The 57,671-nt window shown below is 44.6% G+C and carries 45 protein-coding genes and 1 pseudogene (1 of these 46 running past the window's edge); 26 read left to right on the top strand and 20 right to left on the bottom strand.

The features are described from left to right. From CXF58_RS08065 to CXF58_RS08040, 6 genes are all read right to left on the bottom strand, one after another. On the bottom strand, positions 1–757 hold the 5' portion of the coding sequence (locus CXF58_RS08065; RefSeq protein WP_102077154.1) for a putative DNA modification/repair radical SAM protein. The gene continues 512 nt to the left of window position 1, outside the view; 757 of the gene's 1,269 nt are visible here — the first part of the coding sequence; its start codon is at positions 755–757; its stop codon lies beyond the left edge, outside the window. Between the two features lie 231 nt (positions 758–988). Further along, positions 989–1,939, bottom strand: coding sequence for a hypothetical protein (locus CXF58_RS08060; protein WP_227514916.1), 951 nt, complete (start codon positions 1,937–1,939; stop codon positions 989–991). A gap of 555 nt (positions 1,940–2,494) precedes the next feature. Next, entirely contained in the window at positions 2,495–2,971 is a 477-nt protein-coding gene (gene greA, locus CXF58_RS08055; RefSeq protein WP_068408815.1) for a transcription elongation factor GreA, read from the bottom strand. 369 nt (positions 2,972–3,340) lie between these two features. Continuing rightward, complete coding sequence (gene carB, locus CXF58_RS08050; protein WP_102077153.1) at positions 3,341–6,595, bottom strand: carbamoyl-phosphate synthase large subunit; 3,255 nt, start codon at positions 6,593–6,595, stop codon at positions 3,341–3,343. Between the two features lie 137 nt (positions 6,596–6,732). Next, on the bottom strand, positions 6,733–7,965 hold the full coding sequence (gene carA / locus CXF58_RS08045) for a glutamine-hydrolyzing carbamoyl-phosphate synthase small subunit (RefSeq protein ID WP_102077152.1): 1,233 nt from the start codon (positions 7,963–7,965) through the stop codon (positions 6,733–6,735). A gap of 329 nt (positions 7,966–8,294) precedes the next feature. Next, positions 8,295–8,870, bottom strand: coding sequence for a phosphatase PAP2 family protein (locus tag CXF58_RS08040; RefSeq protein ID WP_102077151.1), 576 nt, complete (start codon positions 8,868–8,870; stop codon positions 8,295–8,297). 199 nt (positions 8,871–9,069) lie between these two features. On the opposite strand from CXF58_RS08040, the gene CXF58_RS08035 reads away from it, so the two are divergent. Continuing rightward, positions 9,070–9,606, top strand: coding sequence for a gamma carbonic anhydrase family protein (locus tag CXF58_RS08035; RefSeq protein ID WP_102077150.1), 537 nt, complete (start codon positions 9,070–9,072; stop codon positions 9,604–9,606). 19 nt (positions 9,607–9,625) lie between these two features. On the opposite strand, the gene CXF58_RS08030 is transcribed toward CXF58_RS08035, so the two are convergent. Next, the gene (locus tag CXF58_RS08030) at positions 9,626–10,072 is read right to left on the bottom strand and encodes a hypothetical protein (RefSeq protein WP_102077149.1); all 447 of its coding nucleotides are present in this window, start codon (positions 10,070–10,072) and stop codon (positions 9,626–9,628) included. Positions 10,073–10,286: 214 nt separating this feature from the next. Here CXF58_RS08030 and CXF58_RS08025 point away from each other — a divergent pair, with 214 nt between their 5' ends. From CXF58_RS08025 to CXF58_RS08015, 3 genes are all read left to right on the top strand, one after another. Next, positions 10,287–10,988: an HAD family hydrolase gene (locus tag CXF58_RS08025; protein WP_102077148.1), complete on the top strand. Its 702-nt coding sequence runs from the start codon at positions 10,287–10,289 to the stop codon at positions 10,986–10,988. Positions 10,989–11,104: 116 nt separating this feature from the next. After that, positions 11,105–12,200 (top strand): peptide chain release factor 2 gene (gene prfB, locus CXF58_RS08020; protein ID WP_102077147.1). Its coding sequence is split into 2 segments (ribosomal slippage): positions 11,105–11,176 and positions 11,178–12,200, totalling 1,095 coding nucleotides; the frame shifts between segments, so codons are not numbered across the junction. A gap of 83 nt (positions 12,201–12,283) precedes the next feature. After that, positions 12,284–12,568, top strand: a complete 285-nt coding sequence (locus CXF58_RS08015; protein ID WP_102077146.1) for a pyrimidine/purine nucleoside phosphorylase — start codon at positions 12,284–12,286, stop codon at positions 12,566–12,568. A 90-nt stretch (positions 12,569–12,658) separates the two neighbouring features. Here the strand turns inward: CXF58_RS08015 and CXF58_RS08010 are convergent, their stop codons facing one another. Then, positions 12,659–13,114, bottom strand: coding sequence for a GNAT family N-acetyltransferase (locus tag CXF58_RS08010; protein ID WP_228706574.1), 456 nt, complete (start codon positions 13,112–13,114; stop codon positions 12,659–12,661). A 190-nt stretch (positions 13,115–13,304) separates the two neighbouring features. On the opposite strand from CXF58_RS08010, the gene CXF58_RS14045 reads away from it, so the two are divergent. The 9 genes and pseudogenes from CXF58_RS14045 to CXF58_RS07970 all read left to right on the top strand — a co-directional run bounded on the left by CXF58_RS14045 (position 13,305) and on the right by CXF58_RS07970 (position 26,429). After that, positions 13,305–13,631, top strand: a complete 327-nt coding sequence (locus tag CXF58_RS14045) for a hypothetical protein (RefSeq protein ID WP_228706573.1) — start codon at positions 13,305–13,307, stop codon at positions 13,629–13,631. A 12-nt stretch (positions 13,632–13,643) separates the two neighbouring features. Next, positions 13,644–14,438: pseudogene (locus tag CXF58_RS08005) on the top strand (DNA topoisomerase IB); the annotation flags it as partial. Positions 14,439–14,647: 209 nt separating this feature from the next. Then, the gene (locus tag CXF58_RS08000) at positions 14,648–16,372 is read left to right on the top strand and encodes an AMP-binding protein (RefSeq protein WP_068408833.1); all 1,725 of its coding nucleotides are present in this window, start codon (positions 14,648–14,650) and stop codon (positions 16,370–16,372) included. Between the two features lie 86 nt (positions 16,373–16,458). Further along, positions 16,459–17,250 carry an SDR family NAD(P)-dependent oxidoreductase gene (locus CXF58_RS07995; protein WP_068408835.1) on the top strand — a complete coding sequence of 264 codons (792 nt, stop codon included), beginning with the start codon at positions 16,459–16,461 and terminating at the stop codon, positions 17,248–17,250. A gap of 315 nt (positions 17,251–17,565) precedes the next feature. After that, positions 17,566–18,156, top strand: coding sequence for a L,D-transpeptidase family protein (locus tag CXF58_RS07990; protein ID WP_068408836.1), 591 nt, complete (start codon positions 17,566–17,568; stop codon positions 18,154–18,156). Positions 18,157–18,591: 435 nt separating this feature from the next. Continuing rightward, on the top strand, positions 18,592–21,189 hold the full coding sequence (gene clpB / locus CXF58_RS07985) for an ATP-dependent chaperone ClpB (protein ID WP_068408838.1): 2,598 nt from the start codon (positions 18,592–18,594) through the stop codon (positions 21,187–21,189). 178 nt (positions 21,190–21,367) lie between these two features. Beyond that, positions 21,368–22,618, top strand: coding sequence for a PQQ-dependent sugar dehydrogenase (locus CXF58_RS07980; RefSeq protein WP_102077145.1), 1,251 nt, complete (start codon positions 21,368–21,370; stop codon positions 22,616–22,618). Between the two features lie 132 nt (positions 22,619–22,750). Next, the gene (locus CXF58_RS07975; RefSeq protein ID WP_102077144.1) at positions 22,751–24,400 is read left to right on the top strand and encodes a BCCT family transporter; all 1,650 of its coding nucleotides are present in this window, start codon (positions 22,751–22,753) and stop codon (positions 24,398–24,400) included. Positions 24,401–24,773: 373 nt separating this feature from the next. Further along, complete coding sequence (locus tag CXF58_RS07970) at positions 24,774–26,429, top strand: BCCT family transporter (protein ID WP_102077143.1); 1,656 nt, start codon at positions 24,774–24,776, stop codon at positions 26,427–26,429. Positions 26,430–26,615: 186 nt separating this feature from the next. Here CXF58_RS07970 and CXF58_RS07965 read toward each other — a convergent pair whose 3' ends face one another. The 8 genes from CXF58_RS07965 to dnaQ all read right to left on the bottom strand — a co-directional run bounded on the left by CXF58_RS07965 (position 26,616) and on the right by dnaQ (position 35,711). Then, positions 26,616–26,945 (bottom strand): hypothetical protein, encoded by a 330-nt coding sequence (locus tag CXF58_RS07965; RefSeq protein ID WP_102077142.1) that lies wholly within the window; start codon positions 26,943–26,945, stop codon positions 26,616–26,618. A 218-nt stretch (positions 26,946–27,163) separates the two neighbouring features. After that, complete coding sequence (locus CXF58_RS07960; protein WP_102077162.1) at positions 27,164–27,460, bottom strand: DUF3144 domain-containing protein; 297 nt, start codon at positions 27,458–27,460, stop codon at positions 27,164–27,166. A gap of 216 nt (positions 27,461–27,676) precedes the next feature. After that, positions 27,677–28,843, bottom strand: a complete 1,167-nt coding sequence (metK, locus tag CXF58_RS07955) for a methionine adenosyltransferase (RefSeq protein ID WP_102077141.1) — start codon at positions 28,841–28,843, stop codon at positions 27,677–27,679. Between the two features lie 509 nt (positions 28,844–29,352). Further along, complete coding sequence (gene nth / locus CXF58_RS07950; RefSeq protein ID WP_102077140.1) at positions 29,353–30,048, bottom strand: endonuclease III; 696 nt, start codon at positions 30,046–30,048, stop codon at positions 29,353–29,355. 65 nt (positions 30,049–30,113) lie between these two features. After that, positions 30,114–30,965, bottom strand: a complete 852-nt coding sequence (locus CXF58_RS07945; RefSeq protein WP_102077139.1) for an RnfABCDGE type electron transport complex subunit B — start codon at positions 30,963–30,965, stop codon at positions 30,114–30,116. Between the two features lie 121 nt (positions 30,966–31,086). Further along, complete coding sequence (gene nudC / locus CXF58_RS07940) at positions 31,087–32,127, bottom strand: NAD(+) diphosphatase (protein ID WP_102077138.1); 1,041 nt, start codon at positions 32,125–32,127, stop codon at positions 31,087–31,089. A gap of 116 nt (positions 32,128–32,243) precedes the next feature. Beyond that, positions 32,244–33,926, bottom strand: coding sequence for a hypothetical protein (locus CXF58_RS07935; protein WP_102077137.1), 1,683 nt, complete (start codon positions 33,924–33,926; stop codon positions 32,244–32,246). Positions 33,927–34,106: 180 nt separating this feature from the next. Continuing rightward, positions 34,107–35,711 (bottom strand): DNA polymerase III subunit epsilon, encoded by a 1,605-nt coding sequence (gene dnaQ, locus CXF58_RS07930; protein WP_102077136.1) that lies wholly within the window; start codon positions 35,709–35,711, stop codon positions 34,107–34,109. 286 nt (positions 35,712–35,997) lie between these two features. Here dnaQ and CXF58_RS07925 point away from each other — a divergent pair, with 286 nt between their 5' ends. Next, on the top strand, positions 35,998–36,555 hold the full coding sequence (locus tag CXF58_RS07925) for a hypothetical protein (protein ID WP_102077161.1): 558 nt from the start codon (positions 35,998–36,000) through the stop codon (positions 36,553–36,555). Between the two features lie 102 nt (positions 36,556–36,657). Continuing rightward, on the top strand, positions 36,658–36,963 hold the full coding sequence (locus CXF58_RS07920) for a hypothetical protein (RefSeq protein WP_102077135.1): 306 nt from the start codon (positions 36,658–36,660) through the stop codon (positions 36,961–36,963). A gap of 118 nt (positions 36,964–37,081) precedes the next feature. Here the strand turns inward: CXF58_RS07920 and CXF58_RS07915 are convergent, their stop codons facing one another. After that, the gene (locus tag CXF58_RS07915; protein WP_102077134.1) at positions 37,082–37,534 is read right to left on the bottom strand and encodes a YkvA family protein; all 453 of its coding nucleotides are present in this window, start codon (positions 37,532–37,534) and stop codon (positions 37,082–37,084) included. A gap of 268 nt (positions 37,535–37,802) precedes the next feature. On the opposite strand from CXF58_RS07915, the gene CXF58_RS07910 reads away from it, so the two are divergent. Beyond that, on the top strand, positions 37,803–39,026 hold the full coding sequence (locus CXF58_RS07910; protein WP_102077133.1) for an LD-carboxypeptidase: 1,224 nt from the start codon (positions 37,803–37,805) through the stop codon (positions 39,024–39,026). Positions 39,027–39,245: 219 nt separating this feature from the next. Here CXF58_RS07910 and CXF58_RS07905 read toward each other — a convergent pair whose 3' ends face one another. Beyond that, positions 39,246–40,268, bottom strand: a complete 1,023-nt coding sequence (locus CXF58_RS07905; protein ID WP_102077132.1) for a GlxA family transcriptional regulator — start codon at positions 40,266–40,268, stop codon at positions 39,246–39,248. A 201-nt stretch (positions 40,269–40,469) separates the two neighbouring features. Between CXF58_RS07905 and CXF58_RS07900 the strand changes: the two genes are divergently transcribed. From CXF58_RS07900 to CXF58_RS07885, 4 genes are read left to right on the top strand one after another with little or no spacing between them, the layout of a single operon-like run. Next, positions 40,470–42,275 (top strand): acyl-CoA dehydrogenase family protein, encoded by a 1,806-nt coding sequence (locus CXF58_RS07900; protein WP_102077131.1) that lies wholly within the window; start codon positions 40,470–40,472, stop codon positions 42,273–42,275. A gap of 56 nt (positions 42,276–42,331) precedes the next feature. Continuing rightward, entirely contained in the window at positions 42,332–43,351 is a 1,020-nt protein-coding gene (locus CXF58_RS07895; protein WP_102077130.1) for an NADP-dependent oxidoreductase, read from the top strand. Between the two features lie 3 nt (positions 43,352–43,354). Further along, complete coding sequence (locus CXF58_RS07890) at positions 43,355–44,137, top strand: SDR family NAD(P)-dependent oxidoreductase (RefSeq protein ID WP_102077129.1); 783 nt, start codon at positions 43,355–43,357, stop codon at positions 44,135–44,137. Positions 44,138–44,179: 42 nt separating this feature from the next. Beyond that, the gene (locus tag CXF58_RS07885; protein WP_223808527.1) at positions 44,180–44,944 is read left to right on the top strand and encodes an SDR family oxidoreductase; all 765 of its coding nucleotides are present in this window, start codon (positions 44,180–44,182) and stop codon (positions 44,942–44,944) included. 129 nt (positions 44,945–45,073) lie between these two features. Here CXF58_RS07885 and uvrA read toward each other — a convergent pair whose 3' ends face one another. Further along, on the bottom strand, positions 45,074–47,641 hold the full coding sequence (gene uvrA / locus CXF58_RS07880; RefSeq protein WP_102077128.1) for an excinuclease ABC subunit UvrA: 2,568 nt from the start codon (positions 47,639–47,641) through the stop codon (positions 45,074–45,076). Between the two features lie 329 nt (positions 47,642–47,970). Here uvrA and arfB point away from each other — a divergent pair, with 329 nt between their 5' ends. Then, entirely contained in the window at positions 47,971–48,384 is a 414-nt protein-coding gene (gene arfB, locus CXF58_RS07875) for an alternative ribosome rescue aminoacyl-tRNA hydrolase ArfB (RefSeq protein WP_102077127.1), read from the top strand. Between the two features lie 112 nt (positions 48,385–48,496). On the opposite strand, the gene CXF58_RS07870 is transcribed toward arfB, so the two are convergent. Next, positions 48,497–49,696 carry a sugar transporter gene (locus CXF58_RS07870; RefSeq protein ID WP_102077160.1) on the bottom strand — a complete coding sequence of 400 codons (1,200 nt, stop codon included), beginning with the start codon at positions 49,694–49,696 and terminating at the stop codon, positions 48,497–48,499. Positions 49,697–50,019: 323 nt separating this feature from the next. Here CXF58_RS07870 and CXF58_RS07865 point away from each other — a divergent pair, with 323 nt between their 5' ends. From CXF58_RS07865 to betT, 5 genes are all read left to right on the top strand, one after another. After that, positions 50,020–50,748, top strand: coding sequence for a cupin domain-containing protein (locus CXF58_RS07865; RefSeq protein WP_102077126.1), 729 nt, complete (start codon positions 50,020–50,022; stop codon positions 50,746–50,748). Between the two features lie 332 nt (positions 50,749–51,080). Then, positions 51,081–51,656 carry a TetR/AcrR family transcriptional regulator gene (locus CXF58_RS07860; protein ID WP_102077125.1) on the top strand — a complete coding sequence of 192 codons (576 nt, stop codon included), beginning with the start codon at positions 51,081–51,083 and terminating at the stop codon, positions 51,654–51,656. Positions 51,657–51,757: 101 nt separating this feature from the next. After that, positions 51,758–53,272 carry a betaine-aldehyde dehydrogenase gene (gene betB / locus CXF58_RS07855; RefSeq protein WP_102077124.1) on the top strand — a complete coding sequence of 505 codons (1,515 nt, stop codon included), beginning with the start codon at positions 51,758–51,760 and terminating at the stop codon, positions 53,270–53,272. Between the two features lie 118 nt (positions 53,273–53,390). After that, on the top strand, positions 53,391–55,091 hold the full coding sequence (gene betA, locus CXF58_RS07850; protein WP_102077159.1) for a choline dehydrogenase: 1,701 nt from the start codon (positions 53,391–53,393) through the stop codon (positions 55,089–55,091). Positions 55,092–55,421: 330 nt separating this feature from the next. Continuing rightward, positions 55,422–57,467: a choline BCCT transporter BetT gene (gene betT / locus CXF58_RS07845; RefSeq protein ID WP_102077123.1), complete on the top strand. Its 2,046-nt coding sequence runs from the start codon at positions 55,422–55,424 to the stop codon at positions 57,465–57,467. Positions 57,468–57,671: the final 204 nt, after the last annotated feature.

Below are 57,671 nucleotides of genomic sequence, written 5' to 3'. Positions count from 1 at the left end.
AATCATATTGCTGATAAAAATGGCTCGATAGCTGTATGACTTGCAAATCGGTCTCATTACTGGCGCCAACAATCATCTGACTGGTTTGACCCGCTGGCACAAATTTAGGTGTTTTTTTATGGGTTTTACGGCTCTCTTTGATAGTGATAATTTCAGTTTTAACGGTTTCCATTGGTGCTTTTAATTCATCATGTGACTTCTCTGGAGCGAGCAATGCCAGACCTGATTTGGTCGGAATTTCAATATTGACACTAAGGCGATCGGCATAAAGCCCCGCTTCTAATAACAATTCTTTTGACGCGCCGGGGATAGTTTTTAGATGGATATAGCCGTTAAAGCGCTCGCGGGTACGCAGTATCTTGGCGACCTCGACCAAGCACTCCATCGTATAATCGCCACTTTTAAAAATCCCTGAGCTTAAAAATAATCCTTCGATATAGTTACGACGATAAAACTGCATGGTTAAATCAACCACTTCCTCGACGCTAAAAGCAGCGCGCAGGGTGTCATTGCTTTTACGTGAGGTACAATATGCGCAATCGTAGATGCAGTGATTGGTCAAAAGGATTTTAAGAAGACTGACACAGCGACCATCTTCGGTATAGCTGTGGCAAATACCGGTTGCTGAAGCATCACCAAGACCACCGCCTTGGTTTTTGCGAGTGCCTGCGGAGGATGAGCAAGAGACATCATACTTAGCAGCGTCCGCTAAGATATTGAGCTTACCTTGTAGTCGTTCATAATTGATGGTTGCCATAAGCGCGATTTACCAAATCATTTATAGGTATGTATTTTAGCAAAATCAGGCTTAAGTCATTATAAAGGTAGGATAATTAGATAAACAAGACGACAGATAGTGTCGCTTGAAAATAAAAAATATTAACAAGTATAGTTGGAGCTTTATTCTTCTTTAAAATGACAAAAGCCTCGCGTTTGCAAGGCTTTAGAGTAATTCTTTAGTAAAATATGATATTTTATAAGGTCGTCATTACTGAACTTTAGCTCGTATAACGACGGTCTGAGCAGCATTTGGACTTAGATCAACCAAGTTCCATTTAAGACCAGAATAGTTTTCTTTTACAACCACGGTATTGCCCACTTTTTGGATAGTTTGATAGCTATCGCCACCAGTAGTCGCAAGCGTTGGTAATGGACTGTTTAGTGACACTAATTGGACACCATTTGGCAATGACACCATCGCATTGATATCAGTAACAGGCTGCGCGGTGGTATTGGTATAAGTGGTGTGATATTCGATGACGTCACCAGGCGCGATATGATTGGCGGGTACGGCCACTTCACGACCATCTTTATTTTTTAATATTTTCATGACTTTGGTTTGGGCATTAACCACACCAGGCGTGCTAAAAGTTGGGGTCAATTGCAGAGTATCTAAAGAGGTAGAAACGATTTGCGTCGTTGCCGGTTGATTAGTGACGACGGTGGTCGTTGGTGTATGGATGACGGGCAACTGGGTCACCGGCGTCACAGGCAAGACTTCGGTCACGCTGGTCGTTGGAACCGCTATGACGTCAACTCTGCTGGTTTGATTAGTGACTTGGTTGGTCACAGGTACGCTCGTGACCGTGGCATTGCCTTGAGTAACGACAGTATTAGCGCCTGAGCGAACCACATAACGGGGCGCAGTACTCACTTGTGTGCGGTAAAACGGCATACCATCTTGCATGGTGATGCCATTCGGCGTCGCAGTGATAACCGCTGTTTTGCCGTCTGAGTAACTTTCGACCACTGTGGTGCTGTTGCTCACAGATGGTACGACCGTGACTTCAGGTGCAGCTTGGGCAGCAGTTAGCGTCAGAAAACTACCCGCTAAGACCATTGATATGGCTGTAGGAATAGTGTTTTTTTTAATGAAGGCGTGTTTAAGCGCTTTTTTATTCGTAGCCTGAAATGCTGGCGTATTGATAGGCGTGGTCATAATAGATTCCTTTAAAATAGCAGTAAATAAAGCCGCTAATGAAGTAGCAAAAAAACAAAATTTAAAAAATAAGGTCGAGAAAAACAACGCTTATATAAGAAAAAACCCCCGTTAAATGAGCATGTAAACCATGTCAAATAACGAGGGCAAAGGTACTTAAGATAGCCAACACTTGCTATCATTCCATCATTATTTTAGTCAAATACTTAGCACTTAATGTGTGAACAATTATGCGCTAAAACGAATTGAGTAAAAAAGCTGTATTGTGTAACTAATACTCTACTAATAATGACGTTGTGTACTATTTTTTGCATCTATCAGCTGCACTAAAAATATATAGTTGAATACAAATAAATCAGATACGTCGCTATCAAATCGTTCAATGAAAAGTTGTTTTTCTTGCGTGCTGTGCCTACGCCGACAGATGCTGCGAAAAACAACTTTTCATCTCGCTGTATCGTTTTTATATCTAATTAACTATACCTATCTACAAAAAAAGCTTTTGTTATCAAAAGCTTTTTTAAGGTGATCTATTTATCTACAAAATAACCAATATTAATCGTAAATCACTTTCATGATTTCATATTCGACTATGCCTTTTGGCGTTTCGATACGGGCTTCGTCGCCTTCAGATTTGCCAATCAAACCACGCGCAATTGGGGAGTTGACTGAGATTTTGCCAGCTTTAAAGTCAGCTTCGTCATCACCGACGATTTTGTATTGTTTTTCTTCTTCGGTATCCATATTTTCGATGACCACACTCACGCCAAATACCACTCGGCCATCATTTGGTAGCGTAGTAGGGTCGATGACCTGTGCAGCGCCAAGCTTGGCTTCGATATCACGGATACGCGCTTCGCAAAAACCTTGTTGTTCGCGAGCGGCATGATATTCAGCGTTTTCTTTTAAGTCGCCATGTTCGCGCGCCTCAGCGATAGCCGCTGTAATACGTGGACGGTCGACACTTTTTAACTGTTTTAGTTCGGCTTCTAGCGCCGCATGTCCTTGTGGAGTCATGGGATAACGTTGCATGTTTTTTCCTTAAACCAATAACACGGGCACCATTTCATGATGAGATGGTGTCAGTGTTGTTGCAATGAGTATGTAATATAAAAAGAATGAGGTTGAGGCTGCGTCCTAAGTAACTGCACACTTAGCGATTAACTATCAGCACGGATACACTTACCGAAAAGACGCCTTAACCTTACGTAATAAAAAGCATAGTCGCAGTTCAGCCACTATGCTTTTTAGGTTTATCTTTTAAAAAATTTATTTTTCTAAAGTACAATTTTTTTAAGTACTATAGTCGTATAAAAACCAGACATAATTTTTGCCAACGCTTTTAAATAAGCGTCGCTATGATGCTTAATCTACTGAAATTATACCATCAAGTCAATAGTGCTAAGCGATAGTCTTTGCTTGTTCATGCAAATCTTGTAGCTTATACACATCAAACGGTAGGTCAATCGCATAAGATTTACAAACTGCATCTGCCGCGCCTAATGTCGTGACGTAGAATACTTTACCTTGTAGGGCACTGCGGCGGATAGAGAATGAATCCTCTTGCGCTTGTTTGCCTTCAGTAGTATTGATAATAAGGTCAATTTTGCCATTTTTCAAGGCATCGACGATATGTGGGCGACCTTCGGTGACTTTGTTAATTTGCTTACATTCAATACCGTTTTCCGCCAGTACTTTTTGCGTACCAGTGGTGGCAACAATGTTAAAGCCAAAATCTAGAAGCTGGCGAGCGATAGGAGTAACTTGTTCTTTATCGCTATCACGCACCGAGATAAAGACAGTTTTGGTTTCGCCCTCAGTTGGTAGACCTGGCAGGCGCTCATTACTACCGATAACCGCTTTGTAGAATGCTTCGCCAAAGGTTTTACCCACACCCATCACTTCACCAGTTGATTTCATCTCGGGGCTCAAGATTGGGTCAACACCCGGAAATTTAGCAAATGGGAATACCGCTTCTTTGACCGCATAAAATGCTGGGACGATTTCAGTGGTAAAACCTTGATCTTTCAATGACGTACCAGCCATACAGCGCGCCGCGACCTGTGCTAATGACGTACCGATACATTTAGATACGAAAGGTACGGTACGAGCTGCACGTGGGTTCACCTCTAGAATGTAAACCGTTTCGCCTTTTACCGCGAACTGAACGTTCATCAAACCGACGACGCCAAGCTCTTTTGCCATCGCAACGGTTTGCGCGCGCATTTTATCGCAAAGCTCATCTGATAATGAGTAAGGCGGCAGTGAGCAGGCCGAGTCGCCAGAGTGCACGCCAGCTTGTTCGATATGCTGCATGATACCGCCAATCACCACATCAGTACCGTCGCAAACACAATCAACATCGACTTCAATGGCATCATCTAAGAAGCGGTCAAGGAGTACAGGCGCTTCGTTTGATGCTTGTACCGCCGTGCGCAAGTAATGTCTTAACTCGTCTTCGTTATAGACGATTTCCATCGCGCGACCACCGAGTACATAAGACGGGCGGACTACTAGCGGATAGCCAACGTCTTTGGCTTTGACCAAACCATCTTCTAAGCTTGTCGCTAACGCATTGGTTGGTTGCACAAGGTTCAATTGCTGAATCATATGCTGAAAGCGTTCGCGGTCTTCAGCGCGGTCGATCGCATCAGGGCTGGTACCGATGATTTTGACGCCAGCAGCTTCAAGCGCACGCGCCAGTTTTAATGGGGTTTGACCGCCAAATTGCACAATCACGCCGTCTGGATTTTCGATACGCACAATCTCTAACACATCTTCAAGCGTGATTGGCTCAAAATACAGACGGTCAGAGGTGTCATAATCGGTTGAAACCGTTTCAGGGTTACAGTTAACCATGATGGTCTCGTAGCCGTCTTCGCGCATGGCAAGGGCAGCGTGAACACAGCAATAGTCAAACTCGATACCTTGACCGATACGGTTAGGACCACCACCGATAACCATGATTTTCTTGTTATCCGTTGGATTGGCTTCACATTCGCTATCGTACGTTGAGTACATATAAGCGGTGCTGGTGGCAAACTCTGCCGCACAGGTATCGACGCGTTTATATACTGGATAAACGTTCAAATCCCAACGCTTTTTACGTAGCTGTTTTTGTGAGACGCCAAGCAGTTTTGCCAAACGTAAATCCGATAAGCCTTTACGCTTAAAGCTACGCAGGTTTTGCTCAGTTAAACCGCCAAAGCCTAGGGCTTTAACTTGTGCTTCGGTTTTGACAATGTCTTCAATTTGTACCAAAAACCATGGATCGATTTTGGTTAAATTAAACACTTCATCGACACTCATGCCGATACGGAAAGCATCGGCAAGATAATAAATGCGTTCAGGCGTTGGAATGGTTAAGCGATTGTTAATCTCGCTACGGGCTTTCTCAATACTAACTTTTGCTAAGTCGATTTGCTCATCAAAACCATCATTGCCGGTTTCCATGCCGCGCAGCGCTTTTTGCATCGATTCTTGGAAGTTACGACCGATTGCCATCACTTCACCAACCGATTTCATCTGGGTTGATAACACACTGTCGGCTTGTGGGAATTTCTCAAAGTTAAAGCGAGGTATTTTGGTCACAACATAATCGAGCGCCGGCTCAAAGCTCGCTGGCGTTTTGCCGCCTGTGATGTCATTTTGCAATTCATCTAGGGTATAACCAATCGCCAATTTGGCAGCGATTTTAGCAATCGGGAAGCCGGTTGCTTTTGATGCCAATGCCGATGAGCGTGAGACACGCGGGTTCATCTCGATGACGACCATACGACCCGTGTCAGGGTTGATACCGAACTGGACGTTTGAGCCGCCTGTTTCCACACCGATTTCACGCAGTACGGCTAATGAAGCATTACGCATGATTTGGTATTCTTTGTCGGTCAAAGTTTGTGCTGGGGCGACTGTGATTGAGTCGCCGGTATGCACGCCCATTGGGTCAAAGTTCTCAATCGCACAAATGATGATGCAGTTGTCGTTTTTATCACGAACCACTTCCATCTCATATTCTTTCCAACCGATTAGTGACTCATCAATAAGCAATTGATGGTTCGGTGATAAGTCAAAACCGCGCTCACAAATCTCGATAAATTCGTCGCGATTGTACGCAATACCACCGCCTGAACCGCCCATGGTGAATGACGGACGAATGATGCACGGATAGCCCATTTTTTCTTGGGTTGCAAAGGCTTCTTCCATGGTTTCAGCGGTTTCAGCACGCGGGCACTCAAGGCCGATACGCTTCATGGCTTTATCAAATAAGTTGCGGTCTTCTGCCATCTCGATTGAGTCTTTGGTCGCGCCAATCAATTCACAGTTGTATTTGGTCAAGACGCCATGTTTGTCTAGGTCTAAAGCACAGTTTAGCGCTGTCTGTCCGCCCATCGTTGGCAGGATAGCATCCGGACGCTCTTTAGCAATGATTTGCTCAACCGTCTGCCAGGTAATCGGCTCGATATAAGTCGCATCAGCCATGACAGGGTCGGTCATGATGGTTGCAGGGTTTGAGTTGACCAAGATGACGCGGTAGCCTTCTTCTTTTAGCGCTTTACACGCCTGCGCGCCTGAGTAGTCAAACTCACATGCTTGGCCGATGACGATAGGGCCTGCGCCAATGATAAGAATGCTTTTTATGTCGGTACGTTTTGGCATAGTTAGGGCTACCTTCGTTATATGATGTTTTAATTGGTTTATATTTGGATAAAACAGTATTTAAAAAATACTATTGTGTTTTGTGTGGGTCAGCTTAAATCATCGAGCATGATCTAAGCTGTAAAAGAATATCTATTTTATGCTTTAGCCTTTTCCATCATATCCGCAAACCTATCAAACAGTGGCGCAGCATCATGTGGGCCAGGGCTGGCTTCTGGGTGACCTTGGAAACTAAAGACTGGCTTATTGGTCAGCTCAATCCCTTGGTTAGTACCATCAAATAATGAGCGATGGGTAGATTTAACGTTATCAGGCAAGGTGTCTTCATCAACGGCAAAACCATGGTTTTGACTGGTAATCATCACCGTACCAGTGGCCAAGTCTTGTACTGGATGGTTGGCACCGTGATGACCGGTTTTCATTTTAATGGTGTTGGCACCGCTGGCAAGACCGATTAGCTGATGACCTAAGCAGATACCAAAGGTTGGAATGTCGGTTTCTTCAATGATATGACGGACCGCATCGATAGCATAGTCACAAGCAGCTGGGTCGCCAGGGCCATTTGATAAGAAGATACCGTCTGGATTCATTGCAAGTACGTCTGCGATAGGGGTTTGTGCGGGTACGACAGTTACATGACAACCACGGTCTACGAGCATACGTAGAATATTGGTTTTGCTACCGAAGTCGTAGGCGACGACGTTGTATTTTGAGTCGACATGGGTGCCAAGCTGTTTAAAGAAACCGCCTGTACCGCTATCATGGCTACCCGGTACATCACGGTTAAGCAGAGTATCTGATAAATCCCAGCTGCCCGCTGTCCACTCAAACGTCGTTGGCGTACAGCATTCTTTTGCCAAGTCCATGCCTTCGATGCCAGCGAATTCTTGCGCCAATTTAATCGCTTGAGCTTCGTCGTCGCTGCTAATCGTTGCGCCGTTAGAAGCGGTCATGATACAACTGTTTTGTGCACCTTTATCACGTAATAAGCGCGTCAACTGTCGGGTATCGATATCAGCAATGGCAACCGTATCATGGTTCTGTAAATAATCCGTCAATGACTCAGAGTTGCGGAAGTTTGAAGTGACCATCGTCGCGTCACGAATAATAAGCCCTTCAGCCCATACTTGATGGCCATTACCAGACTCGACATCTTCAGCGTTGGTGCCGGTATTGCCGATGTGCGGATAGGTGAGGGTGACTAGCTGGCGCGCGTAACTTGGGTCGGTTAGGATTTCTTGGTACCCTGTCATGGCTGTATTAAATACCACCTCACCGACACGATGACCAAGACTACCGATACTCAAACCGCGAAAAATAGTACCGTCTGCTAGTGCCAAAATTGCTTGTATTTCTGCCGATGAATTCAAGGGTTGCCTCCGCTGTTATGGGTGAGTGCCGTGATGTTTTATGGTAAAAATGTTGCGCTAAAATGGCTTTTTAGAGGTATTTAAATACTGCTAAATACACAAAAAAAAGGGCTGAAGCCAAATTTTTTCCACAAAAAAGCGAGAAGACATCATAGATGAAAAGGTACAGGATTCACTAAGGGTGAATGAGTAACTTGCATCATGTCCGCTCGCTTTGGCACAGATTTTGCGCATTATACTAGAGTTTTGCGTTAAGGGCTAGCATCTTATCTCTTCTGTTATTTCTAATGTCTGTATTTAGTGCTTTCAAATGGGATAAATAAGTGCTATTAAAAATTATAATGCACCGACACCCCATAATAGTCGGGTGCTAAATTGGTAGCGATGTGCAATTGGTCGTCATAATAGCTTTTGGTCAAATACATACTACTGGCAACCCCTAATGCTGCCCCTGCGACCACGTCGGCCACATCATGCTCATCGGCTTCAACACGACTATAAGCTACGAAACCTGCGCCAATATACGCAGGAATACTGTATTCTAAGCCATAGCGTTTATGGATAAAGCTGGCACCCTGAAACGCCATCGAGGTATGACCAGAAGGAAAGGAATCCTCATCACGGCCATTGGGTCGCTCTTTATCTATCACCGATTTTAGGACTTGCGTCGTAGCAACGTTAGTGGCAAATGAATAGTAAAATTGCTGACGACCCTCTTTATCATCCATATAATAAGTGCTACCGTAAGCAGCAGCTGGAATGGCAAAGGCCAGCACATCGCCTACCTTACTAGTAGTGCTACTGTCTGCGTGAGCAGGAAGAGTGACGATAACGCCACTGGTTAATAGGACGCTAGATAATAAGATGGTCGTTGGATGCTTTTTACTGCTTTTATAGATAAACATGGCGGCGAGCCTAAAGAGGATTTATTGGCGGCATTATACTATAAAGTTTTTATAAAATAGTTTTTATAAACTTTTAAAACTATTTATGACTTACAAGCTTTACACCATGTTTATTTAAGACAAGACTACAACGCCATCATTTTTTACCACACTTTTACTATTTATAAACGTTTATGAAAATAATGACTAAGGATGGATGATGATTTATCAATATTTAGACAAAACGCCAGAGTTTGCAGTCCCATTTGATGGTTGGGTTGCTGATACTGCACGGGTGATAGGCGATGTGTATTTGGGTCATAAGGCCAACGTCTGGTTTGGGGCGGTGATTCGCGGTGATAACGAGCGCATTCATATCGGTGATTATAGTAACGTGCAAGAAAACAGCGTCATTCATACCGATGCAGGGATTGAGGTTAAAATCGGCGATTACGTCACCATTGGCCATTTAGCGATGTTGCATGGTTGCGAAGTTGGTGATAATAGCCTGATTGGTATCGGTGCGGTGGTGTTAAATAATGCCAAGATCGGCAAAAACTGTATCATTGGTGCCAAAGCCTTGGTCACCGAAGGTAAAGAGATACCGGATAATTCACTGGTGATGGGCGCTCCTGCAAAAGTGGTCAAAACCTTAAGCGATGAGCAAGCGGCAATGTTAAAGCTATCAGCTATGCATTATGCGGAGCGCTGTCAGAAATTTAAAACTGGCTTAACAGAAATAGCGATGCCTGATTGAGGTATCAGAAAGCGGAATTTTATGCCATTAGCATCATGATAAGCCAAATAACGGCAAAAATGATAATGCCGATAATCAGGCCGCGAAAGATATCATGGCGAATAGAATGGTCACTAAGATAATGATTATTACCGGTATCGTCGATATTTAAGGCATTAACGCTTTCAGCACCGGCGCTTTTACCGACGATAAAACCTGTTAACGCCCCCAAAATTAGCATAAACGGCGTAAATAGCCAGAATATCTCGCCATTGCCCATACCGGCTATTGAGCGAATAACAACGATGGCAAGGTCGATAAGTAAGCCGCCAAAACCATATAACAGAGCGTTTAACAGCGCATAAAGTAGACGCTCTAAAGGCGATTGATAGCTTTTGCCTAACTGCCGTCGCCTGATTTCTCTGATTGAGCGGGCAGGAGGTCGCGGTCGGTTAGACAAAGCAGTTTTATCATCAGTCGCTTTCATAAATTTCTCTATTTTTATTATTCAGCAGGCTAAAGATAAGCTAATGGGATATTAAAGTAAACAAGTTAGCATAATTTTGTTTGGCAAACAGTGGGCTTCTAAAAGTTTATTCAGCAAATTTTATATTCATTACTCTTTATTTTAAGCTCTTTATTTCAAAAATCATTTATATCTAAAAAATCATTCCTTTAATAAACAAGAATAAGGTTCCATTATGCAGGCAACACAAGCAGGACAGGCTCCAAAAGAGTTGGCACTTTTTGATTTAGACCATACTTTACTCGATGTCGATAGCGATTACCTATGGGGTGAGTATATCGTTAAGCATAATCTGGTTGACGAAGCTGAATATCGCACCGCCAACCAAAAGTTTTATCAAGATTATATCGAAGGTACGCTTGATGCGACCGAATATAATGAATTTGTCGCACAATTCTTAAGTAGCTTACCGATGGACAGGCTGCATGAGCTGCGCGAAGACTATATTAAGACGGAAATCGAGCCGCATATTCGCCCAAAAGCCATGGAGGCGCTCTGTCATCACGTCGAGCAGGGTCACGACGTGGTGATTATTTCTGCCACCAATGATTTTGTAGTGTCGGCGATTGCTAAGCGTTTTGGTATTGAAGAGAGTAATGTACTATCAACGCCACTTGAGATACAAAACGAGCGTTATACCGGTAAATTAATCGATAAGCCCAATTTTAAAGAAGGTAAAATCTACCATCTAGACAAGTGGCTTAATAAAAAGCAATTAGCGGGTATCACTTTTGATAAAACTTATGCCTATTCAGATTCCAAAAATGACATTCCATTACTCGAATGGGCGGATGTGGCTATCTGCGTGTCACCCGATGATGCCCTGCATGCGCACGCGCTGGCCCATCGCTGGGCAGTAGAAGATTGGTCGATTTAGCTGGTCTATAACTATTTAATATACAGGTAGTACTAATTAGCCAACTATTTAGCGTCAATCTCATTTAAAATAGCGCCATATCAGTAAGATATTTATTTAAAAAGACAGGAAACTTTATGGAAATCAATCCGTATCAAGAACGTATCAAAGATTTATCTGAGCGTGGGCAGGATTTGCGGAGGTATCTTTGACTTCGACGGTAAGCAAGAACGCTTAGAAGAAGTCAATTTAGAACTGGAAAACCCCGAGCTATGGAATGATCCAGAGCGCGCGACCAAGATTAATAAAGAAAAAAGCCAGCTTGATGGCGTCATCGACGTGGTGGTTTCGCTTGAAACGACTTTAGCAGATGCCGCTGCCATTCTTGATTTAGCAGTAGAAGCAGAAGACGAATCCTTGCTTGCGGATGTGCAAGCAGAGCTCGATAATGCAGAGAAACGCGTTGCTGATTTAGAGTTTCGCCGGATGTTTAGCGGTGAGATGGATCCAAACAATTGCTACTTGGATATTCAGTCAGGTAGTGGCGGCACCGAAGCGCAAGATTGGGCGGAAATGCTGCTGCGGATGTATACGCGCTGGGCCGAGTCTCATGGTTTTAAGGTCGACGTCATTGAAGTATCGTCAGGTAGTGTGGCTGGGATTAAGTCAGCGACGATTGAGATTAAAGGCGATTATGCCTTTGGTTGGTTACGTACCGAAATTGGCGTGCATCGCTTAGTGCGTAAATCGCCATTTGATAGTAATAATGGTCGTCATACCTCGTTTGCTGCTGTTTTTGTGTCACCTGAAATTGATGACAACGTCGAGATTGATATCAACCCAGCCGATTTGCGTATCGATACCTATCGCTCGTCAGGCGCGGGTGGTCAGCACGTGAACACCACCGATTCTGCGGTGCGTATCACTCACGAGCCAAGTGGCGTGGTAGTCACTTGTCAGAACGAGCGCAGCCAACATGGTAACAAAGCGACGGCGATGAAAATGCTCCGTGCCAAGTTATATGAGCTTGAGATGCAAAAACGTATGGAGAGTCAGCAAGCGGTTGAGGATAATAAATCTGATGTCGGTTGGGGCAGTCAAATCCGCTCTTATGTACTCGATGACTCGCGTATCAAAGACTTGCGTACTGGTGTTGAAACCTTTAATACTGGCGCGGTATTAGATGGCGACCTCGATCAATTTATTGTAGCAAGCTTAAAAGCTGGGCTGTAAATTTAGGCTACCATTAATGCCATTTGAAAGACAGTTTTTAAGACAACTTTGAAAGTCCAATCAATATTTAATTAAGGAAAATTATGCCAAGCGTTAATAACTATTTTGATAATAAAGTGACTTCTATTGCTTTTCAAACAGCGACCCTGCCAGCTACCGTCGGCGTGATGGAAATTGGTGAGTATGAGTTTGGTACTAGCGAATTCGAAACCATGAGCGTAGTCAGTGGGGCATTGACGGTCAAATTGCCAGAAAGCGATGAATGGCAAACCTTTAAGGCTGGCGAGCAATTTACCGTTGAAGCCAATCAGAAGTTTCAAGTAAAAGTAAACGTTGAAAGTGCTTATTTATGTACTTATGGTAAATAATCGTTTTTAGTTTAGATTTGTGTCGTAAAAAAACGCCAAGCGTTTAACACTTGGCGTTTTTTTATAGCTGTGTTTTTAGATAAGTTTAAGTCATAAATCTTTGCGATATTGCACCATATCAGTTTTAATAGCGATTACATCATAGAGTTTGCGCGCCGTCGCATTGCCTTCTTGCGTCGTCCAATAAACACGGTTGCAGTTTTTGTTATTGGCAAATTCATACACCTGTTCGATCAGTGCGCGTCCAACGCCTTGCCCGCGAACCGCCTCACTAACGTATAAATCTTCTAAGTAACAGCATTCTGTCGTATTCCAAGTATTTGGATGTAGCACCACATGCGTGATACCTACTAGTATGTCGTTCTGCCATGCGCCAAAACCATAAATCGGCATATCGTCATCAAGCAGGTTGCGCCATGTCTTTTCTGTAGTACTTGGCGGTAGGCGAGTTTCATAAAAGGTTAAATAATTTTGCCACAATTTTAACCAAGCGTCGTAATCCGCTTTAGACAATGGAGCTATAAATAATGAGGCTATTTTTATCAAAGTATTTGTCATTATATTTATTTGACTTAAGTTGTGGGGTTCAGCGAATTATGGCTTAAAATCTCATCGTTTAGAACCTTTCAAAGCGGTGTTTTACACATCGATTACACTTTGCTTGTGGCAAACAAACAGCAAAAATAGCCGCAATTCATTATCCTAAAACGACTATTTGACTAATTGAGTATTTTTTATGGCGAAGCTAGATGACCAAACAACCATGCAAGATGTGCGCCATGATTATGAACATTTGGCGCGCTTGGCCAACTTACGCTACGTCAGCGACGATGAGCCGGGGTTTACGCGTAGGCGTTGGGGCCGCGGCTTTACTTATAAAGACGCCACCGGCAAAACGGTCAAAAATAAAGCGTTACGCCAGCGTTTTGATGCGCTGGTGATACCACCGATGTGGTCAGAGGTTTGGATATGCCAAGATGATAAAGGTCATCTGCAATCGACAGGCCGCGATGATAAAGCGCGCAAGCAGTACCTATATCATCCCGAATGGAATCGCGTGTGAGACAATGCTAAGTTTGCAGCGATGATAGGCTTTGCTGAAACGTTGCCAAACCTGCGAGCGCAAGTCGAAAAAGACTTGGAAGCAGCGCCACTATCACGCGCCAATGTACTTGCCGCCGTGGTTAAATTGCTGGAAACCACCTTAATTCGTATCGGTAATAGCCGCTATGCCAAGCTCAATAAAAGCTATGGCCTCAGTACGTTACGCAGCAAGCACGTCAGCGAAACGGATAATGGCTTGGCGTTTGATTTTGTGGGTAAAAGCGCTAAAGAGCATCATATTGAACTGCAAGACGAGCGTTTAATTGAGATTGTACAAGCCTGCTCTGAGCTTCCTGGTTATCAGATTTTTAAATATTTGGATGATAATGGTGATAAGCAAGTCGTCGATAGTAGCGATATCAATGACTATATACGGTCGCATACTGGCGGTCATCATAGTGAGGGCAAGACATACAGCAGCAATGTATATAGCGCCAAGGATTTTCGTACTTGGATGGCAAGCGTCCTTGCGGCCAGTTATTTGTACGACGAGCTGCAGACTGTCGAGGGCAGAGAAATATTAGCCAGTGAGCCTAATAGTAATGAGCGCCAGCAGCTGGTCGTTGATATGGTTAAAGTGGTGGCAGAAGAGCTTGGCAATACGCCTGCTGTTTGCCGAGCATCTTATATCAATCCGGTTATTATCGAGCGCTTTTTAGCAGGGCAGTTTTTTGAGTGTTATAAACAAGCACGCCGTGGCCGTACCAAACAATATCAAAGCTGTGAAGAGAAAGCGCTGCTAGGCTTTTTAAATGCTATTCAATAAACTTATTTTTAGCAAAACTCGTATTAATTTCTGAAAATGATACGTTATGTATTGATATAAATATAAAAATGCGTTACTAATAGAGTATACGCATTTTAATATGCGCGAACCATAAGAGCAAATAGTGACTAGGATAGGACTGTTTGACTTCTAATAAAGTGCTGATATCGTCTATCGTCAGCGACTCTCTATTGCTAAAGGATTAGCTTATGAACACCACATCTTCCAATCATTCGTCCGCAAACTCTACTAAAGATACTACCCACACACCAACGAGCTACAACGATTACTATCATAATTTTGATATGAATGCGTTATTGGCAGAAATCTATGGCGAGCATTTAGATGACCGTTTAAATGCTTATATGGCCTGCTGCGGTCGTCATGTGCGTGATGGACGCGGCGATAATCTAGCCTTAGTGCATGAAGATACCGCTGGCAATGTGACGCGCATGACTTTTGCTGAGCTTGATAAAGCCAGTGCGCAAGTGGCCAATTTATTAACATCCTACGGCGTACAAGTTGGCGACCAAGTAGCGACCATGCTACCGCGTACCCCTGAGCTGCTCACCATTGTACTAGCGACTTGGCGGATTGGCGCAGTCTATCAACCCCTATTTACCGCTTTTGGCTATGATTCGATTAAATACCGCATGGATAAAGCCAATACCAAAGTGGTTTTTACCAATATTGATAATCGTAGTAAATTTGAAGACTTAGCCGAGCAAACCAAAATGGTCATGGTTGGCAGTAAGAATAATGCGCAAGCTGATAATGAAAGCAAATGGTCTGATGATAATTATGCTCAGATGATGGCGACCCAGCCGCAAACGCTAGAGGCTGTTTTGTTAGATGAAGATGCGCCGTTTTTGCAAATGTTTACCTCAGGTACGGTCGGTAAATCAAAGGGCGTCAGTGTGCCGTTATCAGCGTTATCTGCTTTTTATCTGTATATGCGCTATGCGATTGACTTGCGCGCCGATGATAACTACTGGAATATGGCCGATCCCGGCTGGGCGTATGGGCTATATTACGCGATTACGGGACCTTTACTGATGGGCGTCACGACTTACTTTAACGAGGCGGGCTTTGATGCGGCTAATACTCTTGACTTTATGGTTCGCCATAAAATTACCAATTTAGCTTCTTCGCCAACGGCGTTTCGGATGATGAAATCGAGCGGTGTGTTTGAGAAATCACATGACGATGCTAGCGCCCGTTTAGCACTGCGCTGTGCCAATTCAGCAGGCGAAACTTTAAATACCGAAGTGGTTAATTGGGTTGAAACCTATTTAAACTGCCAAGTAAAGGACCAATATGGTCAAACAGAGACGGGCATGACCTGCTGTGCGCACCATGCATTAGCACATGAATGTCCTACTGGTTCGATGGGCATGGCGCTACCGGGTCACACACTCGTCGTATTAGGTGATGACATGCAAGTATTGCCTGATGGTGAACAAGGACAGCTTGCCGTAGTGGTTAGCCAATCGCCTGCGTTTTATTTCCGCGGTTATAGCTGGAATGAAAAAGACGCCTTTGTGGATGATTACTATTTGACTGGCGATGTGGTCGAGCGCCATAGCGATGGTAGCTATTGGTTTTCTGGGCGTGATGATGACATTATCATTACAGCAGGTTACCGCGTAGGGCCGACAGATGTGGAGAATACCGTGCTTGAGCATGAGGCAGTGGCAGAATCCGCAGCAGTTGGCATACCAGATGAGGTGCGCGGTCATACGATTAAGTCTTATGTGGTGCTAAAAGATGGCATCGAAGGGACGGATGAGATTGCTAAAGAGATTCAAGACTTGGTACGTAAACGTCTATCGACGCATGCTTACCCGCGTGAGGTTGAATTTGTGTCGGAGCTACCAAAAACGCCAAGCGGTAAAATCCAGCGTTTCTTGTTGCGTAGTTTGTCTGCGGCATAAATGAGTCGAAGCATTCATATTATTTGAAAATAATAAAATAGTTAGCCTATAAGAATAGTAATAAAACATCCATTAAAGGAATTGTTATGCAAATTGAACAACACAGCTTTTTGGTCACAGGCGGTGCGTCAGGTTTAGGTGAGTCAGTGGTTCGCGCTATCGTGAGTCAAGGCGGCAAGGTCGTCATTGCTGATTTGAACGAGTCAACTGGGCAAGCTTTGGTTAATGAGCTGGGTGATAATGTACGCTTTGCACGTTGTGATGTGACCAGTGGCGATGAGGTGCAAGCGGCTGTTGAAGTGGCGGAAAAAGAATTTGGCGGTCTGCAAGGTTCTATTAACTGTGCAGGTATCGCTGTGGTGCAAAAGCTGCTGGACCGTGATAACAACCCAGCAGATCTCGATGCTTTTAGTCGCGGCGTCAATATTAATCTTGTCGGTTCTTTTAATGTCGCGCGTCTGGTCGCAGCCAGTATTGCAAAGCGTGTAGCAAATGCCAATACCGCAGACAGCTCCGTAGAGAAGAACGCTGATAATGGCGTCATTATTAATACGGCTTCTATCGCAGCTTTTGATGGGCAAGTCGGGCAAGCGAGCTATTCATCGTCAAAAGCAGGTGTCGTCGGTCTCACTTTACCGCTAGCACGTGAGCTGGCACGTCATGGTATTCGCGTGATGACTATCGCGCCGGGCGTCTTTGCCACACCGATGATGGAGACCATTCCTGAAAAAGCGCGCGAGCAACTAGAGGCGGGCGTACCTTATCCTAAGCGTCTGGGCAATCCCAATGAGTTTGCCAAGTTGGTCATGCATATCATTGATAATGCCTATCTCAATGGAGAAGTCATTCGCTTAGATGGCGCGATTCGTATGGTGTAATGGTATTAACGCAATTTTTATGTTCAAAAGATCCTAGGGCGTGTCCTCATTTTGAAAATAGTGATAAAAATGAGGTAAATTGCTGTCAAACAAGGAAAGTAGCGCAAATAATATCGAGATATTAATAAGCTATTTGACGATGTTTGGCAAAACTTAGCTATTTTTAGGCCATTTAGAAAGTAAACGATTGAATTGAGGACACGCCCTAATGTTATCCATGAAATTTTCACAAAAACTGGCATAGTGCTTTGGTAAGTTAATAGCGTGGTATGTTGCCATTTCACTTTCTAACGCTAAACGGAGTTATTAAAGCCTATGTCATTTCTTTCTCTACATTTTAGTAAAAAGCCGCGTCGATTGTTTGTCGTGATAGGACTGGGACTGACCACTATTATGAGCACCAGTGCGATAGGGTATGTGAAAACAGCCTCCTCGGATGCAAAAAGTACAGGCAATAATGGTCAGCCTATTTCCAGCACGGTGGTTATCGATAAAGTTTTTGTCGATAAATCCGATCGTATTTTGCAGCTATTGAGCGGTGATAAAGTCATTAAGTCCTATCGTATTGCGCTAGGGGATAGTCCGGTTGGTCATAAACAGCAGCAAGGCGATGAGCGCACACCCGTGGGGGCGTACATCTTAGATTATAAGAATGAGAACTCTATTGCCCATCGCTCCATCCATATAAGCTACCCCAATGCTGCGGACAAAGCTCGGGCACGATCACGCGGCGTCCATCCTGGTGGCGATATTATGATTCATGGGCAGATGAACGGCTTCGGTCATCTAGCATGGATTAGCCAACAACGTGATTGGACCGATGGTTGCATTGCCGTCACTGATAATGAGATGGATGAGATTATGGCGGCAGTTAAGGTTGGTACATCGATAGAAATTGTAGAATGAGCGTTATGTTAATGCTGGCTATCGTGTAGTAAATTTCTAGCAGTTACAGCGCATTAAAATCTTTGCTATAGCTGTCTCTTGCTTGCCTTTCATTGTTGAGCAAGCCTCTCTTTTAGTTGTTTTTTTTATTTATTCTCTTGAAATATTCTCTTAGTGTGCCTATTGATAGTTTGTGATAATATCATTGCTATGGGTAAGGTTTTTACCTGTATAAAATCTTACTATTTTTCAGTATTTACTAATAAGTCATAGATATTGATTGACAAATTGCATAAGTAGGTTGAAATCTTGTATGTTATACCCTATATATATAACAACTAACGGTGATTGAGACACGATAAAATTGACGATAAGCGCTATGTTTTAAACGCTGCGCGTTCGGTATTTTATGTTGCATTCACTGACTGATAATACTAATTATAAAAGGACACAATTATGAGGTTCGAAAAATTTACCCAGAAATTGCAATCAGCCATTCAAGAAGCACAGAGCCTAGCATTGGGACGTGACCATACAGGTATTGATCCCGTGCATCTGCTTGCAGTATTGCTACAGGATGAGTCTAATTTATCTATCTGCCAACAAGCAGGCGCGTCTATTCCTGCGCTAAAAAATGGCGTGGCAAAGGCGCTCGACAATCAAGCAACGATTAGTGAGCCAACAGGTGACGTTAATTTAAACCCGAATTCGGTTAAAATTTTGAACTTGGCAGACCGTCAAGCACAAAAAGAAGGCGATGATTTTATCGCGACTGAATGGGTGATGTTGGCACTTGCTGAGCAAGGCGACACCAAAAAGATATTTGAAAGTGCTGGGGTGACGGCAAGTAAACTAAAAGCGGTCATTGAGCAACTGCGAGGTGATGAAACCGTGAATAATCAAAATGCTGAAGATCAGCGTGATGCGCTGAATAAATATACGATTAACTTAACTGAACAGGCGGAACTTGGTAAGCTTGACCCTGTGATTGGTCGCGATGAAGAGATTCGCCGTACCATTCAGGTGCTCTCGCGCCGCACCAAAAACAACCCCGTGCTCATCGGTGAACCGGGTGTCGGTAAGACAGCCATCGTCGAAGGCCTAGCACAAAAAATCATCAATGGTGATGTACCAGAGGGACTACGCCGCAAAGAAGTGCTGTCGTTAGATCTAGGCTCATTGATTGCGGGTGCAAAATTCCGTGGTGAGTTTGAAGAGCGACTCAAAGCGGTACTCAGTGACTTGTCAAAGCAAGAAGGCAATGTCATTCTATTTATCGATGAGTTGCATACTTTGGTAGGTGCTGGCAAAGCCGATGGTGCGATGGATGCTGGTAATATGCTAAAACCAGCGCTAGCACGTGGTGAGCTACACTGTGTGGGCGCAACGACGCTAGATGAGTACCGCCAATATATCGAAAAAGATGCCGCGCTTGAGCGCCGCTTCCAAAAAGTATTGGTTGATGAGCCAACGGTTGAAGACACCATTGCGATTTTGCGTGGTCTAAAAGAGCGTTATGAGCTGCATCACGGTGTCGATATTCAAGACAGCGCGATTATTGCCGCAGCGCGCATGAGCCATCGTTATATTACCGATCGCAAATTGCCAGATAAGGCGATTGATTTAATCGATGAAGCGGCAAGTCGCCTGCGCATGGAGATGGACAGCAAGCCTGAAGCGCTTGGTAAGCTCGATAGCCGTTTGATTCAGCTAAAAATGCAGCGCGAAGTACTCAAAAACGAAGAAGATGCCGGCGCACAAGCAGAGCGTAAAGTGCTCGATGCACAAATTGAAGAGCTAGAAAAAGAGTACGCCGATCTCAATGAGATTTGGCAAGCGGAAAAAGCGCTGGTTAAAGGCAGTCAGCAGCTAAAAGACGAGCTGGACAAAGCGCGTATCGCTTATGACAAAGCCAGCCGCGAAGGTGACTACGAGACCATGAGTAAGCTGCAGTACGAGACGATTCCACAGCTTGAGCGCCGTATCACAGAGTCTGATTTGGCCGAGCAAAAAGAGCTGGCAGGTGATAATGGCGGTGCCAAACTGCTGCGTAATAAAGTCACGGACAACGAGATCGCAGAGGTGGTGGCAGCCGCGACGGGAATTCCTGTCAGCAAAATGCTGCAAGGCGAGCGTGACAAGATGTTGGCTATGGAAGAGAAGCTGCATGAGCGCGTCATCGGTCAAGATGAAGCGGTCAAAGCAGTCGCCAACGCTGTGCGTCGTAGCCGAGCTGGGTTATCTGATCCCAACCGCCCATTGGGTTCGTTCTTATTTTTAGGGCCTACGGGGGTTGGTAAAACTGAGCTGACCAAATCACTGGCCAACTTCTTGTTTGATAGTGAGGATGCCATCATCCGTATCGACATGAGTGAGTATATGGAGAAACACAGCGTCAGCCGCTTAGTGGGCGCGCCTCCAGGCTATGTCGGTTATGAAGAGGGCGGTACGTTGACCGAAGCGGTACGCCGTAAGCCTTATAGCGTGATACTGTTTGATGAGGTCGAAAAAGCGCATCCTGATGTGTTTAATATCTTGCTACAAGTATTGGACGATGGTCGCTTAACGGACTCACAGGGTCGCGTGGTCGACTTCAAAAACACGGTGATTGTGATGACCAGTAACTTAGGCTCACACAAAATCCAAGAGATGGTCGGCGAGAGCTATGAAGACATCAAGTCTGAGGTGATGGATTCGGTCGGACAGCATTTCCGCCCAGAGTTTGTCAACCGTATCGATGAGATTGTGGTATTCCATCCGCTTGGCATGTCGCAGATGGCTGGTATTGCTGACATTCAGTTGCAGCGTCTACGTCAGCGTCTCCAAGAGCGTGAGATGGATATCGAGCTGTCAGCCGATGCGATGAACAAACTAGTCGCTATTGGTTACGATCCTGTGTATGGTGCGCGTCCACTCAAACGTGCTATTCAGCAAGAGATCGAAAACCCATTATCATTGAAACTGTTGGCCGGTGATTTCGTCCCAGGCGATATTATCAAAATCGATGTCGGCGCTGATGATAAGCTAACGTTTGATAAGCTTAGAATGAGCTAAGGTTAAATATCATTTGCTGAATGGTATAAACCTAAAAACCCTTTACTTATCTATATCTTATATAGGCAGGTAAGGGGTTTTTTTGTGCCAATATTATTTACCGTTTGCGCGCTTTGATTGTGGTATAAATAACGATAAGGCACATAAAAAGACGGCAAAACTAAGGAGATAAATCAGGATGATAACCTATGAAAAATCAACAAATACGCCATTACTATTATCATTAGTCATGACGTCACTGCTGTTTAGTGCTTCTGCATGCTCCAATCCTGCCGCCGTCAATACCAATAAAGATTTGACCGAGTATAAAGAAGGACAAGCCTCTGTCGAAGAGTCCCTAGCCAATACTGAAAAACCTACCTTTACAACCAAGACGGTTGCTAGCTTTGACGAGCCTTGGGCAATGACCGCATTACCTCGCATTCATAATCAGCCACTCAGACTGCTCATAACCCAAAAAGCAGGCGAGCTTTTGATTGTTGATACGGCAACAGGTGTAAAGACAAGCGTTAATGGTGTGCCAAAAGTAGCGTATGGCGGGCAGGGCGGACTTGGCGATATCATTCTTGCGCCGGATTTTGCTACTTCTAATAATATCTATATCAGCTATGTCGAGGCGGGCACAGGAAGCGACAGTAATAAATTTGGGGCAAAAGTTATCAAAGCCACATTAACGGGCTTAGATACTGACGCGCCACGCTTGCAAGCCATAACGCCCATCTGGGAGCAAACCCCGAAACTAAAAGGACGAGGGCATTATAGCCATCGCTTGCTTTTTTCACCTGACGGGCAGTATTTATATATCAGCTCAGGTGAGCGTCAAGAAAAAACACCAGCCCAAGATATGAGTGTGAATCTGGGAAAAATTATCAGATTACATGGCGATGGTTCAGTGCCAGCCGATAATCCATTTGCACAAAATGGTAGCGACATTGCCGCCCAATTTTGGACGATTGGTCATCGTAACGTACTTGGTATGGCGTTCGATGATAAAGGTAGGTTGTGGGCGCATGAAATGGGGCCGCGCGGTGGTGACGAATTTAATCTGATAGAAAAAGGCAATAATTACGGCTGGCCCGTGGTCTCGAACGGACGCAATTATTCCGGGACGGATATCCCTGATCATGATACGCGCCCTGATTTCGTCGCGCCAAAAATATCGTGGACGCCTGTAATATCACCGTCGTCGATTAGCATTTATCAGACTGGTAAATATAATGATTTCCCAGCGTGGCAAGGTAATGCCCTTATCAGCGGCTTGTCATCAAAAGCGCTTATCGTGGTTAAGTTTGCTGACAATAACGGCGCTGCCGAACGCTACCGCTATGATATGGGTGAACGAATTCGTAGTGTCTTAACTGTCGATGGGCAAGTGTGGTTATTAGAAGATGGCGATAAAGGTAGGCTGCTGCAATTACTACCTCGATAGCCATTTAAATAACTAATTAGACTGCGAGTCATATTACTAATAAAAGAGTCTAGTCGCCCTTATCTTGTAGTAAATTGATAATTAGGGCGCAGTTTGTTAAGGTAGCCTTTCTTAAATTTAAGGTTTTAGCCAATGAACGAAGTAAAAGTAAGTAAACTTGGACCCTTTCCAAAGGTAAATAAACCGGTGTTTATTACCTCAAGTGTCTTAATCGTCGGTTTTATTATCTTTGGTTCGTTATTTTCTGAAACGGCAGCAACACTTTTTAGCTTCTTACAGGCCTTTATCGCCGAAAAATTCCGCTGGTTGTTTATCATCTTATTCAATATGGCATTGGTATTCTGTATTTATCTGACTGCCAGTCGCTACGGTGATATACGTCTAGGCAAACAGACGGAGCGACCGCAATATAGCTTATTTTCATGGATTGCAATGTTGTTTTCGGCGGGCATCGGGATTGGACTGGTGTATTGGGGGACGGCTGAGCCTTTATATCATTTTATGGCACCGCCGCTTGGGGAAGCAGAAACCCTTGAGTCGGCAAAACAAGCGATGAATCTGTCATTTTTGCATTGGGGGCTGCATGCATGGGCGATTTATACTATCGTTGCGCTGTCGCTCGCGTATTTCCATTTTCGCCGTGGCCTGCCATTATCGATACGCTCAACCCTTTATCCTATTCTTGGACAAAGGATTTATGGTAAATGGGGGCATACGGTCGATGTCTTAGCCGTGTTTGGGACGATGTTTGGGGTGGTGACCTCTTTAGGTCTTGGCGTTATGCAAATTAACGCGGGCCTTGAGGGATTATTTGGTATTCCCTCTACTTTAACGATACAGTTTATTATCATTGCTTTTGTGACCTCATTAGCTTGTGGTTCACTGATGCTCGGTCTTGATAAAGGCATCAAACGTCTTAGTGATATTAATATGGGGCTGACCGGTATTTTATTGGCGTTTATGGTAATTTTAGGCCCGACGCTATTTATCTTTGACAGTTTTATAGAAAACGTAGGCAACTACTTGGCAAACATCGTCACGTTGTCGACGTGGAGCGAAGCCTATAGTAATACTGATTGGCAAAAAGCTTGGACGATATTTTATTGGGCATGGTGGGTCAGCTGGTCGCCATTTGTCGGTGTTTTTATTGCGCGTATCAGCCGTGGACGTACCATTCGTGAGTTTGTATTTGGCGTGCTGCTGATTCCGATGACGATTTTGTTTTTTTGGTTTACGACTTTTGGCGGTGTGGCGATACAAATGGAGCTGCTCGCCGGCATGAATCCTGAGGTGGTTAGCCCAGGATTGGTCGCGGCGGTGCAAGCCGATTACGGTAGTGCCATCTTTAAGCTGGTTGAATATTATCCATTGACCAAACCGATTACCTTATTAATCGTGGTGATGATTGTCCTTTGGTTTGTGACCTCATCAGACTCAGCCAGTTTTGTCATCGATATGCTGACGGCGGGCGGTGATACCAATCCACCCAAAATCCAGCGTTTATTTTGGGCGTTGATGCAAGGTTTGATTGCCGCCATATTATTGGCAGCGGGCGGTTTAGATGCCCTGCAAGCGGCGGCTATCGTAGCAGGTCTGCCCTTTGCGTTGGTCATCTTTGTGATGATGTATGCGTTACTGCGCGGTATGAGCCGCGACCGACTTATCTTATATCGCAATCAGCAGCGTTATATTACCGATGAGTCAGCTGACCATAATTCGGCCAGTGAGTTTGTCGATGAGGACTTATTAAAAGGTCCGCCTAAAATTGTTAAAGGTGATTAATTAAGCTGCGTATAGTCGGTTTGAAATCAATAGATACGTGAGTTAGCACGTGCAACTGGTATAAATTTTTCTTGCTTGCCGCTATCACAGAGGCTACGCAAAATTCATCCCAGTCGCACTGTTTGATTTAAAGTGGACCTATTATACATCGACTTTAAATCATCAGCTTTAAAGTAATTTTTATCAAGCCAATCATGTAGTTAGCTGCCGTTGGTTTTACTTAAAAACACAATATAATAATTGTCATTTAAAATCCTAAGATGCATCGTTGTCTTAGGGTTTTTCATTTTTACCATGAACGGATGACTGGCGCGATTTGATAGTTTGTAGATATCTTGTTAAGGTTGGCGTCCTAAAAAATTGAGACGACTGAATGGATCATGTTAAAGTTGGCCGATTGGGCCCTTTCCCGCGGGTAAGTAGACCTGTTTTTTTAACCTCAGCGATTTTAATCCTCGCGTTTATCATATTCGGTGCCTTTTTTAACGAATTGGCAAGCGAAGTGTTTGGCCAAGCGAAGGCATTTGTATCGATGCGCTTTGGTTGGTTTTTTATCATGGTGGTCAACTTAACGTTGGTGATGAGTATCTATTTGATATTTAGCCGCTATGGTGATATCAGGCTTGGTCACCAAAACGAGGATCCAGAGTACAATCTGGTGTCTTGGATTGGCATGCTGTTTTCGGCGGGTATCGGTATTGGTTTGCTATATTGGGGTACGGCTGAGCCGCTCTATCACTTTATGGCACCGCCGTTGGGCGAGCCTGAAACTATTGCCGCGGCCAAGCAAGCGATGAATATCTCGTTTTTGCATTATGGCCTGCATGTGTGGGCGATTTATGGCATGGTGGCGTTATCTTTGGCGTATTTTCATTACCGCCGTGGCTTGCCGTTGGCGATTCGCTCGACCCTATATCCCCTCATCGGTAAAAAAATCTACGGCTCTATGGGTCATACGGTCGATATTTTGGCAGTATTTGGTACCATGTTTGGCGTAGTCACCACCTTAGGGCTTGGGGTTCTACAGATTAACTCAGGGCTTGATAGTTTATTTGGTATCCCAAATAACATCACCGTGCAGATTATCCTTATTGTCATTATCACCATGCTAGCAGGATTGTCGCTATTGATGGGGCTTGATAAAGGCATTAAACGCTTAAGCGATATCAATATTTTCTTTACCATTGTGCTGTTAAGCTTTGTGATTATCTTGGGTCCAACCCAGTTTATTTTTAACAGCTTCTTTGAGAATATCGGTAATTATTTGCATCAAGTGATTCCGCTGGGACTTTGGACAGAGTCTTATGAGGGGGAGGCCAACTGGCAGTCCTCATGGACGGTGTTTTACTGGGCGTGGTGGATTAGCTGGTCGCCATTCGTTGGTGTGTTCGTTGCCCGTATTTCTCGTGGCCGTACCATTCGTGAGTTTATTCTAGGGGTGTTATTAATCCCGATTACTATTTTGTTTTTATGGTTCACCGCTTTTGGTGGTTCGGCCGTTCATATGGAGCTGATGGCAGCGGTTGACCCGAGTATCGCAAATCCTGGACTGGTTGAAGCGGTGCGCGCGGATACCGGTAGTGCTATTTTTAAATTAATGGAGTCTTATCCTCTGACCGCCGCGCTAAACGGTTTAATTGTGATAATGATTGTGCTTTGGTTTGTCACCTCATCAGATTCTGCCAGTTTTGTCATTGATATGCTGACCTCAGGCGGTGATACCAATCCACCGAAAATTCAGCGCTTATTTTGGGCAGGTACAGAAGGGGTTATCGCGGCGGTGCTGTTAGCTGCAGGTGGCCTAGGTGCCCTGCAAGCTGCTTCTATCGTCTCGGGCTTCCCGTTTGCCGTGGTCATCGTGATTATGATGTATTCATTGCTACGTGGTTTGAGCCGTGATAGATTGATACTTTATCGCAATCAGCAATGGTTTATCACTGAAGAATCGGCTGAGCACAACTCTGCCAATGAGTTCCGCGATGAAGAATTATTAACCGGACCGCCGAGCATCGAGAAGATTGATGAGTAGGTTTTCAGATAACTAAAAAACTCATTTTCTGAAAAATATCAGTAGTTAAAACCATAAAAAACCCCAGCTTAAAAACTGGGATTTTTTATGGGCACTTAACAATTTATAGGTTTTAAACTGGTAATTTTAATAGCAGCATGTTCACAGAGGTATTTCCACAACGACACTTTCACAGCTACACTGTCACTATAAACATTCACCTTTGACATAGCTGACGGCTTCAGGAGTGCTACAAGCTGAACAAGCATTGCCCGCCGTACGATAGCTTATCACTGAGCCGACTTGCGTTTTTACGCAGACCGGATCGTATTGCGCGGTACACATGGTTTTTTCGGGGTCAAAGGTTGGGCATTGTGCTACAAGGCCTTTTGGGGGTTGACTGGTGTTAGAGGCGGGCGGCTGAATGGGCGTGCTATCAGGCATCGGGTTTGAGTTAGAGCTGATATTGTTACAACCTGCTAAAGCTAGCGTAAAGCTTATGGTGATTGAAAGTTTGAAAGTAGAGAGCGCGCGCATAATAAATATCCTTATATCGTTTTTATCATTTATTTTTGCATTAAACGCCAGTTTTAAACAAAAAGCAAATGTGCTATTCGTTTTTTAATTCTTCGCTGATATTTAATAAGCATATTATTAGAACAATAAAAAACCCAAGCTACGAAGGCTTGGGCTTTTGATATTAATTCTTATATGTTTCTTGACTGAGCTTTTATAAACTTTGAGCTTTTATAAACTTACTGGGCAGGTTTATCCTCTTTATTAAGCTGCACATATTTATCAAAGTTTTGTGCGTAATCAGTCAAGTTGTCGCTTAACATTTGGCGATATTGTTTGGTATAAAACTCAACGATATCGTCTTTTTCTTTAGCAAAATCATCACCTTTTACAAAGCCAATCGAGGCAACTGACGCACTATAACGCGCTGCTGCATACAGCAATGACGCGCCGACTTGACCTGAGTGAGCGTTAGGGCCAAGCTGACTGTTGGCGACGCCAATGATTTCGTCGGCACGTTGATAGAACGCTTGCATTTCAGGAGTGATTTCAAGAGCGGTATCAATTTCGTCATTTTGGCTATTATTTAAAGCGTCGTTTAGCGCGTCATTTTGAGCATTGTCTGGCATATTATCTTGAGACATAAGCGACTCCTAAGAATGGTAAGTAAATTTGAATATATCATGGCGGTCTTTAAACTTGATAAGTATAAAGACCGAATACATCTAAAAAATGGAAACAAGTAAACAGTCTTATAAACCTGCATCGGCTTTTAAAATTTCCGCTTTGTCCGTTTTTTCCCACGTAAAGGCAGTTTCAGAACCTTGACGACCGAAATGTCCAAAGGTTGCGGTTTGCTGATACATCGGCTGCAATAGATTGAGCATACGCGTGATGCCATAAGGACGTAGGTCAAAATGCTTACGAATCAAGCTGATGATTTCATCATTGCTGATTTTATTAGTACCAAAAGTATTAATTGAAATCGAAGTCGGTTCAGCAACGCCAATCGCGTAGCTGACTTGTACTTCACAGCGATCGGCAATGCCGGCAGCGACGATGTTTTTGGCCACATAACGTACTGCATAGGCAGCGCTGCGATCGACTTTTGAAGGATCTTTACCACTAAAGGCACCGCCACCATGACGCGCCATACCGCCGTAAGTATCGACGATAATTTTACGACCAGTCAAACCAGCATCGCCGACAGGACCACCGATGACAAATTTGCCAGTTGGGTTGATATGATAGCGCGTACCAGCATGCAATAAGTCTGCTGGCAGTACTTGTTTGATAATCGATTCCATGACCGCTTCTTGCAAATCTGTTTGTGAGATGCTTGGATCATGCTGCGTTGATAACACCACGGCATCAATGGCAATCGGTTTATTACCGTCGTATTTGAGGGTCACTTGTGCTTTGGCATCCGGACGTAACCAAGGCAATTCACCAGCGCGGCGCAGCTCAGATTGACGCTCCATCAAGCGATGCGCATATTCGATAGGCGCGGGCATCAATACTTCAGTCTCATTGCTGGCATAACCAAACATCAAGCCTTGGTCGCCTGCCCCTTGTTCTTCAGGGCTGCTACGATCGACCCCTTGAGCGATTTCTGGCGACTGCTTACCGAGCATATTAATAACGGCACACGTCTCACCATCAAAACCCAAGTCTGAGTGATGATAGCCGATGCCATTTACCGTATCACGGACGATACGCTCGACGTCGATATTGGCAGTCGTGGTCACTTCGCCTGCCAAGATCACCGCACCTGTTTTAACCAAGGTTTCGCAGGCAACGCGCGCATGAAGGTCTTCACGTAAGATGGCATCAAGAATAGCGTCTGATATTTGGTCAGCCATTTTATCAGGGTGACCTTCGCTTACAGATTCTGAGGTAAATAAGTTGTATTCGCGCATAATGGGATCGCTTAATTGAATCAATAAAGATAGGAAAAAGCATAGCGTCTGAGCGCTGCTTTAATTAATATTGACCAAACAAATCAATTGCTCGGCGTTAAATCTTTGATAAATGGGTGCTGCTAAATTCGTTTATAAAAAAGGTATTTACTAAATAGGTTTTAAAAATATGGTTCAGCTTAGCCAGTTTCCATACGTTAGCATAAATGATAATTAATACTAAGCATTTACCTATAATGGGTTTATTGCCTGATGATATAAGAGGTGATTAATCTGGCGCATCAGGCTAAAAATAGGCTTATTCTAACTCGAAACGTAATAAAACTCTAGTGAGCTGCGCTTGTTATACGATAAGTAAACCTCAACAATGCGCCTATAGCCGTTAAGTAGCATGCTATCTGTAGGTTCGTTTTGTTATGAGCAATTTTCAGTGGATATGAAAAGCATCATATATACCCTAATGTTTAAAATGATTGTTTTAAACGGTGACTTCAATTTTTAGCTCTAAACTATAACTCTAAAAACTTGGCTTTATCCTTAAACATACACTCTTCATAAACAGGACACGCGCCGCATTTTGGCGTGCGAGCTTGACAAGTATAGCGCCCATGCAAAATCAAATAATGATGCGCATCTACGATAAAGTCATCGGGAATACGTTCGAGCAGTTTTTTCTCAACGATTAAGACGTTTTTACCCGTAGCAAGGCCAGTACGATTGCCGACGCGAAAGATATGGGTATCGACCGCCATCGTCGGCTGTCCAAAAGCGGTATTTAACACCACGTTTGCCGTCTTACGCCCAACGCCTGCTAGAGACTCTAAATCTTTACGGTTATCAGGAACGGTGCTATCAAACTTCTCAATCAAGTCACGGCAAGTTTTGATGACGTTTTTGGCTTTGGCGTTATATAAACCGATATTCTTAATATACGCTTTCAGTCCTTCTTCGCCTAATGCCAAAATAGACTCAGGCGTATTGGCAACCGGATAAAGCTGGTTGGTGGCGATATTGACGCTGACATCGGTCGCCTGCGCCGATAATATGACGGCGATAAGCAGCTCAAAGTTGCTGTTATAATTGAGCTCAGTCACTGGCTCATCAATCGTCGCCGCCAGTTTCTCAAAAAACGGCCGCACATCACGATTGGGCATGCGCCTCGATGGCGGCGTATCGGCAGTTTTATGTTTAACGGTTTTACTCATGGCATTGTTAGCACTGTTTTATTCATTATTTTATTCATTGGTTATTCAAAATTAGAGATGGGTTATTAAAGGTGGACAAGCTCAGTTTGTAATGCTTCAAGCTCCGTCTGTTTGCTCTCATTAGGCCGTACGCTCAGCTGCTTTTCTAACTTCTTGATTTTACTGCGTAGTTTAGCTGCGGCAATGGTATTTTTTGCTTCTTCTTCGCTGATATTTAACGATTGACTGGCCGCATTGTTTAGCTTGGCTTCTACCATGCTGACTACTGGCTTGCTATTGCTGCTATCCGCTAGCTGCTTACTCACGCGTCTTAAATGCGTATGGTAACGCTGGCGTAAATCCTCTTGTTCAAGCGTGCGCTCAGCTGTCGATAGGGTACGCTCAACGGTGACTAAGTCTATGCAATCAACTGGGCAGGGCGCAATACATAGCTCACAGCCCGTGCATAAGTCCGTAAAAATAGTATGCATATGCTTGCCAGTCCCGACGATGGCGTCAACAGGGCAGGCGGGGATACACTTGGTACAGCCGATACAATCATCTTCTCGAATCACCGCGCGCACTTCTACTGGACGCTGCGAGCTGGCATCTATCGGCCATTTTGACGGCTCAGCGTTAAGTGGTTGTGTATCGCTGCTATCTTGATTGATGATTTGCGCAATCGCATCGGTCACCGGCTGACCGCCGGGCACACATTTATTATAAGGCTCATTGTCAATAACAATCGCCACCGCGTACGGCAAGCAGCCATCGGCATGGTCACAAAGCCCGCATTGGGTTTGCGGCAAGCAGGCGTCAATACGCGCAATCTTTGCTTGGGTTGCGGCAGGCAAGCGCTCTATGTCCAAGCTATCGAACAAGATAGGCAAATTGGTGAGACGGATAAGATTGCTGTTGTTACTGATGGTGCTTTGCATTTAATGTAAAACCTTTATATTAGTACTAAGTGCTAATATGAAAAAATAGGGTAATAGCGTTATTTATCAAGAGCATTGATATTTAATAAAAGGCATCTTGCCCTTATAAATTAAATATCGATTAGAGCGAGATGCCTTGTTCATGAGCAATTTGCGCAATCAGCGCATAAGCAATACTGCCTTTAAACGGTATTTTTGGCAAATTTGTCAGGTCAAAGAAATCGGCATGTGACAGCTCGTCTTCTTGTATCACGATGTCACCACCCGCATGCGCTGCGCGAAAGCCGAGCATTAAATTAGACGGAAACGGCCAAGGTTGACTGCTGACATAGCGAATATCTTTGAGGCTAATATTCACCTCTTCTGCTACTTCGCGTACCACGGCATGCTCTAAACTCTCACCGGCTTCTACAAAACCAGCAATCAAGCCATATTGTAGTGCTTGTTGAGGGGTTTTTTGTTGCCCATAACGATGATGGTGCGCTAATAAAATTTGCATGGCACCCGTTTGCGGATTGGGTCGGGTAATAGCGGTGATGATACACGGCTGCACGCGAGGATACTGGCGTAAGCGGCAAATAGGACAGACCATCGCACGCTCACCGCACGCAGCGGGGACGACTGGGATAGCGCAGCGGCTACAAAACTGCGTGTCTGCTTGCCAGCGTAACAGCTGTATGGCTTGACTAAGTTGGTCAGATAAGGCAAACGGCAGCTCTGTAATAAGTAGACGATAAGCAATAAAAGCACACTCGTCATTATCTAAAGTATTTTTTTCTTTATTATTACCTGTTAAACCGTAACTTTCTACCTCGGTATGTTCTAAAATTTTAGGCAACGTAAAATGATGTGCTATCGCATAATCATAAGTCATCGCTAAGGTAGCTTTTGACGTAAAAGCATTAGCATCAACTTCGACTTCGACCAAACTGTCTTTATTTTGACGGCTATCATCGTTAACTAACCACTGGGTCGGCGCTAAGCTTTCAAATAGTGTCACTCGTCCAACTTGATAAGCTGGCTGCGTGCTATGAGTGCCATGAGTGTTTGATATTGTGTTGTCGATATCAGACTGTGGTAACTCAACCTGCACAGGCCACCAGCCATAAAGCGTTTGACGGCATAAAATCGTCTCGTCACGAAGTATAAAGGCATGGCTCATAGGTTCAGTTTCCAAACAATCAAAGACAGACTCTTATCCGTTTGGGTAGGAGTCTGTTTAAAATAAGCAGTTAGATGATAACTAAATAAGTAAGCTATCTATCTAATACACTAAAATTATGCCGCAAGCAGTTGGCTTAAGCTTTGTTGCCCAACATCTAACGCTTGTTTGCTGACAGGACGATTATGCTCAAAGCCATCTAAATGATGGTCAACGGCCATAATGACATCGGCAATATAAGCCAAAGTACCATCATCTAGACGTGCACCACTATTAATACGCTGCTGTAAATAACTTGCCAATTGGCTAAGCATACTGGCGGGCGTTGGCAGCTGTAAAAAGCGCACTGCACCTGACACTTGGCGCAGCATTTCAGGAATATTTTGAATATTTAATACATCGCGCTCAGGCTCAGCCAAATAATCGGTGATGGCTTGTTCGGCGCTGGCAATCGCCGTACGACTTTCTTGTATCAGGGTATCATAGGCAGTATTCAGCTGATGCAATGAGATATGCGGATTATTCAAAGGTAAATAGATTGCCCCTGGGGTATGCATCTCTGCCATAGCGATAGTGGCGTTTTCTGCGTGCATCAAAGCGAGTAATAAATGGTCAAAATCTTCTGGCGTAGGCGCGCGCCATTTTTTCACCGCTTCTGCGGCAGCATTGAGACTGTTTGCAGCATTTGCCAGACCCAATAACTGAAAAGTTGAACGCAGCTCAGTCAGTTGCTCGGTGATTTGCGAGGTTTGCATATCAACAGGGTTGATAGAATCACCGCGTGCGTAGCTATCGACATTTTCTTTGATGGTGTTGATTTGCGCTTGAATAATGGTGTTTAAGGTATCGGTTAAAGCACGATTGGGTCCAAATAGGAACTGCGCCATTTGTTTGCGCTGTGAGTCTTCCAATTGATTGGCGGCATATAGTTCACGCAGCGTTTGTGCCTCTTTGGTATCGCGCTGGCAAGCAAAGCTGACCAAGTGCGCAAAGCGCGTGTCCATTACTGGCAGATAGCTTTGAAACTGCTGCTCTAAATAAATAAGCGTGTGTTTTTGGCTTAAGCTTAGCGGCAAAATGCTGGCAATATCCGTAACGGCAGCGGTGGCTGCTTGCCAAAACAGGCTGTTGGTATTTGCTGCTATCAAGGCGCACGCTGCCGACATCGCATCGAGCTTTTGCTGCTCATCCTCACTTACCTTACCGTCTTGATTTAATAAGGCAACGCCAAGTCCACTACGATAAGCATAAGTTAATAATTCGCTATCAAGATTGAGCTCGTTAAGCGGTTGAAAGTTGTTTTCAGGATTGGCAATAATGACGCTACTATGACCAAACGCGGCAAAATAATCGGCATCGATCGGTGCTGCTTGCCCATGAGCGTTGAGTCTATTGATGATAGGCAGGAGTAAAGTCGGCTCTACCGATTCGGTCAGCAAAATAAACTCAATATAACGATCAAGCGTCATAATGGCTTCTGATAAATCCATAATCAAAGCATTATCATTATTATCACGGCTGTCATAAAGTTTTTGCAAGCCATTGACGATGGCGTTATTGAGCACTTCTGCCCCGACCGAAGATATCAGCTGAAAAATACAAGACAGCTGTTTTAGTACAATAATGGAGTCTAATAATAAAGGCGCTTGGCTATCATCATCATTAAATTCGCCCAAATGAATTTCAGTATCTTTTAAAATGACCTTAATTTCATCGTGCAATAAATGCAGCGATGGTAGGTTAAAATCAGTCACACTCAAGGTCGGGGCGGTTAATTTCATTTGTGTAGAAGGATTCATAGTTGTTTTTTTCCATGACGTACTGATGAAAATAGCAAAGGTTTAGATGAGCATTTGAAAATGTCTATAAATAAGGTTTTAACGCTTATCGGCATAACAATCAAGATTTACTTACTTAACGGTCAGTATAAGGCGTTATGTTCATATAAAAAACCGTTTTAATGACTTATGCTTCACGGATTACATTTTATCTTTAAGCGCAGGATAATCGTCCGCAAGCGACGCATACCAGCCTTGATTGGCGCTGTCATTACTGCTTGACTCGAGCAATAAAGCCGCCAAATCGGCAAAGTTTGCATGGGCAGTATGTCCGCCATCGGCTTGGGTATCTTCCTCAATCGCTAGCGTGACTTGCCCGCCGGTCATCGCCAGATAAACTTCCGCCAAAATCTCCGAGTCAAGTAATGCGCCGTGGAAAGTACGGTCTTGTTTACCGACATCTAAGCGACGAACCAGAGCATCTAGGGTATTTTTTTGCCCCGGATATTGCTGTTTTGCCATCATCAAAGAGTCGGTCACTCGTACGCGCTCGGCAAAGTCGTGCATGCCAACTTTGGCAAACTCCATATTTAAGAAGTTCATATCAAAGGTAGCGTTATGAGCGATGATTTCGGCACCGTCCATAAAGTCATAAAGCGCTTGAGCCACTTGATCAAAGGTCGGTTTATCGGTTAAAAACGCTTCAGAGATTCCGTGAATACGAATCACCTCCTCATCCATTCCGCGCTGCGGATTGATGTAGACGTGCAGTTTCTCGCCGGTAAATTTACGCCCGACTAACTCTACGATACCGACCTCAATAATGCGGTCGCCCTTCATAGGGTCAAGACCGGTGGTCTCCGTATCCATAATGAGCTGGCGGTCAGATTCATGGCGGTGGATAGGTTTGGGTAGCAGGGGTATAAAATGCGGATTGGCTCGGCTAGTGTCACCATCGAATGTCGGTGTGTCCGTGTCTATGCGAGCTTCCGTTTTAGTTTCTACTTCAGTATCCATATTGGTATTTATATCTGGCATATCGGTGTGTCTCATGGGTTCGCTAGCATTGTACGGATTGTGATTCTCTTCTACTAACATATCTGTGTTTGCCATTGTATTTGTTATTGTATTTACCATATCGTCAGTAAGATTTCGACTATCTAATAGCGACTCATCAAGCTCATCATCCACCATATCAAAGCCTAACGGATCAAACTTTAACCAATCATTGCTCGGACTCTGCTTATTATCAGTCATCAGTCGGTCTTTTTTTTTAGCAGAATCTTGCAAGCTAGCGGTTTTCAAATCTTCACTGCTAGACGTCACGCCCAAGTTTGCTAGCTCGTCAGCTTTTTCATTGCCCGCGTGTCCGGCGTGACCTTTCACCCAGTGCCAAGCGACATCGCGCTGCTGGCAAAGCGCATCTAATTGCTGCCAAAGGTCTTGATTGGCCACCGGTTTTTTGCTGGCCGTTTTCCAGCCGCGTTTTTTCCAGCCTTCAATCCATTCGGTGATACCCTTTTTCACATAGCTTGAGTCTGTCCAAATCTCAAGGATTTGCTCACGCGGACTATGGGTCAATGCTTGTATCGCACCCATCAGCTCCATGCGATTATTGGTGGTTACTTGTTCACCGCCATACAAATCCTGCGTCTGCCCATCGCTAAATATTAAGTGCGCGCCCCAGCCGCCAGCACCTGGATTGCCTTTACAAGCGCCGTCGGTATAGGCAACCGTCGTATTTGCTTTGGCAGCAAGCGGATTGCTCGTATTAAATGAACGCGCTGAAGTAGAGTTTTCTGACATAAAAAAGTATGAGCCTAATAAGTAATAAACATCGAGCAAAGAGGGTTTCTAGCGTTATTTTTGCACAGGCTAGCACTATCTATTTTAGGGTTGAGTATAGCAAATCTTGCTTGTTTATGGTCGCTTATCTATCAGTGACTGCTAGGAATAAAAACCATAAAAGGGCAAAAGCACATATCATAGCGGTAACGCTGCCGTTTTCTGTTAAAATAGCAGTGATTGTGCGGACATACCTTAGCGCAATATGCACAATATAAGCTTTTATGTACCAATGCAGGATAAATCCATGATGTCCGTAAGCTCGAATGTTTTGAATAAAAAATTAATGCCTTTAATGGTCGCTCTAATGGCAAGTAGCGCGCTGTTTTTGAGTGCCTGTAATGACAGTAATACGCCAGCTGATGCCAAAAAAGCTGAGGCGCCAGCGGATTTATCCATATTTGCAGGCTGCTACACAGTCAGTCGTGATGAGCCGGCGCAAATAAAAGTTAGCCAACAGGGCGGCGGTTGGGTCATGCAAATGAAAGAGCCTGCTAGCGCTAAGCGCGTTTGGGATGACGCTGAACCGTTAGAAGTGCTTGCAAAAAGTGATATCCCGACGTATTTTTCTATCGACCCTGATAATGTCGATGCGGTGATTGGTCGTCCAGACAGAGTGCTGGTGTTGGCGCATGTGAAGCCTGTTTATGCCAATATCGATCCGCTACTAGATAGTGAGTACTTGTCTTACATTTATCGCGGTGCCAATACCATTTATCGCGTCGAATGTGATGAGGTTAATACCGATATTTTAGCCAATCCTCACGCCAATATTGTGATTGATAACGTCAATGACAGTATTTGAAATGACAATGCTTTAAACGACAAAGCTTGAAATGACAGTATTTAAAAAGTCCTTATAAATCAGTATTTATGATAAACAACCCTCTAATCAGAGTCGGGCAATATGAATTTTTTTAGTTATGTGGTGTTGGGTGGATTTTGTTACGCGGCCGGTTGGGCAGTAAGAACCTATATTCTCGATAAACAGCCAAAACCTGAGCAGCCTTATCATCTCAAACATCCAACTATCTTAGGATATCTCGGTGCATTTTTCATAATTATGCTGATTGTGTCGTGGCTCATCGGCTGCTATTTACTCGGCCATGTCGCTATTGATTTGCCATTTATTATCATTAATAGCCTTATAGGCACCTTTGTCTACTCGTTTGGTCTAAACCCAGAAAAGCCAAGCTATGATGTGCCTGATTAATAAGAAATTAAAAAGCTGAGTGCTTAAATACATTTAAAAGGTTTCTATTTTAGGCCTATAAAAAACACGGTCAGTGCATGCGTCATTGACCGTGTTTTTTATGGAATTGCTTACCAGATTATTTATCTGTTTTCTTTAAGCGTTTACTTTTATCTTCTAATTTTTTATCGCTAGGCTTTGAGTTTTCGTCTTTCGACGCTGTTTGTTCATCTTTCCAGTTTTTGTATTTTGCCAAATCCTTTTCCATGAGTTTCAGGCAAAATCTGAGTACCAAGACGTCATCGATATGACCGATAAAGGGGATAAAGTCAGGAATGATATCGATAGGGTTGATCACGTAAAGCAGTCCAACCACGGCTGCTGAAATGGTTTTATAAGGGATATTGCGATAGTTGCCTTTATAGTAGTCTTTGACTAAGCTCATCAGCAACAGCAAATCCTTAGCATAACTCTCAAGACCTTTTTCTTTTTCAAGTTGGTCATTGAGCTTATCTTCTTTACCCAAGATGATTTTAATACTATCCATCAGACTTTTATTGTCTTTTTCTTTTGCGCTTTCTTGGTCAGCCATCTTTGTAATCCTTTTATCTATCATTATTGTTTGTTGTTCAACGCGTTTTACTATAGCAAGAGTCGGGTCTGTAGCCAAATAAGACGGCAAGTAACTCTGTATCGTTTTGTTGTCTATAGTGAGTGAAAAGTAATATCAAGACATCACGCACTGCTGATATCAATTTTTTCAATTCATGTTACTGTCTGAACCTGCGTTATAATACGCGCTTTGTTCCAGTAATGGTTGCTAGGATAAGCAGCAATTTAACAGTAAAAAAGGTAGCATAATGACTAAGATTTCATCCGAGCTCAATCGTCGCCAGTTCTTATGTCACGTTGGTATTGGGGCTGGAGTAGGGCTATTGGCGACCCAAGGCATCACTCGAGCGCTCGCCTCTAGTAATATGGCGAAAAACAGTGACGCGCAGCTTACCAAGGATGATTTACCAACAGCGTTTCCAGATGAGCATTTGTCTTTCAAAGGTGAAGCACAACCAGCGCAAGCAGGATGTATCGTCCCAACGATTGAAACGCGGCTTTTTGCCAGCTCTAACGTCGGTGGCAGTAATGAGCGTAATGAATTGGCGTTAGAGCGTTTAGCCTGCGCGGGTTTTAAAGTGGATAATCCGGCGACTACCGAACGGCAGTATCTGCGCTTTGCAGGTACGGATTCGCAGCGTGCTAGCGACCTGCAAAACATTGCGACCGGTGCAATCAAAGCGCCTAAACTGCTACTTGGGGTGCGTGGCGGTTATGGGGCAGTGCGGATATTACCGATGGTTGACTGGTCGACGCTTGGGCGCATTATGAAGGAGCATGGAACGATACTGGCGGGTTTTAGCGATGTGACGGCGATTCAGTGCGCGCTGCTGGCAAAAGGTGGCATGAGCTCGCTTGCGGCACCGATGCTCTATAGTGAGTTTGGTAAAAATAGACCCGATGAGGTTAGCTGCCGACAGTTTGTAGCAGCATTAACCAATCCTAATTTGACGATTAATATAGACGATGCGTCGTTAACCAGTCCTAATTTACCTAGTATTTTGACAAGCACTGAACCTAAAACGCTAACCGGCACTATTTGGGGCGGCAATCTAAGTGTGGTGTCAGCGCTGGCAGGTAGTGACTATTTACCGCGTATTGCTGGCGGTATGGTATTTTTAGAAGACGTCGGCGAGCAAGCCTATCGTATTGAACGCATGCTGTATGATTTGTATTTAGCAGGGGTGTTTAAAGGTCAGCAAGCCATCGTGTTTGGGGCGTTATCGGGTAGCAGTGAAGACAGTTATGATAAGCGCTATGATGTCGCCACTGTCATTCGTCAATTGCATCAGCTGACAGGATTGCCGATTTATAGCGGTATGCGCTTTGGTCATATTGGGCAAAAGCACAGCTTTCCACTTGGCGCCACATGTCAGCTTCACCCAAATAACGCTGGCGGTTATCAATTGATGTTTAGTGATTACCCAACAATTAAAGCAGATGCCATTCTTGTCGAAGGCTTGTGGCAATAAAAATTAGGTCTATAGTCGAATCCAAATAAATCAGATACGTAGCTATCAAGTCGTCAAAGAAACGTTGTTTTTTTGCGTGCTGTGCCTACGCCGACAGATGCTGCGAAAAACAACGTTTCATCTCGCTGTATCGTTTTTATAACGAATTAATTATATAAAATTGTTGCTGTGATAAATTTGTTGCAGCAACGTATTACTTCTAACAAATCTACTATAAAGTTAAATCGCCAAGCGTGAAAATTTATCCTGATATTCTTTCGGGGTTAGCTCGGTAGCGCGTTTAAATAGCCGCGTAAATGATGAGATATCATCATAGCCGACTTGCTCCGCTAGCGATTTTATCGTCACATCGCCCAATTCTAATAAACGCTTCGCCTGCTCAATTCTAACGGCCTGAATATACTCAATCGGGCGCATCGTAACGGCGGCTTGAAAGCGTCTGTTTAGGGTACGTGGAGTGATATTCACCATGGCTGCTAAATGGCTTACCTGTATAGCTTGCCTAAAATTTTCCTCGATAAATTCTTGCACTTGTTGAACCAACTGATCCGAGTGCGGCTTATGCAATGTCACATTGGTATAGCTGTTTTGATTGCCGCGTTTGCTATCGATAATCTGAGTTTTTGCCACTTGGGTCGAAATCTCGCGCCCGCAATAACGCTCGATTAATAACAACCCCAAGTCGTAAAATGCACTACCACCCGCCGCACAAAATATATTGCCAGATTGTTCTTTTGATTGGTTCTTTGAGTGAGTGACAAACTGGTTTTCTTGTAAATCAACCAATGGAAAGTCTGCCTTAAACTTACTGGCATAGCCCCAATGGGTTGTCGCTACTTTGCCATCGAGCAAGCCTGCTTTTGCTAAAAAGAACGCGCCGCTACAGTTACTAGCGATATCGGCTTTGGTATTTGCCAGTCGCTTGATATGCGGAATTAGAGCGTTATTTTGGCTCAAGACTTTATCGATGGAATCGCCAATGGTTGGAATTAATAGTAAGTCGCACTCTGTGACTTCCTGAATATCGCTATGCGCTTGCATGATTAAGCGGTTGCTACATCTGATATCAACGCCGCCAAGACTGGCAATTTGTACGTTAAACCTTGGTTCTACTTCTTCATTCAAAAACCGCTGCCAACTCACTCCGGTAAAAGAAAATAAATCTAATGCGCCTGTCAAAGCGCTGCCAAGCACGCCATCGAAACCGACAATGATGACGTTAAAGGGTTTAAAGTAGGGCATAAGTGCTTATTTTCCTATGAAAAGACGTATTTAAAATGTCAGTTTATTAGCAGTTTTTCCCAAATTAGCATATTAATTTTGTCTTATTTGACCATAATTATGTCATAAATGACAATACGGTAAGGCGTTAAATTAGATTAATATCAATGCATCACTTGTCCATCACCGCTTATTTATCATTATCATAATAGGGAAATGACTATGGCCGCAGATACACTGATCAATGACTTTGAATTACCGTTTCAACTCTACGATGTATTAGGGGTTGAGCATTTAACCAAGCATTCGAAGTTTGCAGAACACAGCCGTGAAACTTTTGATGCGGTATTAGGCACTGCCAATAAAATCGCCACCGATTTGTTTTTACCGCACAACCACGTGGCGGATAAAAACGAGCCGCAGTTTGATGGCAAAAAAGTCAGCATGATAGACGACGTAAAGGTTGCTTTTGATGCCTTTCGCGAGTCAGGCTTTATCGCAGGTCGTTATAGTTTTGACGATGGTGGCATGCAATTACCTGAAACCGTGATGACGGCGGTAGCAGGCTATTTTATGGCAGCCAACCCATCGACCACCGCTTATCCGTTTTTAACCACGGCGGCGATTAATGTCATTTCTCATTTCGCGAGTGATGAGATTAAAAATGCCTTTATGCCGCGTATGCTAACCGGTGAATTCACTGGCACCATGGCATTAACAGAACCACATGCAGGCTCGTCGCTTGCCGATATCAAAACCACTGCCGTGAAACAAGAAGACGGATCATACCGTATCAAAGGCAGCAAGATTTATATCTCAGCAGGCGATCACGAACTGTCTGACAATATCGTGCATTTGGTATTAGCCAAAGTGCCGGGTGGACCCGCTGGCGTTAAAGGTATTTCGTTATTTGCCGTACCCAAGTATCGTTTAAACGATGATTTATCAGTCGGCGAGCGTAATGACGTCCATTTAACTGGACTTATTCATAAACTTGGCTATCGCGGCGCAACTTCTACGGCGTTAAGTTTTGGCGATGCAGGCGATTGTCACGGCTATCTTATCGGTGAAGAGCATTTTGGCCTGCGCTATATGTTCAAAATGATGAACGAAGCGCGTATCGCAGTTGGCTTTGGTGCAGCGATGATTGGCTATCGCGGTTATCAGTATTCGCTCGATTATGCCAAAGACAGAACGCAGGGCAGAATCGCACCGAATAATAAGCCTGAAGATGCGGCAACGGCAATCATTCAGCATGGTGACGTTAAGCGCATGCTGCTGGCGCAAAAAGCCTATAGCGAGGGCGGTATTTCACTCTGTCTATATGGCTCAAATCTGATTGACCGTATCAATACCTGTGAAGATGCCACGTTAAAAAATGAATTGACAGAGTTGCTAGACCTGCTGACGCCAGTACTAAAAGCATGGCCGTCTGAATACGGTCCAAAAGCCAATGATTTAGGTATCCAAGTATTGGGCGGCGCAGGCTATACACGTGAATATCAAGCCGAGCAGTTTTGGCGTGACAATCGTCTCAATCCCATTCATGAAGGCACAAATGGCGTACAGGCACTAGATTTGTCATTTCGTAAGTTGTGGCAAAACAAAGGGCTTGGTATTCAAATTATCAAGCGTGAAATCACCCAAGACTTAGAAAGCATTAGTACACCAGAGAGCGCAAAACTGGCAGGTAAGTTGATGCCATATATGGGTCATTTACATGAAGTGCTCGTGCATTTAAGCAAAATTCTACAAACGGAAAAAGCCATGACGCTGACGGGTAATGCGCAGGCCTTGATGAATATCTTTGCCTCCATCGTGGTCAGTTGGATTTGGATTCGCCAAGCGAGTAAAGCGGAGCAATTATTAAATGATACGGCCGACGTCGATAAGCAAAACTTCTATCATGGAAAAATCCAAGCAGCAAAATACTTTATCGATTGGGAATTGCCGTTAATCAAGCGCGATATTGAGCTATTAAATAATGACAATGCGGTCTGTACCGATATGCAAGTAGAATGGTTTTAATCAATTTTGCATCGTGTTTGGTATGAATAATAAATACAACGTTAAAGGAATAAATAATGACAGCTGATAACAAACAGATCAATAAGCAGTGGCGCTTAAAAGCAAGACCTGTGGGCGCACCAGACGCTGATACGTGGGAATATACCGAGACAGAACTGCCGACTATCTCAGATGGTGAGCTGCTGATAAAAATTGAATATATTTCGATGGATCCTGCAATGCGTGGTTGGCTAAACGATGCAAAATCTTATATACCGCCCGTACAGATTGGCGAGGTAATGCGTGCAGGAACGGTGGGTAAAGTCATTGAAAGTAAGCATGAGAAGTTTGCTGTTGGCGATTATGTCGTAGGTCATAACGGCGTGCAGTCGTATGCAGTCAGCGATGGTACAGGTCTACATAAAGTCGATCCAAGCCTTGCGCCATTGTCTTATTACTTGGGCGTGCTCGGTATGCCGGGTATGACGGGCTATTTTGGCTTATTAAAAACCGGCGCACCAAAAGCTGGCGAGACTGTGGTTATTTCTGGCGCTGCGGGCGCGGTTGGTAGCTTGGTTGGACAAATTGCCAAACTCAAAGGTTGCCGCGTCGTCGGTATCGCAGGCGGTCCTGAGAAATGTAAATTTTTAGTCGATGAGCTGGGTTTTGATGCTGCTATAGATTATAAAAACGAAAATGTGAAAAAAGGCTTAAAGCAGGCCTGTCCAAACGGCGTCGATGTCTTTTTTGACAACGTCGGTGGCGATATTTTAAATGACGTGCTGACGCAAATTAATTTGCATGCGCGTATCGTGATTTGCGGGGCGATTAGCCAATATAACACCACCACAGAAGTCAAAGGGCCATCAAATTATTTGTCGCTTTTGGTCAACCGTGCGCGTATGGAAGGCATCGTGGTCTTTGATAATATTAAAGAATACCCGACGGCGATGAAAGATATTGCTGGCTGGATTGGGTCAAGCGACATTAAAGTAAAAGACCATATCGTCAAAGGTATCGAGACGTTCCCAGATACCTTGATGATGCTATTTAAAGGTGAAAACTTTGGCAAACTGGTACTTAAAGTAGAGGGATAAATCATGACATTGAATACAAATGGAATTGCATCAGACGTCACTGGTAAACGTATTTTAATCACCGGTGGTGCATCTGGCATCGGTGCTGCCAGTGCGTTATTGCTCGCCAGTCGCGGTGCGAAAGTGGTGATTGGTGATTTGGCAGAAGAGATGGGCGCAGGCGTTGCTCAGCAAGGGCAAAACGCGGGCAATAGCATCGTCTTTAAAAAGGTTGATGTCACGAGCGGCGATGAAGTGCGCGCGCTCTTTGCCTTTGCCATGGAAACATTGGGCGGCCTTGATGTGGTGATAAATAATGCCGGTATTGACCATAAACCGGCGCCGATGCATGAGCTAAGTGACGAGGACTTTGACCGTAATATCGCCGTTAATCTAAAAGGCGTCTGGCATTGTATGCGCGCTGCTGTTGCTTGTATGGCGCCCAATGGCGGCGGTCATGTGATTAATGTGGCGTCTATCGCAGGTTTACGTTCAGCGCCACTGCTGTCAGCTTATAGCGCTGCCAAGCATGGCGTCATGGGGCTGACCAAATCTGCTGCTCATGAATATGCCCGCGTTAATATCCGCTTTAATGCGGTATGTCCAAGCTTTATCGATACGCCGATGGTCCGTAATACCATGGCAAAAATGGACGAGCGTGCCCAGCAAGCCACCATAAAAGCCAGTCCAATGCGCCGATTGGGTGACGTTGATGAAGTATCTGGCGCGATTGCATGGCTGGCGAGTGATGAAAGTAGCTTTATGAATGGTCATGCCTTTACCCTTGATGGCGGCATGTTGGCTTAACATCAAAAGTATTTATTAAAATATTTAAAAATATAAGGAATAATGATGAAAGATTTATTTGATTTAACAGGCAAGATTGCTTTGGTTACCGGTGCTAGCCGTGGTATTGGCGAATCCATCGCCCGCTTATTGGCGTCAAGAGGCGCGCATGTGATTGTCTCTAGCCGTAAGATTGATGCTTGCCAAGCGGTCGCGGATAGCATCGTCGCCGACGGTCATAAAGCCAGTGCTTTTGCTTGTCATGTGGGAGATATGGATCAGATTGAGGCGATTTTTGAGCACATCAAAAGCGAATTTGGTCAAATTGATATCTTGGTCAATAATGCCGCGGCAAACCCTTACTACGGGCATATTTTAGATACGGATTTAGCGGCTTTTGATAAAACAGTAGAAGTCAATATCCGCGGTTATTTCTTTATGTCGACGGCTGCTGGTAAGATGATGCGCGAGCAGGGCGGCGGGGTGATTCTAAATACTGCCTCGGTCAATGGCTTGGTCGCAGGTGACAAGCAAGGTATCTATTCAATCACCAAAGCTGCTGTCATCAGTATGACTAAAGCCTTTGCTAAAGAATGCGGGCCATTAAATATTCGCGTTAATGCGCTGCTGCCAGGGTTAACCGATACCAAGTTTGCCTCGGCCTTAACCACCAATGATAAAGTCTTAAAAATGGCGTTACATGCCATTCCGTTAGGGCGTGTGGCTAACCCTGACGAGATGGCTGGCACGGTATTGTACCTAGTGTCTGATGCCTCAAGTTATACCACGGGTGCGACCGTGGTCGTCGATGGCGGTATGCTTGCCTAGTTATCAATGAGTAGTTTGAAAGATAAAGACAGCACTTAACATAGAAAAACCGCATGATATTAAAATCGTGCGGTTTTTCTTATTACATATTTCCATTTTTTAGTTAGTGTACTGTCTTTTATATCAATACTAAGTCAATAAAAAAGGTGCAGTGCGACTGTTTTTGGATTTCGCCACCTCTTTAGGTGTGCCTTCTGCGACAATAAGCCCACCTTCATCGCCAGCACCGGGGCCCATATCGATAATCCAATCGCTGTTACTCGCGACTTGCATATCGTGCTCAACCATAATCACCGTATTACCAGTTGCGACCAGCCCGTTTAACTGTGCCATCAGCAGCGCGACATCAGAAGGATGGAGGCCAGTCGTTGGTTCATCGAGCACATACAGCGTATCGCCGCGCTGGGTACGCTGCAGTTCGGTGGCAAGCTTGATACGCTGTGCTTCGCCACCAGACAACTCGGTCGCTGGTTGCCCAAGTCTTAGATAACCAAGCCCAACTTTTAGCAAGGCATCTAAAGCGCGCATGACTGGGGCATTATCAATAAAAAATTCAGAAGCCGCTTCGACTGTTAAATCGAGTACTTCGGCGATGTTTTTACCTTGATAAGTAATTTCTAAGGTTTCACCATTGTAGCGCTGACCATGGCACACTTGGCAAGGCGAGTAAACACTCGGCAGAAATAGCAGCTCAACGCTGACAAAACCGACGCCTTCGCAATTTGGGCAACGTCCTTTTTTAACGTTAAATGAAAAACGTCCGGCATCATAGTGCCTTGCTTTTGCTTCTTTGGTGGTGGCAAATAATTTGCGCACATGGTCAAACAGTCCAGTATAAGTGGCCAGATTTGAGCGCGGTGTGCGCCCGATGGCTTTTTGGTCAACGGTGACTAAGCGTTTTATATATTCCATACCACTGACTATCTCTCCACCTATTGGCGTTTCTTGTTCTTGCTCCAGTAAAGCCGCTTCATCGGTGGGCGCTTCAATCACGGTTTTTTGCCCAAGCGCATTGTAGACCAGTTCAACCAACGCTTGACTGACCAAGCTCGATTTGCCCGAACCTGAAACGCCCGTCACTGTGGTTAATACCGCTAAAGGAAATGCCGCATCTAGCCCTTGTAGGTTATTACGCTCGATATTGGCAAGTTTTAGCCAATGAGTAGGTTGTCTTGGTTGCTCGGTTTTTAACTTTTGAGTTGCTGTGTCTTTACTAAAGAGATATTGCCCTGTATAAGAATCAGATACATCTCGCAAGCCTGCGACAGGGCCGCTATAGATGATTTCACCGCCATGACTGCCGGCTTTTGGTCCGACATCGACGATCCAATCGGCGTGGCGAATGACGCTGACATCATGCTCGACAATGAATAATGAATTACTCGCCGCTACCAGTTCATCTAGAGCGCCTAATAGCGCCTGAGTATCGGCAGGATGCAGGCCAGCGGACGGTTCATCGAGCACATAAACCACGCCAAATAGTTTAGAGCGAATTTGAGTGCCAAGTCTTAGGCGCTGTAGCTCACCGGGCGATAAGGTAGGCGTGGTGCGCTCAAGCGATAAGTAACCTAGCCCAAGTCTGGTTAACGCTTCTACACGCGATAAAATATCGCTGGTAATACGCTTGGCAACAATGGCTCTTTCACGGTCGGGCATATCATCGCTGAGTTTTTTATTGGCAGCGTCGTGAAGTTTTAGCGCCAGTTCAGTCAAGGTTAATTGTGACAATTCACCAATATCAAGCCCTGCAAATTTAACCGACAGCGATTCTTGCTTTAACTTTTTGCCATGGCAGCTTGGGCATTCTGAAATTTGCATGAACTGCGCCACGCGTTTTTTGGTACGTGAACTTTGGGTCGTAGCAAAAGAATGTAAGACGAAATTTTTTGCGCTGGCATAGGTGCCTTTATAATTGGGTTTTTCGCCTTTTTTAATCGCCTCGCGTACTTGCTCGAGATTGTACTCTGGGTAAACGGGCACTTCTGGGGTCTCATCGGTAAATAAAATCCAATCGCGGGTTTCCTTGGGCAAGGTATCCCAAGGTTTGTCGATATCGTAGCCCAGTGTGGTCAATATCCGGCTCAGATTTTGCCCTTGCCATGCTGGTGGCCAAGCAGCAATGGCGCGTTCTCGAATGGTTTTTGTCTTGTCAGGCACGAGCAAATCTTCTGTGACCTCAAACACGCGGCCAATACCTGAGCAAGTAGGGCAAGCACCTTCTGGCGTATTTGGCGAAAAGGCATCGGCGTACAGCATATCTTGCCCAGCAGGGTATTCGCCCGCTCGCGAGTACAGCATACGTAGACCATTTGAAATCGTCGTCACGCTACCAACCGATGAACGTACCGACGGCGTACCGCGCTGTTGTTGCAGGGCGACGGCGGGCGGTAAGCCTTCTATCGAATCGACATCAGGCTCGCCAACTTGGTCAATCAAGCGCCGTGCATAAGGCGATACCGAATCAAGGTAGCGCCGTTGCGACTCAGCAAACAAGGTACCAAATGCCAGTGACGATTTGCCTGAGCCTGATATACCGGTAAAAACCACCAACGCATTACGCGGTAAATCTACATTGACATTTTTGAGATTATGCACCCGTGCGCCCCTGACTTGAATGCTTTCATCAGCGGCAAGGTTGTGTTTTTTGGGAGAAGTGTTAGATTTTTTATGATTAGATTTCTTATGATTGTTCGTCATACAACGCTATTCCTTTGACTAAAATCGGCTCGTTAACGCTTTGGTTTAACAATACCGTGTCTGTTTAATACGGTGTTCGTTTAATATCGTATCTGCTTAACGTCATCCTACCACCTTAAAATAAAATCACTGCGTAGGCTTACGCTTTATAGACAGAGGGTCGACACAGCAACGCCAAACGATAACATTGATAAGGTTTACCCGATAAATTGCGGATTATAGAGGTTAAGAAATATGGCGTTTTGACCTCTATTAAGCGGGCAAGTAGCGCGTTAACTGGGAATGCTTTATCATTAACCTTATCTATCAATCATTTATAAAAGTGTTTTATGATTTTTATTAGCAATAGCATTAGCCTGAATGACAGCGAAGTGGACATTAGCGCCATACGCGCGCAAGGGGCAGGTGGGCAAAACGTCAATAAAGTGTCCTCTGCGATTCATCTGCGTTTTGATATTCATGCCTCAAGCTTAAGCGATGTTATCAAGCAGCGTTTATTGGATAGCAAAGACAGCCGAATGACTAAAGAAGGTGTGTTGATTATTAAAGCGCAGCAGTTTCGTACTCAAGAACGCAATCGAATTGATGCGCTTGAGCGGCTGCAAAGCTTTATTACCAAAGCCACTCATGTCAATAAAACTCGCAGGCCGACCAAACCGAGTAGAAATGCCAAACGTAAACGCGTTGATGAAAAAACCCAGCGCGGCAAAACAAAAGCCTTACGCGGTAAAGTGGATTATTAAATAAACGGCTTACTTTTTAAATAAACCAAACAGCAAAATGCCAGCCCATTTAAGTGGCTGGCATTTTTTATGCTTATTTACTATCAAGTTTTTAGCTATCCAAGCCTTCTAATTAACCAAGTCTTCTGCTTAATTCGGGAAAGCGCTTTATCATAAATAACATCAGTAGCAGCGACACACCAGCGATAGCGGCGCCGACATAGCCCACGCTTGATATGGAAATATGCGTCACTGCATAACCACCAAACAGCGCACCTGCACCAATCCCTAAGTTAATAATCCCTGAGAACATCGACATCAGCATGTCTTGCGCCGTGACATCAACCATGATGACTTTGGCTTGCATAGAGATAATCAGCAGCATCAGCGCCGCGCCCCACAGTAACGCAATGAAACTCAGCGTCCAGATAGAAGTCACGGCAAACAATAGTACCAGCATAGATAGCAGCATGAATATGATCGATATCAGCATCAGTCTGGTATTAAAGCGATCGCCCCAGCGACTGAATATTACACTGCCTGCAATCCCTGCCACCCCAAATAATAGCAAGACAACCGTCGCGGCGTTTTCACTTATAGCGCCAACCTGCCGCATAAAAGGCTCGATATAAGAATAAGCGGTATAGTGCGCGGTAAAGACCAGTAAAATCAGTAGATACAAACAGACCAATAACGGGTTTTTAAGCAATTCTGGAATTTTTCTAAACGAGCCTTCAAACATACTGGGTAACGTTGGCAATAGCCTAGCTTGCAAGATAAAGACGATAAAAGCAATCACGCCAATACCGCCAAAGGTTGCTCGCCAGCCAAACCATTGACCGACTAAGCGCCCTAGTGGCACACCTAGCACCATGGCCAATGAAGTACCGGTCGCAAGCACACTAAGCGCCAGTGCTTTTTTACCTTCCGGTGCTACGCGTATCGCAATCGCGGCGGTAATGGACCAAAATATCGCGTGTGATAGCGCAATGCCCACGCGGCTAATCAGCAATACATCAAAGCTCCAAGCAAATACGGATAATACATGACTGGCAATAAACACCACAAACAAGCCCAAAAGTAAGCTTTTACGCTCAAAGCGGCTGGTGAGCAGCATCAATGGCAATGACATCGCCGCGACAATCCACGCATACAGCGTCAACATCCAGCCAGTCTCAGCCGTGGTGATAGAAAAATCTTGGGCGATGTCGCTTAATAGGGCAACGGGGACAAATTCGGTGGTATTCATAATAAAGGCGCTGACGCCCATCAAAAATACTTGGAAATACTGAGTGCGGCGAGCATTTGAGCTCACCTCAAGGTTCGGTTTCATAAAGTTCAACACAAATAAAGAAGGCGCTAATACAGCAAAGTGGCTTAACAATCACTCATTAGCTTAATAAAATGGCAAAGATACGTCGTAGTGACAGAAAGAAGGAGAGCAAGATACCAAGTCAGAAGCAGCAGTTAAAGTAATTTTTTGATAATTAGCAAGAATCTTGGCAGGATTGTTCAGGTTAAGCATTTATCCGCTACAAACTTACTTTGAGGAGCGTAAATACGATTTTTTAATAATAAGAACAGTGTCTTGTTTGTCAGCCGCTGTAAATCAGAGGATAATCTACAGCATTAAATCTAATCTCGAGAAACTATTTTATGCTGATTAATGCAGATTTTACTCGCCGTGCAGCATTGGCGCCCAGACACTATCAATGGGTGCCATCACCGCAAAACGGCGTCGAGCGCGTCATGCTTGACCGCGTCGGCGCAGAAAAAGCCCGTGCCACCAGTATCGTCCGCTATGCGCCTGAGTCCTATTTTCCACATCATATGCATCCGGGCGGCGAAGAGATTTTGGTTTTATCGGGAACTTTTTCGGCAGATAATATCGATTATCCAGCAGGTTGGTACTTACGCAATCCACCAAACTCTGGCCATCAGCCTTATAGTAAAGAGGGCGCAGTTATTTTTGTCAAACTTTGGCAAATGCCGGCCACCGAAACACGTTATGTCGCTATCGATACGAACGATGCAGCAAACTGGCAAAAACAGCACAATCGTGATATCTGTCATTTATTTTCAGATAACAGTGAGCAGGTTAGCTTACAGCGATTAAAGGCCGATGAAGCCCTATTTACCGACATAGTATTTATAGACACAGTATTCACCGATGCAATCAAAGGCGGCGCTGAGATACTGGTGCTAGACGGTGAGCTGATAGATGCTGAACTTACAGATCACGCTAAAAACTATACTCGCGGTGGCTGGCTACGTTTGCCAGTGGATGCACTACCGCAAATAAAAGCAGGCGTGCACGGTGCTACGGTTTATCTTAAAACTGGTCACCTGTCTAAAGCCATTGTCGTTAACGTAGAAGAAAAATAATACGCAAACGTAGGTTTAGCAATTATTAATAGTGACTTTAATGGTTTATAGGCTACTGCTTCACTATAAAAAAGGCGTCAGAACTATTTTTCTGAAAAATAGATTTAACGCCATTTACATATAATTAGCTATAAAATATAGAAAATTATTAAAATAATGTTCTGTAACTCCTCGGTTCATACCTGCCCTTCACTTTGCTGCTTTATTTCTGTAAAATACCGACCGTACGGTTTCTTTATAAAAAACTGTTTTTTCTTCTGTATTAATAAAACACATTCTTTTAAAGCCAAATTTACTTTTAGTTAAACTGACGCGCTAATATCGAGATAAAAATGGAAACTCAAAACGCTCATAAACGTAAAAAACAGCCAGAGCTTATACGGCGGGCGCTGCTTGATGAGGCAGCGCGCATCACTTTGGAGCAGGGCTTGTCTAAAGTCACCTTCCAATCGGTAGCCGATGCCGTCGGCGTGACCAAAGGCGGGGTGATGCATCATTTTGCCACCAAGGACGCGCTCATCTTAGAGGTGTTTTATGACGCGATGGCTAAGTTTGAGGCGGAAGTCAATCAAGCGATGGCAACAGATCCGGTCAGCTATGGCTCATTTACCCGCGCTTATATCGATGCCACCATCAGTCTGGGCGAAAAAGGGCAAGCCGAGTTTAATAGCCAAGCCACATTATATGTATTGATGCTAGGCGATAGTGAGCTGCGAAAATTGTGGGCTGAATGGTCAAACGAGCAGCTAAAAAAACATGCTGCTACGGATAATAGCGAAACGCTATGTATGGTGCGTCTGGTCGCCGATGGGATTTGGCTCTCTGACTTTTCGGGTATCGATATCTCGGATAAAGCTTCATTGCGCACGCGCTTGATAAAAATGACGCAGCGTGACTTTGACGCTTAAAAATGCATACAAATCACTTTTATTTTTCACCTTTAATCCATAACGACATGGTCTACTTAACGCTTTTTTATAAAGCGAACCCGTCGCCCTAAGGAAAACTTATGACAACTACTCAGACAACCATAAATAATTTACAAGACATTATTGATTTCACACAAACGCAGACCGCTTATATCAACGGTCGTTATTTGGCGGTCGATGATTCTTTAACGACCTTTGAAGATATCAACCCAGCGACAGGTGAAGTGTTAGCTATTATTCAACAAACGACGAATGAGCAGATTAATGAGGCGGTAAAAGCCGCGCAACAAGGTCAAAAAGTGTGGGAAGCAATGACCGCGGTTGAGCGCGGCCGGATTTTATTAAACGCAGTTGCGATATTGCGCGAGCGTAATGATGTGCTGGCATTACTCGAAACCAAAGACACGGGTAAAGCGCTTTCTGAGACCAAGTATGTCGATATCGTCACTGGTGCTGATGTCGTTGAGTATTATGCGGGTCTTGCGCCAATGTTAGAGGGTCGTCAGATTCCGCTACGCGATAGCAGCTTTGTTTATACCCGCCGCGAGCCGCTCGGCGTGGTCGCTGGTATCGGTGCGTGGAATTATCCGATTCAAATCGCGATGTGGAAGGCAGCGCCAGCATTGGCTGCTGGTAATGCGATGATTTTTAAACCTTCAGAAGTCACGCCTTTGACCGCGCTAAAATTGGCAGAAATCTTGACAGAAGCAGGCTTGCCAGATGGCGTCTTTAACGTTGTGCAAGGCGATTATAAAGTTGGCGAAGCATTAACCCAGCATCCTGATATCGCCAAAGTCTCATTCACAGGCGGCGTACCAACGGGTAAAAAAGTCATGTCGAGCGCCGCATCATCGTCGCTTAAAGACGTGACCCTAGAGCTTGGTGGTAAGTCGCCATTAATTATATTTGAAGATGCCGACATCGATACTGCTGCTGACATCGCCATGATGGCAAACTTCTATAGTACTGGTCAGGTCTGTACCAATGGCACGCGCGTCTTTATTCCCAAAACCTTACAAGCCAAGTTTGAAGAGGCCATCTTGACGCGTGTTAAGCGTATCAAGCTCGGCAATCCGCTGGACGAGAGCATCAATATGGGGCCATTGGTTAGCTTCCCGCATATGGAGCGTGTGCTTGGTTATATCGAGCAAGGTAAAGCTAGTGGTGCGCGTTTATTGGCGGGCGGCGAACGTATCACGGCAGGTGAGCTTGCCAATGGCGCATTCGTTGCACCGACAGTATTTACCGATTGTAGCGATGATATGACCATCGTACGTGAGGAAATATTTGGTCCAGTCATGTCGATATTGACTTATGAGCTTGAGGAAGAAGTGATTCGCCGTGCCAATGATACCGAGTACGGTTTGGCAGCAGGAGTGGTAACTGCTGATTTGACCCGCGCGCATCGAGTAATCGGTCAGATTGAAGCTGGTATTTGCTGGTTAAATACGTGGGGCGAGTCACCCGCGCAAATGCCAGTAGGCGGTTATAAGCACTCAGGTATCGGCCGCGAAAATGGCATCGAAGCCCTTGAGCATTATACGCAGACCAAATCTATCCAAGTAGAGCTTGGCAAGTTTGAATCGGTATTTTAAGCAATTGTACGGTAAAAATTTTTAAACAGTAAAGTTAAGGCGTGAGGACTCATTTTTCCTTTTCGCGCCGCTTCACTGCTATGAAATGATGGATATTTTTAATTTTATGGAGCGTTTTATGACATCAACCACACCTGAATATGACTACATCATCGTCGGCGCAGGCTCAGCAGGCAACGTGCTAGCCACGCGCTTGACCGAAGATGCCAACATTAAGGTGTTGCTATTAGAGGCGGGTCGTCCAGACCATCGCTTAGACTTTCGCACCCAGATGCCAGCGGCGCTCGCCATGCCGCTACAAGGCACCACATATAACTGGGGCTACAAAACCGACCCTGAGCCCTATATGAATAACCGCGTCATGGATTGTGGACGTGGTAAAGGGCTTGGCGGCTCATCATTGATTAATGGGATGTGCTATATCCGTGGTAACGCGCTCGATTTTGACGATTGGGCGAAAATCAAAGGCTTAGAGGACTGGACGTATCTCGACTGCTTACCCTACTTTAAAAAGTCAGAAAACTGCGATGCAGGCGAAAATGATTATCATGGTGTCGGTGGTCCAGTTGAGATGACTACTTCAAAGCCAGGAGTCAATCCGCTGTTTGAAGCGATGATTGAAGCGGGCGTGCAAGCTGGCTATCCGCGTACAGAGGATCTAAACGGCTATCAACAAGAAGGCTTTGGGCCAATGGATCGTTTTGTCACGCCTAATGGTCGCCGTGCTTCTACCGCACGCGGGTATCTTGATCGTGCCAAACCGCGTAGCAATATCACCATTTTGACCGGTGCCTTGACTGACGTGATTCTCTTTGATGGTAAGCGTGCGGTCGGTGTCAAAGTAGAACACCAAGGTCAAATCAAAAAGTTCTACGCGTCTCGTGAAGTGATTGTTTCATCGGGTGCGATTGCCTCGCCGCAACTGTTGCAGCGTTCAGGGATTGGTCCTGGTCAGTGGCTTAAAGATTTGGATATTAACGAGGTTTTAGAGCTGCCGGGCGTTGGTAATAATTTGCAAGACCATTTAGAGCTGTATATGCAGTATGAATGTAAGCTACCAGTCTCAATTGCGCCTGCCAATAAATGGTGGAATAAGCCAGCCATAGGTGCCGAGTGGTTGTTCAATGGCACCGGACTTGGTGCCTCTAATCAGTTTGAAGGTGGCGGTTTTATTCGTACCGATGAGAAATTCACCCATCCTAATATCCAGTATCATTTCCTGCCGTTAGCGGTGCGTTATGACGGTCGCAGCGCGGTAAAATCGCATAGCTTCCAAGCGCATGTGGGCTCATTACGCTCGCCAAGTCGTGGCCGCGTCAAGCTAACTTCAAAAGACCCTAGCGCGCATCCGAGTATCTTATTTAACTATATGTCGCATGAGCAGGACTGGCAAGAATTCCGCGCCGCCATGCGTATCACCCGCGAGATTATGCATCAGCCAGCGCTTGACCCGTATCGCGGCCGCGCCATTGCGCCAACTGATGATCTGGTGACCGATGCGCAGTTGGATGAGTATGTCCGCAACCATAGCGAGACGGCTTACCACCCATCATGTACTTGTGCGATGGGCGAAGGCAATGATTCGGTGGTTAATGGCGAAGGGCTGGTACACGGTATCGATGGCTTGCGCGTGGTCGATGCGTCGATTATGCCAAATATCATCAGTGGTAATTTGAACGCAACCACCATTATGCTTGCTGAAAAAATCGTCGATAAGATGAAAGGCAAGCAATTACCACGCTCGACGGCGGACTATTACGTTGCCAATGGCGCACCGCTCAGAGCCGAACCGCTGCGCGTTTATAACTCTGTCGTTTAGACGTCTTTCTACATGAATGCCTAAACGAGTATTTAGGCAACTGCGCGAACTAATAAACAATAAATAATATAAGTCCATTTCTATCAAAAGGCCTTTCGTAGTAAAGGTCTTTTTTATCAGCGCATATGTTTATAGAGATGAAAACCATTGAGGTTAAATTTACTTAGCATTTGCGCCGCTGTTTTTCTAATAGTTTATCTTTTAGTTTTTATTAATTGGTACTGCTTTGTGCGTCATGCGGTGATACATATCTTATGTGACTATCAGTCATAAAATTATGACGGACAAAGCAATATCAGACCCTGTTTCATTTACCTATTGAGGTCTTTTATGTACAGCTCGCCATCAGAAGATGCGACGAAACCCCTGACTCTAAATAAGACGGTTTTTTTAGGTTCAGCTATTATTTCTATTTTATTGATTATCTGGACGATTGTGTTTCCAGATTATAGTGAGGCATTATTAAGCGCCAGTATGGCATGGGTATCAGAGAGCTTTGGCTGGTATTATATGCTAGTGGTTGCCGCTTATAGTATTTTCGCTTTGTTTGTTGGTTTTTCTAAATACGGCGATATCAAGCTAGGGCAAGATCACGAAAAAGCTCAGTTTCCTTTTTTAGCGTGGGCGGCGATGTTATTCTCCGCCGGTATCGGGATTGATTTATTATTCTTTGGTGCCTCTGAGCCGTTGATGCATTATCTCACCCCGCATACGGGCTTAGAGCCTGCCAGTGCTGAAGCGATGCGTGAAGCGCTGTCGCAAACCTTTTTACACTGGGGTCTGCATGGTTGGGGTATTTATGCGCTCATTGGTATGGCATTGGCGTACTTTGCGTATCGTAAAAATATGCCATTGGCGCTACGTTCACCGCTGACACCGATATTTGGTGAGCGCTTAATCAAAGGCTGGCTTGGTGATGGTATTGATACCTTTGGCGTCGTCTGTACCTTGATGGGTATCGCCACCAGCTTAGGTATTGGGGTATTGCAGGCCAATGCCGGCTTGACACATGTTTTCGGTATCGAATCGAGCAAAATGGTGCAGAGCCTGATTATCTTAGGCGTGGTTGTTGCTGCCGCTATTTCTGCCATGACCGGCGTTGAAAAAGGCGTACGCCGTTTATCCGAATTTAATATGTTGTCATCGATATTGCTACTATTGGCCATATTGGTGCTAGGTAATACGGTTTATTTGCTCAATACCTTTACCCAAAATATTGGTCAGTACTTCCAGACTATTATTTTTAAAACCTTTGATGTCTATGCTTATGATGGCAGCACTGGCGCTGATTGGAAGTCAGGTTGGACGATATTTTTCTGGGCATGGTGGGTCGCTTGGGCACCATTTGTTGGTTTGTTTATCGCGCGTATTAGCCGTGGTCGCACTTTGCGTGAGTTTGTCTTTGGCGTGATGTTTATCCCGCTTGGTTTTATTTTTGCGTGGTTCTCCATCTTTGGTAATTCAGCGATAGATTTGGTCGCCAATGGCGCAACTGAGCTCGGTGAAATCGCCGTCAATGACGCCGCGATGGGTATGTTTGCCTTGTTTGAATACTTCCCTTACAGTGATATTTTTTCATTGGCAGGCGTATTTATTGGTCTGATATTTTTTGTGACCTCAGCGGACTCAGGCGCTTTAGTGCTTGCAAATCTAAGCTCAAAAGGCATGACCAATGATACCGACGCGCCTGTTTGGTTACGCTTGTTTTGGGCGGCAGCCACAGGTTTGATTACTTTAGGCTTATTGTTTGCGGGTGGTTTTGCCTCGCTACAATCGGTTTCCGTCATTGCTGGTCTGCCGTTCTCGCTTATTTTGCTGCTTTACATGATGGCTATGTGGAAATCACTAAAAGAAGAGGGTAATAAGCGCAAAGCCAGTACGGTTGGCACGGCAAACGTGCTCGATAGCGGTAAAGGCTGGAAAGCGCGCTTGCAGCGTATCGTCAGCTTCCCCAGTCACAAGCAAGTCGAACGCTTTTTACAGACGGTCGTTAAACCTGCCATGATTGAGGTCGAAAACGAGCTAAAAGCAGGCGGTCTTAAGACATCATTGGATATCCGAAATTTGGCCAGCATTGGTAAAAATATCGATGCCGCAACCGACGAAGATGACGGTCAGATAGATGGGGTAAAACTGCGCGTCGGGCATGGTGATGAAGATGACTTTATTTATGAAGTCAATCTCATCAAAGCTGAGCGACCAAACTTTACCCTCAATACTTCCAGTAAGCAGGCCGAGTTTTATTACCGTGCTGAGGTGTTTTTAAGTGATGGCTCGCAAGAGTATGATTTGGTTGGCTATACCAAAGAGCAAGTGCTGGTCGATATCTTGCATCAGTACGAATGTCATATGCAGTATCTGCATTTAGAACGTTAATTCATTTATTAAATCATTCATCAAAGGCTAGTATATATAGTTAGTTCAAAATAAAAGCGAGAAATTATAGCTGTGTGCGACTGGTATAAATTTTCCTTGCTTGCTGTTATCACAGAGGCTACGAAAAATTCATCCCAGTCGCACTGTATCGATTTTAAAGTAATTCTACTATAACTTGCTAGATGTTAGAGATGTGATTAATCA

Origin of the sequence: Psychrobacter sp. Sarcosine-02u-2 (assembly GCF_002836335.1) — a bacterium.
Taxonomy (GTDB): domain Bacteria; phylum Pseudomonadota; class Gammaproteobacteria; order Pseudomonadales; family Moraxellaceae; genus Psychrobacter; species Psychrobacter faecalis.
Note: the sequence above shows the minus strand (reverse complement) of the source record. Positions and strands in the feature narration are given on the sequence as shown.

What these genes read in the sequence shown, in the direction of transcription:
- CXF58_RS07910 (WP_102077133.1), top strand. Translation starts at nt 37,803, where the DNA reads ATGACTAAGATTTCATCCGAGCTCAATCGTCGCCAGTTCTTATGTCAC.
- CXF58_RS14045 (WP_228706573.1), top strand. Translation starts at nt 13,305, where the DNA reads ATGGCGAAGCTAGATGACCAAACAACCATGCAAGATGTGCGCCATGAT.
- CXF58_RS07885 (WP_223808527.1), top strand. Translation starts at nt 44,180, where the DNA reads ATGATGAAAGATTTATTTGATTTAACAGGCAAGATTGCTTTGGTTACC.
- CXF58_RS07925 (WP_102077161.1), top strand. Translation starts at nt 35,998, where the DNA reads ATGATGTCCGTAAGCTCGAATGTTTTGAATAAAAAATTAATGCCTTTA.
- uvrA (WP_102077128.1), bottom strand. Translation starts at nt 47,641, where the DNA reads ATGACGAACAATCATAAGAAATCTAATCATAAAAAATCTAACACTTCT.
- CXF58_RS07860 (WP_102077125.1), top strand. Translation starts at nt 51,081, where the DNA reads ATGGAAACTCAAAACGCTCATAAACGTAAAAAACAGCCAGAGCTTATA.
- CXF58_RS07935 (WP_102077137.1), bottom strand. Translation starts at nt 33,926, where the DNA reads ATGAATCCTTCTACACAAATGAAATTAACCGCCCCGACCTTGAGTGTG.
- CXF58_RS07915 (WP_102077134.1), bottom strand. Translation starts at nt 37,534, where the DNA reads ATGGCTGACCAAGAAAGCGCAAAAGAAAAAGACAATAAAAGTCTGATG.
- arfB (WP_102077127.1), top strand. Translation starts at nt 47,971, where the DNA reads ATGATTTTTATTAGCAATAGCATTAGCCTGAATGACAGCGAAGTGGAC.
- betA (WP_102077159.1), top strand. Translation starts at nt 53,391, where the DNA reads ATGACATCAACCACACCTGAATATGACTACATCATCGTCGGCGCAGGC.
- CXF58_RS07920 (WP_102077135.1), top strand. Translation starts at nt 36,658, where the DNA reads ATGAATTTTTTTAGTTATGTGGTGTTGGGTGGATTTTGTTACGCGGCC.
- metK (WP_102077141.1), bottom strand. Translation starts at nt 28,843, where the DNA reads ATGCGCGAATACAACTTATTTACCTCAGAATCTGTAAGCGAAGGTCAC.
- CXF58_RS07890 (WP_102077129.1), top strand. Translation starts at nt 43,355, where the DNA reads ATGACATTGAATACAAATGGAATTGCATCAGACGTCACTGGTAAACGT.
- betB (WP_102077124.1), top strand. Translation starts at nt 51,758, where the DNA reads ATGACAACTACTCAGACAACCATAAATAATTTACAAGACATTATTGAT.
- carB (WP_102077153.1), bottom strand. Translation starts at nt 6,595, where the DNA reads ATGCCAAAACGTACCGACATAAAAAGCATTCTTATCATTGGCGCAGGC.
- CXF58_RS07945 (WP_102077139.1), bottom strand. Translation starts at nt 30,965, where the DNA reads ATGCAAAGCACCATCAGTAACAACAGCAATCTTATCCGTCTCACCAAT.
- CXF58_RS08040 (WP_102077151.1), bottom strand. Translation starts at nt 8,870, where the DNA reads ATGTTTATCTATAAAAGCAGTAAAAAGCATCCAACGACCATCTTATTA.
- CXF58_RS08000 (WP_068408833.1), top strand. Translation starts at nt 14,648, where the DNA reads ATGAACACCACATCTTCCAATCATTCGTCCGCAAACTCTACTAAAGAT.
- CXF58_RS07975 (WP_102077144.1), top strand. Translation starts at nt 22,751, where the DNA reads ATGAACGAAGTAAAAGTAAGTAAACTTGGACCCTTTCCAAAGGTAAAT.
- clpB (WP_068408838.1), top strand. Translation starts at nt 18,592, where the DNA reads ATGAGGTTCGAAAAATTTACCCAGAAATTGCAATCAGCCATTCAAGAA.
- CXF58_RS07970 (WP_102077143.1), top strand. Translation starts at nt 24,774, where the DNA reads ATGGATCATGTTAAAGTTGGCCGATTGGGCCCTTTCCCGCGGGTAAGT.
- CXF58_RS07870 (WP_102077160.1), bottom strand. Translation starts at nt 49,696, where the DNA reads ATGAAACCGAACCTTGAGGTGAGCTCAAATGCTCGCCGCACTCAGTAT.
- CXF58_RS07965 (WP_102077142.1), bottom strand. Translation starts at nt 26,945, where the DNA reads ATGCGCGCGCTCTCTACTTTCAAACTTTCAATCACCATAAGCTTTACG.
- CXF58_RS07995 (WP_068408835.1), top strand. Translation starts at nt 16,459, where the DNA reads ATGCAAATTGAACAACACAGCTTTTTGGTCACAGGCGGTGCGTCAGGT.
- CXF58_RS07865 (WP_102077126.1), top strand. Translation starts at nt 50,020, where the DNA reads ATGCTGATTAATGCAGATTTTACTCGCCGTGCAGCATTGGCGCCCAGA.
- CXF58_RS08035 (WP_102077150.1), top strand. Translation starts at nt 9,070, where the DNA reads ATGATTTATCAATATTTAGACAAAACGCCAGAGTTTGCAGTCCCATTT.
- dnaQ (WP_102077136.1), bottom strand. Translation starts at nt 35,711, where the DNA reads ATGTCAGAAAACTCTACTTCAGCGCGTTCATTTAATACGAGCAATCCG.
- CXF58_RS08025 (WP_102077148.1), top strand. Translation starts at nt 10,287, where the DNA reads ATGCAGGCAACACAAGCAGGACAGGCTCCAAAAGAGTTGGCACTTTTT.
- betT (WP_102077123.1), top strand. Translation starts at nt 55,422, where the DNA reads ATGTACAGCTCGCCATCAGAAGATGCGACGAAACCCCTGACTCTAAAT.
- CXF58_RS07900 (WP_102077131.1), top strand. Translation starts at nt 40,470, where the DNA reads ATGGCCGCAGATACACTGATCAATGACTTTGAATTACCGTTTCAACTC.
- nth (WP_102077140.1), bottom strand. Translation starts at nt 30,048, where the DNA reads ATGAGTAAAACCGTTAAACATAAAACTGCCGATACGCCGCCATCGAGG.
- CXF58_RS08015 (WP_102077146.1), top strand. Translation starts at nt 12,284, where the DNA reads ATGCCAAGCGTTAATAACTATTTTGATAATAAAGTGACTTCTATTGCT.
- CXF58_RS08030 (WP_102077149.1), bottom strand. Translation starts at nt 10,072, where the DNA reads ATGAAAGCGACTGATGATAAAACTGCTTTGTCTAACCGACCGCGACCT.
- CXF58_RS07980 (WP_102077145.1), top strand. Translation starts at nt 21,368, where the DNA reads ATGATAACCTATGAAAAATCAACAAATACGCCATTACTATTATCATTA.
- CXF58_RS08060 (WP_227514916.1), bottom strand. Translation starts at nt 1,939, where the DNA reads ATGACCACGCCTATCAATACGCCAGCATTTCAGGCTACGAATAAAAAA.
- CXF58_RS07895 (WP_102077130.1), top strand. Translation starts at nt 42,332, where the DNA reads ATGACAGCTGATAACAAACAGATCAATAAGCAGTGGCGCTTAAAAGCA.
- CXF58_RS07990 (WP_068408836.1), top strand. Translation starts at nt 17,566, where the DNA reads ATGTCATTTCTTTCTCTACATTTTAGTAAAAAGCCGCGTCGATTGTTT.
- CXF58_RS07905 (WP_102077132.1), bottom strand. Translation starts at nt 40,268, where the DNA reads ATGCCCTACTTTAAACCCTTTAACGTCATCATTGTCGGTTTCGATGGC.
- nudC (WP_102077138.1), bottom strand. Translation starts at nt 32,127, where the DNA reads ATGAGCCATGCCTTTATACTTCGTGACGAGACGATTTTATGCCGTCAA.
- CXF58_RS07960 (WP_102077162.1), bottom strand. Translation starts at nt 27,460, where the DNA reads ATGCAAGCGTTCTATCAACGTGCCGACGAAATCATTGGCGTCGCCAAC.
- greA (WP_068408815.1), bottom strand. Translation starts at nt 2,971, where the DNA reads ATGCAACGTTATCCCATGACTCCACAAGGACATGCGGCGCTAGAAGCC.